The organism is Erwinia psychrophila, from assembly GCF_039023475.1.
Taxonomy (GTDB): domain Bacteria; phylum Pseudomonadota; class Gammaproteobacteria; order Enterobacterales; family Enterobacteriaceae; genus Erwinia.
Genome location: NZ_JBCHVB010000001.1, coordinates 342,680 through 400,350 on the forward strand (window position 1 = coordinate 342,680; position 57,671 = coordinate 400,350).

The 57,671-nt window shown below is 56.8% G+C and carries 48 protein-coding genes (1 of these 48 cut by a window edge); 24 read left to right on the forward strand and 24 right to left on the reverse strand.

The window, feature by feature from the left end:
• On the reverse strand, positions 1-218 hold the 5' portion of the coding sequence (locus tag AAH446_RS01625; RefSeq protein WP_342904984.1) for a putative quinol monooxygenase. The gene continues 76 nt to the left of window position 1, outside the view; the window shows 218 of its 294 coding nt (coding positions 1-218); its start codon is at positions 216-218; its stop codon lies off the left edge, out of view.
• Positions 219-672: 454 nt separating this feature from the next.
• Here AAH446_RS01625 and AAH446_RS01630 point away from each other — a divergent pair, with 454 nt between their 5' ends.
• On the forward strand, positions 673-945 hold the full coding sequence (locus AAH446_RS01630) for a putative hemolysin (RefSeq protein ID WP_342904985.1): 273 nt from the start codon (positions 673-675) through the stop codon (positions 943-945).
• Between the two features lie 32 nt (positions 946-977).
• Here the strand turns inward: AAH446_RS01630 and AAH446_RS01635 are convergent, their stop codons facing one another.
• The gene (locus tag AAH446_RS01635) at positions 978-1,973 is read right to left on the reverse strand and encodes a 2-hydroxyacid dehydrogenase (RefSeq protein WP_342904986.1); all 996 of its coding nucleotides are present in this window, start codon (positions 1,971-1,973) and stop codon (positions 978-980) included.
• A gap of 198 nt (positions 1,974-2,171) precedes the next feature.
• On the opposite strand from AAH446_RS01635, the gene AAH446_RS01640 reads away from it, so the two are divergent.
• The 3 genes from AAH446_RS01640 to AAH446_RS01650 are packed head-to-tail and all read left to right on the forward strand — an operon-like array spanning position 2,172 to position 5,312.
• Positions 2,172-4,799 (forward strand): YdbH family protein, encoded by a 2,628-nt coding sequence (locus AAH446_RS01640; RefSeq protein ID WP_342904987.1) that lies wholly within the window; start codon positions 2,172-2,174, stop codon positions 4,797-4,799.
• Positions 4,786-4,974 (forward strand): YnbE family lipoprotein, encoded by a 189-nt coding sequence (locus AAH446_RS01645; protein WP_342904988.1) that lies wholly within the window; start codon positions 4,786-4,788, stop codon positions 4,972-4,974. The genes AAH446_RS01640 and AAH446_RS01645 overlap by 14 nt, the downstream gene beginning before the upstream one ends.
• Positions 4,975-4,985: 11 nt before the next feature.
• Positions 4,986-5,312, forward strand: a complete 327-nt coding sequence (locus AAH446_RS01650) for a YdbL family probable chaperone protein (RefSeq protein ID WP_342904989.1) — start codon at positions 4,986-4,988, stop codon at positions 5,310-5,312.
• A 45-nt stretch (positions 5,313-5,357) separates the two neighbouring features.
• On the opposite strand, the gene AAH446_RS01655 is transcribed toward AAH446_RS01650, so the two are convergent.
• Positions 5,358-5,963, reverse strand: coding sequence for an FMN-dependent NADH-azoreductase (locus AAH446_RS01655; protein ID WP_342904990.1), 606 nt, complete (start codon positions 5,961-5,963; stop codon positions 5,358-5,360).
• Positions 5,964-6,198: 235 nt separating this feature from the next.
• Here AAH446_RS01655 and hrpA point away from each other — a divergent pair, with 235 nt between their 5' ends.
• Positions 6,199-10,101 (forward strand): ATP-dependent RNA helicase HrpA, encoded by a 3,903-nt coding sequence (gene hrpA, locus AAH446_RS01660; protein ID WP_342904991.1) that lies wholly within the window; start codon positions 6,199-6,201, stop codon positions 10,099-10,101.
• A gap of 183 nt (positions 10,102-10,284) precedes the next feature.
• Here the strand turns inward: hrpA and AAH446_RS01665 are convergent, their stop codons facing one another.
• From AAH446_RS01665 to rstA, 6 genes are all read right to left on the reverse strand, one after another.
• Entirely contained in the window at positions 10,285-11,088 is an 804-nt protein-coding gene (locus AAH446_RS01665; RefSeq protein ID WP_342904992.1) for a trypsin-like serine peptidase, read from the reverse strand.
• 115 nt (positions 11,089-11,203) lie between these two features.
• Entirely contained in the window at positions 11,204-11,284 is an 81-nt protein-coding gene (gene ydgU / locus AAH446_RS19720; protein ID WP_463322774.1) for a small membrane protein YdgU, read from the reverse strand.
• Positions 11,285-11,389: 105 nt separating this feature from the next.
• Positions 11,390-11,638, reverse strand: a complete 249-nt coding sequence (asr, locus tag AAH446_RS01670; protein WP_342904993.1) for an acid resistance repetitive basic protein Asr — start codon at positions 11,636-11,638, stop codon at positions 11,390-11,392.
• A 294-nt stretch (positions 11,639-11,932) separates the two neighbouring features.
• Positions 11,933-13,423, reverse strand: a complete 1,491-nt coding sequence (locus AAH446_RS01675; RefSeq protein WP_342904994.1) for a carboxypeptidase M32 — start codon at positions 13,421-13,423, stop codon at positions 11,933-11,935.
• A gap of 17 nt (positions 13,424-13,440) precedes the next feature.
• Entirely contained in the window at positions 13,441-14,751 is a 1,311-nt protein-coding gene (gene rstB, locus AAH446_RS01680; RefSeq protein ID WP_342904995.1) for a two-component system sensor histidine kinase RstB, read from the reverse strand.
• Complete coding sequence (rstA, locus tag AAH446_RS01685) at positions 14,748-15,482, reverse strand: two-component system response regulator RstA (RefSeq protein WP_342904996.1); 735 nt, start codon at positions 15,480-15,482, stop codon at positions 14,748-14,750. The genes rstB and rstA overlap by 4 nt, the downstream gene beginning before the upstream one ends.
• 176 nt (positions 15,483-15,658) lie before the next feature.
• On the opposite strand from rstA, the gene AAH446_RS01690 reads away from it, so the two are divergent.
• Entirely contained in the window at positions 15,659-16,072 is a 414-nt protein-coding gene (locus tag AAH446_RS01690; protein ID WP_342904997.1) for a hypothetical protein, read from the forward strand.
• Positions 16,073-16,285: 213 nt separating this feature from the next.
• Here AAH446_RS01690 and AAH446_RS01695 read toward each other — a convergent pair whose 3' ends face one another.
• Positions 16,286-17,677 carry an amino acid permease gene (locus tag AAH446_RS01695; protein ID WP_342904998.1) on the reverse strand — a complete coding sequence of 464 codons (1,392 nt, stop codon included), beginning with the start codon at positions 17,675-17,677 and terminating at the stop codon, positions 16,286-16,288.
• A gap of 229 nt (positions 17,678-17,906) precedes the next feature.
• Positions 17,907-18,860 (reverse strand): DUF1471 family protein YdgH, encoded by a 954-nt coding sequence (gene ydgH / locus AAH446_RS01700; protein ID WP_342904999.1) that lies wholly within the window; start codon positions 18,858-18,860, stop codon positions 17,907-17,909.
• Positions 18,861-19,379: 519 nt separating this feature from the next.
• On the opposite strand from ydgH, the gene pntA reads away from it, so the two are divergent.
• Together pntA and pntB are read left to right on the forward strand one after the other, a co-directional pair.
• Positions 19,380-20,909 carry a Re/Si-specific NAD(P)(+) transhydrogenase subunit alpha gene (pntA, locus tag AAH446_RS01705; RefSeq protein WP_342905000.1) on the forward strand — a complete coding sequence of 510 codons (1,530 nt, stop codon included), beginning with the start codon at positions 19,380-19,382 and terminating at the stop codon, positions 20,907-20,909.
• 10 nt (positions 20,910-20,919) lie between these two features.
• Entirely contained in the window at positions 20,920-22,308 is a 1,389-nt protein-coding gene (gene pntB, locus AAH446_RS01710) for a Re/Si-specific NAD(P)(+) transhydrogenase subunit beta (RefSeq protein ID WP_342905001.1), read from the forward strand.
• 79 nt (positions 22,309-22,387) lie between these two features.
• Here pntB and uspE read toward each other — a convergent pair whose 3' ends face one another.
• Complete coding sequence (uspE, locus tag AAH446_RS01715; protein ID WP_342905002.1) at positions 22,388-23,338, reverse strand: universal stress protein UspE; 951 nt, start codon at positions 23,336-23,338, stop codon at positions 22,388-22,390.
• A 176-nt stretch (positions 23,339-23,514) separates the two neighbouring features.
• Complete coding sequence (locus AAH446_RS01720; protein WP_342905003.1) at positions 23,515-24,270, reverse strand: FNR family transcription factor; 756 nt, start codon at positions 24,268-24,270, stop codon at positions 23,515-23,517.
• A 599-nt stretch (positions 24,271-24,869) separates the two neighbouring features.
• On the opposite strand from AAH446_RS01720, the gene smrA reads away from it, so the two are divergent.
• Positions 24,870-25,439: a DNA endonuclease SmrA gene (smrA, locus tag AAH446_RS01725; protein WP_342905004.1), complete on the forward strand. Its 570-nt coding sequence runs from the start codon at positions 24,870-24,872 to the stop codon at positions 25,437-25,439.
• A 4-nt stretch (positions 25,440-25,443) separates the two neighbouring features.
• Here the strand turns inward: smrA and AAH446_RS01730 are convergent, their stop codons facing one another.
• Positions 25,444-26,367: a LysR substrate-binding domain-containing protein gene (locus AAH446_RS01730; protein WP_342905005.1), complete on the reverse strand. Its 924-nt coding sequence runs from the start codon at positions 26,365-26,367 to the stop codon at positions 25,444-25,446.
• A gap of 312 nt (positions 26,368-26,679) precedes the next feature.
• Between AAH446_RS01730 and AAH446_RS01735 the strand changes: the two genes are divergently transcribed.
• The 4 genes from AAH446_RS01735 (at position 26,680) to AAH446_RS01750 (ending at position 33,380) form a co-directional block, all read left to right on the forward strand.
• The gene (locus AAH446_RS01735; protein WP_342905006.1) at positions 26,680-28,005 is read left to right on the forward strand and encodes an MFS transporter; all 1,326 of its coding nucleotides are present in this window, start codon (positions 26,680-26,682) and stop codon (positions 28,003-28,005) included.
• A 115-nt stretch (positions 28,006-28,120) separates the two neighbouring features.
• Entirely contained in the window at positions 28,121-29,491 is a 1,371-nt protein-coding gene (gene hglS, locus AAH446_RS01740; protein ID WP_342905007.1) for a 2-oxoadipate dioxygenase/decarboxylase HglS, read from the forward strand.
• Between the two features lie 468 nt (positions 29,492-29,959).
• Positions 29,960-31,492 (forward strand): carboxylesterase/lipase family protein, encoded by a 1,533-nt coding sequence (locus tag AAH446_RS01745; RefSeq protein ID WP_342905008.1) that lies wholly within the window; start codon positions 29,960-29,962, stop codon positions 31,490-31,492.
• A gap of 223 nt (positions 31,493-31,715) precedes the next feature.
• A complete protein-coding gene (locus tag AAH446_RS01750; protein ID WP_342905009.1) occupies positions 31,716-33,380 on the forward strand; it encodes a methyl-accepting chemotaxis protein in 1,665 nt (554 codons plus the stop codon).
• A 74-nt stretch (positions 33,381-33,454) separates the two neighbouring features.
• On the opposite strand, the gene AAH446_RS01755 is transcribed toward AAH446_RS01750, so the two are convergent.
• Positions 33,455-34,312, reverse strand: coding sequence for a LysR substrate-binding domain-containing protein (locus AAH446_RS01755; protein WP_342905010.1), 858 nt, complete (start codon positions 34,310-34,312; stop codon positions 33,455-33,457).
• Positions 34,313-34,430: 118 nt separating this feature from the next.
• Between AAH446_RS01755 and AAH446_RS01760 the strand changes: the two genes are divergently transcribed.
• Entirely contained in the window at positions 34,431-35,600 is a 1,170-nt protein-coding gene (locus tag AAH446_RS01760) for a methionine aminotransferase (RefSeq protein ID WP_342905011.1), read from the forward strand.
• Between the two features lie 20 nt (positions 35,601-35,620).
• The gene (locus tag AAH446_RS01765; RefSeq protein ID WP_342905012.1) at positions 35,621-36,400 is read left to right on the forward strand and encodes a transporter substrate-binding domain-containing protein; all 780 of its coding nucleotides are present in this window, start codon (positions 35,621-35,623) and stop codon (positions 36,398-36,400) included.
• A 59-nt stretch (positions 36,401-36,459) separates the two neighbouring features.
• Here AAH446_RS01765 and pepT read toward each other — a convergent pair whose 3' ends face one another.
• Positions 36,460-37,692 carry a peptidase T gene (gene pepT, locus AAH446_RS01770; RefSeq protein WP_342905013.1) on the reverse strand — a complete coding sequence of 411 codons (1,233 nt, stop codon included), beginning with the start codon at positions 37,690-37,692 and terminating at the stop codon, positions 36,460-36,462.
• 77 nt (positions 37,693-37,769) lie between these two features.
• Positions 37,770-37,949, reverse strand: a complete 180-nt coding sequence (locus AAH446_RS01775; RefSeq protein WP_342905014.1) for a YodC family protein — start codon at positions 37,947-37,949, stop codon at positions 37,770-37,772.
• A gap of 125 nt (positions 37,950-38,074) precedes the next feature.
• Here AAH446_RS01775 and AAH446_RS01780 point away from each other — a divergent pair, with 125 nt between their 5' ends.
• The gene (locus tag AAH446_RS01780) at positions 38,075-38,503 is read left to right on the forward strand and encodes an OsmC family protein (RefSeq protein ID WP_342905015.1); all 429 of its coding nucleotides are present in this window, start codon (positions 38,075-38,077) and stop codon (positions 38,501-38,503) included.
• Positions 38,504-38,698: 195 nt separating this feature from the next.
• Positions 38,699-40,291: an ABC transporter substrate-binding protein gene (locus AAH446_RS01785; protein ID WP_342905016.1), complete on the forward strand. Its 1,593-nt coding sequence runs from the start codon at positions 38,699-38,701 to the stop codon at positions 40,289-40,291.
• Between the two features lie 48 nt (positions 40,292-40,339).
• Here the strand turns inward: AAH446_RS01785 and AAH446_RS01790 are convergent, their stop codons facing one another.
• On the reverse strand, positions 40,340-41,380 hold the full coding sequence (locus tag AAH446_RS01790; RefSeq protein WP_342905017.1) for an acyltransferase family protein: 1,041 nt from the start codon (positions 41,378-41,380) through the stop codon (positions 40,340-40,342).
• A 528-nt stretch (positions 41,381-41,908) separates the two neighbouring features.
• Entirely contained in the window at positions 41,909-43,348 is a 1,440-nt protein-coding gene (gene aldA / locus AAH446_RS01795) for an aldehyde dehydrogenase (RefSeq protein WP_342905018.1), read from the reverse strand.
• Positions 43,349-43,719: 371 nt separating this feature from the next.
• Here aldA and rhaT point away from each other — a divergent pair, with 371 nt between their 5' ends.
• Positions 43,720-44,754, forward strand: coding sequence for an L-rhamnose/proton symporter RhaT (rhaT, locus tag AAH446_RS01800; protein ID WP_342905019.1), 1,035 nt, complete (start codon positions 43,720-43,722; stop codon positions 44,752-44,754).
• A gap of 5 nt (positions 44,755-44,759) precedes the next feature.
• Here rhaT and rhaR read toward each other — a convergent pair whose 3' ends face one another.
• On the reverse strand, positions 44,760-45,638 hold the full coding sequence (gene rhaR, locus AAH446_RS01805; protein ID WP_342905020.1) for an HTH-type transcriptional activator RhaR: 879 nt from the start codon (positions 45,636-45,638) through the stop codon (positions 44,760-44,762).
• An 8-nt stretch (positions 45,639-45,646) separates the two neighbouring features.
• Positions 45,647-46,474, reverse strand: a complete 828-nt coding sequence (gene rhaS / locus AAH446_RS01810) for an HTH-type transcriptional activator RhaS (protein ID WP_342905021.1) — start codon at positions 46,472-46,474, stop codon at positions 45,647-45,649.
• A gap of 298 nt (positions 46,475-46,772) precedes the next feature.
• On the opposite strand from rhaS, the gene rhaB reads away from it, so the two are divergent.
• Genes rhaB through rhaM form a run of 4 tightly spaced genes read left to right on the forward strand, consistent with a single transcriptional unit; the run spans position 46,773 to position 50,655 of the window.
• Entirely contained in the window at positions 46,773-48,245 is a 1,473-nt protein-coding gene (rhaB, locus tag AAH446_RS01815) for a rhamnulokinase (protein ID WP_342905022.1), read from the forward strand.
• On the forward strand, positions 48,242-49,498 hold the full coding sequence (locus AAH446_RS01820; protein ID WP_342905023.1) for an L-rhamnose isomerase: 1,257 nt from the start codon (positions 48,242-48,244) through the stop codon (positions 49,496-49,498). Before rhaB ends, AAH446_RS01820 begins: the two co-directional genes overlap by 4 nt.
• A 10-nt stretch (positions 49,499-49,508) precedes the next feature.
• A complete protein-coding gene (gene rhaD, locus AAH446_RS01825) occupies positions 49,509-50,351 on the forward strand; it encodes a rhamnulose-1-phosphate aldolase (RefSeq protein WP_342905024.1) in 843 nt (280 codons plus the stop codon).
• On the forward strand, positions 50,341-50,655 hold the full coding sequence (gene rhaM, locus AAH446_RS01830; protein ID WP_342905025.1) for an L-rhamnose mutarotase: 315 nt from the start codon (positions 50,341-50,343) through the stop codon (positions 50,653-50,655). Before rhaD ends, rhaM begins: the two co-directional genes overlap by 11 nt.
• A 57-nt stretch (positions 50,656-50,712) precedes the next feature.
• Here the strand turns inward: rhaM and AAH446_RS01835 are convergent, their stop codons facing one another.
• Positions 50,713-51,897, reverse strand: a complete 1,185-nt coding sequence (locus tag AAH446_RS01835; protein WP_342905026.1) for a sugar transporter — start codon at positions 51,895-51,897, stop codon at positions 50,713-50,715.
• A 262-nt stretch (positions 51,898-52,159) separates the two neighbouring features.
• The gene (locus AAH446_RS01840; RefSeq protein ID WP_342905027.1) at positions 52,160-52,720 is read right to left on the reverse strand and encodes a flavin reductase family protein; all 561 of its coding nucleotides are present in this window, start codon (positions 52,718-52,720) and stop codon (positions 52,160-52,162) included.
• A 276-nt stretch (positions 52,721-52,996) separates the two neighbouring features.
• Between AAH446_RS01840 and AAH446_RS01845 the strand changes: the two genes are divergently transcribed.
• Complete coding sequence (locus AAH446_RS01845; protein WP_342905028.1) at positions 52,997-53,617, forward strand: glutathione S-transferase family protein; 621 nt, start codon at positions 52,997-52,999, stop codon at positions 53,615-53,617.
• Positions 53,618-53,794: 177 nt separating this feature from the next.
• Positions 53,795-54,277: an RrF2 family transcriptional regulator gene (locus tag AAH446_RS01850; protein WP_342905029.1), complete on the forward strand. Its 483-nt coding sequence runs from the start codon at positions 53,795-53,797 to the stop codon at positions 54,275-54,277.
• Between the two features lie 222 nt (positions 54,278-54,499).
• On the opposite strand, the gene AAH446_RS01855 is transcribed toward AAH446_RS01850, so the two are convergent.
• A complete protein-coding gene (locus tag AAH446_RS01855; RefSeq protein ID WP_342905030.1) occupies positions 54,500-57,661 on the reverse strand; it encodes an efflux RND transporter permease subunit in 3,162 nt (1,053 codons plus the stop codon).
• Positions 57,662-57,671 lie beyond the last annotated feature (10 nt).

Below are 57,671 nucleotides of genomic sequence, written 5' to 3' on the forward strand. Positions count from 1 at the left end.
GGCTGTTCGCCATGCAGCGTCACCGCCGCTTCATTTTCCCACGTCTCATGGAACAGGAAGACGTTGCCGTCCTCAACGCTACGGTAGAGATCGTAGTGCAGACATCCCTCCTCGGCACGCGCAGGTTTGACGCCATTATTCAGCACTTTCTTCAGCTCATCGGCCTTACCCGGCCTGGCGGTGAATTTCGCAACGATAAGGATGTTTTTTTCGGTCATTTCTATCTCCTTGGTTGATACTTTTGCTAAAAGGACGTGGAGCCGGCTTCTACTTTCTGTTCTCTGACATCAGGGTCAGCCATTCCAAAAACGCATTACCGCATAATGCCACAGTTTTTCAGCCTCTTCAGGCTGCCGGCGCCTTCCGGCAGGTTAAGCGCATTTTAGGTTAACTGTGCCGTCGCAAAATGACGCCGCCAGCCTGAGCGTGAGAAAAAATGTCTGTTTTGCCAGATCGGTGCCCCGGTTCGTGACAGTGTCACTATTCGCTTGTGGCTGGCTTGATCGCCGCTTTCAATGCCTGAGGGAGCATTCAACCAGCCTGCCAAAATAAGACAGTGGCCTATTGCATTTTCAGGTCGCACAATTTGGTAAATATTCGTGACAGCTCTCGACCCATAAGAAAACCTGGCATATGCTGGCAAACGCCATACCCCCCAACCGGAGTGAATCAATGAAAGCAGCGACCTTTCTGCTGGCTACCGCTGTACTGCTGCTCGCAGGCTGTAGCAGCGACGCCGACAATGAACCGCCACAGCAGGCGACAAGCGCACACGTTCCTGCAAAGGTCGTTATGTCTGAACTGGCGGCCAGCGCCTGCTCCGGCGCCGGGGGAAGTCTGGCGCTGTCGCGTCAGCTGGACGGCTCTGCGGTGGGGATGTGTCAGCTGGCCAACGGCCGCCGCTGCGATGAAGGCGCGCTGACCAGCGGCAGCTGTATCCGCTAAAACGGACTTCGCCGGTCAGCATCGCTCTTTGCTTACTGCGCCGTCAGTTCGTTAGGGCAGGTTTCGCCCCGGTCGAGCTGCTTCAGGTTTTCCAGCGTGGTTTCCGCAATGCTGGTCAGCGCTTCCGCCGTCAGGAAGGCCTGATGCCCGGTAAACAGTACGTTGTGGCAGGCGGAAAGCCGGCGAAAGACGTCATCCTGGATCACGTCATTCGACTTATCCTCAAAGAACAGATCGCGTTCGTTTTCATAGACGTCCATACCCAGCGAGCCGATTTTCTGCATCTTCAGCGCATCGATAGCGGCCTGAGAATCGATCAGCCCGCCCCGGCTGGTGTTAATGATCATCACGCCATCTTTCATCTGCTGGAAGGCGGCCATATTCAGTAAATGATAATTATCCGGCGTCATGGGACAGTGCAGGCTGATTACATCAGCCTCCCGGAAGAGGGTATTGATATCCACATATTCAACACCTATCTCCAGCGCCAGAGGGTTAGGATAGGGATCGCACGCCAGCAGACGCATGCCAAAGCCTTTCAGTATCCGCAAGGTAGCAAGCCCGATTTTACCGGTGCCGATCACGCCCGCAGTGCGTCCGTGCATATTAAAACCGATCAGCCCGTCCAGCGAGAAGTTGGCTTCGCGGGTTCTCTGCCAGGCGCGGTGAATGCGGCGGTTAAGGGTCATCATCATGCCCACCGCATGTTCCGCCACGGCCTCAGGGGAATAGGCGGGCACGCGGACCACATGCAGGCCCAGCTCCTTTGCCGCATCCAGGTCAACGTTATTGAAGCCCGCGCAGCGTAGCGCGATGAACTTCACGCCCAGTTCCGCCAGCTCCTCCAGCACCACGCGTCCGCCATCGTCGTTAACAAACAGGCAGACGCCATCGCAGCCAACGGCGTTTTTAGCCGTGCGGTCCGTCAGCAAAAAATCGAAAAACTCCAGCTCAAAGCCGTAGCTTTCATTGACCTGCTCAAGGTAGGTCCGGTCATAATGTTTTGTGCTGTACACCGCAAGTTTCACAGTTAATCTCCTGTTGCCGTAATGGAATATCTCTTACTACAGTTTAACAATAATTCTCAGCAAGCTACGCCTCTCGCCGTGGCCTGGCGGAAAATAAGATCTTAACATCTGATTTCAGGTTAAAAACTTCTCCATCAGAGCATTACGTGCCATCATTCAGCACGCTGTTATTCACGGGAAGAGAGGGATTTCACTGCCATGAGTCGGGGCTGGAAGGTATTTACTGCGGTGACGCTGTCGCTGGTGCTGATCGTCGCTGGTGTGGCGCTGACCCTACCCTGGTGGCTGCCGCAGCTTGCCGGGATGTGGCTTCCAGCAGGCACCCACGTGGCGCTGGATGGGCGTCCGGGCTGGCGAAACGGCAAGCTTGTCCTGCCCGGAATACGCTATTTTGCGGATGATTGTGCTCTTGCTGCTGCCAGCCACGTCACGCTTGGCCGCCAGTCAGGTCGCTGGCAGCTGGCGGCGGATACGCTCACCCTTGATCGGGCCTGCCTGAGTCATCTTCCCGCAGCTGAACACCCCTCTGCGCCCAGAACTTTTGCAGAGTGGCAGGCGATGCTGCCCGCCGCCGATATCACCGTTGCGAAGCTGACGCTGGTGCCCTGGACCGCCTGGTCCGGGGCGCTGAAGCTTAATCTGGACAGCCGCCAGCAGCACTTCACCTGGCGCTCAGCGAATCTGTCGCTTGAAGCCTCGCTGAGCGGGCAAACGCTGGATCTTGCCTCGCTAAGATTACAGACGCCGGGACTTACCGAACCTGTGCAGATCGCCGGAACAATACAGCTTCCTGAACTACCCGATTCCCTTCCTGACGAGGGCAGGCTGGCTGCCGGCCTGGCGCTGGAGGGCTTTCCAGCCCCACTGCAAATGACGCTGACCTGGCAGCAACAGCAGGGAAGCGTCGTGCTGTTGCAGCAGGGAGAACGGGACCCGCTAATGACGCTGCCCTGGCAGGCGAGCGGCGATCGTATCGATATTCACCAGGGGCAGTGGCGCTGGCCTTATGCCATGCAGCCGCTCTCCGGCGGCGTCTCGCTCAGTTTGCAAAACTGGCGACAGGGGATTTCCGCGACGGAAATCACCGGCCGCCTGAACGTGCTGACACAAGGGCGCGGCGGCAAGGGCAATGTGGTACTGACGCTGGGGCCTGGCCATCTCGATCTGCTCAACAGCGCGTTACCGTTTCGCATCACGGGCGTCAGCAAACTGGCGCAGCTGCAGTTTTATGCCGGTTTGCCGGGCGAAGTGCAGGGGCCGCTGCTCGATCCCAAAATACGCCTTGCGCCCGGCGCGCTGCTGCGTATGAAGGGACGGCTGCTCTCCACGCTGGAAGTGGATGAAGCCCGCTGGCCGCTGGCTGGCGTAACCCTTTCGCAGGCCGGGATCGATGGTCGGCTCCAGGCGATCCTGAGCGCGCATGACGCGCAGATGGGCCGCTTCCGGCTGCATCTTGATGGTGAAGCGAAGGCGTTCTGGCCAGACCGGGGGCGCTGGCGCTGGCGCTACTGGGGCGAGGGTTTTATGGCTCCGCTTGCCGCCAGATGGGATGTGAGCGGACGCGGACGCTGGCAGGAGAGGCTAATTGAACTCAGCGCGCTCTCAACAGGCTTTGATCATATCCATTATGGCAGCGTCAACGTTGACCAGCCACGCCTTATCCTCAGCTCTCCCGTGCGCTGGCTGCGCGATCCGGCCCATCCGGCTTTCAGCGGCGGGTTTACCTTCTCCGCCCGGCAGACCGACTTCAGCAACGGCGGCTATCTGCCGCCGGCAACGCTGCGGGTTAACCTGAAGGGACGCGATCCTTCCGACTTCCTTTATGACGGCGACTTGCAGGCGGAGGCGATCGGCCCGGTGCGCGTGCAGGGGCGCTGGGACGGCGCGCGCCTGCGCGGGCAGGGCTGGTGGCCGCAGCAGCCGCTCAGCGTGTTTCAGCCGCTGCTCAGTGAGGATCTGAAAATGCATATTCAGTCCGGCCAGCTAAAGGCGCAGGTAGCCTTTTCTGCCGCCAGCAAGCAGGGTTTTGAAGCGGGCGGCCACTGGGTGGTCAGCGACGGCAGCGTCAGAACGCCGGATAATGAGATCACGGGGGTGAACTTCTCGCTGCCGTTCCGCCTGAAGGATCACCTGTGGCATTTTGGCGCTAAGCAGCCTGTCTCTTTGCGTATCAGAGAGATTAAAAATCAGTTCAGTCTGCAAAATATCACGGCGGATTTGCAGGGGTGGTATCCCTGGAGCGCCCGCCAGCCGCTGCAACTCAGCAACGTCAGTGTGGATCTCCTGGGCGGCAGCCTGAGCATGGCAAGCCTGCAAATGCCGCAAACGGAAGCGGCGCTGATGCGGCTGAATCAGATTAGCCTCAGCGAGCTGATCGCCGCGATAAAACCGAAACAGATTGCGATGTCCGGTCATGTTAATGGTGAACTGCCGCTCTGGCTGACGCATCCCCGCTGGCTGATTAAGGATGGCTGGCTGGCCAACAGCGGACCGCTTACGGTACGGCTGAATAATGACTTTGCCGACGCCATCTCCAGTAACAACATTGCTGCGGGCGCGGCGATGGACTGGCTGCGCTATATGGAGATCTCCCGCAGCTGGGCCACGCTCGATCTGGATAATCTGGGCGCGCTGACCATGAAGGCGCAGGTGGAGGGAACCAGCCGCTTCAGTGATAAAAATCAGCGCGTGTCGCTTAACTACACGCAGCAGGAGAATCTTTTTCAGCTCTGGCGCAGCCTGCGCTTTGGCGATAACCTCCAGTCCTGGGTGGAGCAGCACGCCACCCTGCCACCGCAAAAAGGAAACTCAGATGAAACGCATTAGCCTGCTGCTCTCCGTCAGTACGCTGCTGCTCAGTGGCTGTATTCCGCGTATTGAGGTCGCGGCGCCCAAAGAGCCCATCACCATCAATATGAATGTGAAAATTGAGCATGAAATTCATATCAAGGTCGATAAAGATGTCGAAGCGTTGTTGAAAAACCAGAGCGATCTCTTCTGAGGAGCGGCATCATGAACAGGCTGAAACGACTGATAATCGCGGCGATACTGCTCTCACCGTCCGCACTGGCGCTGACGCTGGATGAAGGACGTCAGCAGGGCCGCGTAGGCGAAACGCTTTCGGGCTACATTGCACCCCGCACAGAGGATAAGGAAACGCAGGCGCTGGTTGAAGCGATCAATCAGGGCCGTCGGGCTGAATATCAGCGGATTGCGCGAGAAAACAGGCTGACGACTGACGGGGTGGCGGGCATTGCCGGACAAAAGCTGGTGGAGCGGGCGCTGCCTGGGGAATACGTGCGGGGAATTAACGGCAGGTGGTTTAAAAAAGTCGAATAAAAAAGGCAGCCTGAAGGCTGCCTCTCATCCGCAGCAGGCGCGTAATTACGCGGCCACGATCTGCTTCAGCGCATCTTTCGCATCGTTAGCGGCTTTGGTGGCCACTTCCGGCCCATAAGCGATACCTTCCGCGAAGACGAACTCCACGTCGGTCATGCCCAAAAAGCCCAGGAACAGCTTCAGATAAGGCGTCAGCAGGTCGCTCGGGGTATCTTTATGGATGCCGCCGCGGCTGGAGATAACCACCACTTTTTTACCGGTGATCAGGCCTTCAGGGCCATTGCTGGTGTAGCGGAAGGTGACGCCAGCACGGGCGATCAGGTCGAAATAGTTTTTCAGCTGCGTCGGAATGTTGAAATTGTACATCGGTGCCGCAATAACGATGGTGTCGTGCGCGTTGATTTCGTTAATCAGTTCATCAGACAGGGCCAGCGCTTCCTGCTGGCGTGGCGTCAGTGCCGCCTCGGAAGGACGCATCGCGCCGACCAGTTCACCATCCAGTACCGGAACAGGGTTGGCGGCCAGATCGCGGATAGTCAGTTCATCGCTACCGTGGGCGGCTTTCCACTCTTCTACAAAATGGTCGACTAGCTGGTTTGACTGTGAGTAACCGGCGAGAATACTGGATTTCAGCACTAAAACTTTGCTCATGATAATTTCCTGTCTGTTATGCGGAGGACCTTCCGCTCAATGAGATACACTCTAGGGAGAAATTGTCCCGAGTGATAGTGCAATATTCTGAGGCCTATGTTCGAATTTACTGAACAACCGGGCCAGGCCGCGCCGCCGCTAAGTCGCTGTCTGTGTTACAATACGCAAAATTTTTTTTCATCAGAAACATCAGCTGTTGACCGGCTGAACGGCAACAGAGCGAGTGCTATACCCTATGTCTGAGAGACCCCAATCGCCGCTGGCGGCCCTGATACCGCAACTTGATTCACTGATGCTGCGCGACCGGCAGCGTCTGCTGAAGCGCCTGCATGGTGCAAAAAAAGTGAAAAACCCCGCCGCCCAGCAGGCGATCGCTGAAGAACTGAGCGGGGAAATCACGCTGGCGGCGCAGCGCGTCGCCCAGCGCCGTGCGGCGACCCCGCGCATCAGCTATCCGGAAAACTTGCCGGTCAGCCAGAAAAAAGAAGATATCGCCGAAGCGATCCGTGAGCATCAGGTAGTGATCGTTGCCGGTGAAACCGGCTCGGGCAAAACCACCCAGCTGCCGAAAATCTGCATGGAGCTGGGACGCGGCATCACCGGCCTGATTGGTCACACCCAGCCGCGCCGCCTGGCCGCGCGCACCGTGGCCGACCGTATCGCGGAAGAGCTGGAAACCACGCCCGGCGGCTGCATCGGCTATAAGGTCCGCTTTAACGATCGCGTCAGTGACACCACCCAGGTGAAGCTGATGACCGACGGTATTCTGCTGGCGGAAATTCAGCAGGATCGTCTGCTGATGCAGTATGACACCATCATTATCGATGAGGCCCACGAGCGCAGCCTGAACATCGATTTCCTGCTGGGTTATCTGCGCGAGCTGCTGCCGCGCCGTCCCGATCTTAAGGTGATTATCACCTCGGCGACCATCGATCCTCAGCGCTTTTCGCGCCATTTCCATAATGCGCCGGTGATTGAGGTGTCGGGCCGGACCTATCCGGTCGAGGTGCGCTACCGCCCGGTGGTGGAAGAGGCCGATGATACCGATCGCGATCAGCTACAGGCGATATTCGATGCGGTGGATGAACTTGGCAGGGAAAGCGCCGGGGACATTCTGATCTTTATGAGCGGCGAGCGGGAAATTCGCGATACGGCCGATGCGCTCAACAAGCGCGACCTGCCGCACACCGAAGTTCTGCCGCTCTACGCCCGGCTTTCAAACGCCGAACAGAACCGCGTGTTTCAGTCCCATACGGGCCGGCGTATCGTGCTGGCGACCAACGTGGCGGAAACCTCGCTGACCGTACCCGGCATTAAATACGTTATCGATCCGGGTACCGCCCGCATCAGCCGCTACAGTTTCCGTACCAAAGTGCAGCGGCTGCCGATCGAGCCCGTTTCTCAGGCGTCGGCCAACCAGCGTAAAGGGCGTTGTGGCCGCGTCTCGGAAGGGATCTGTATCCGTCTTTACTCAGAAGATGACTTCTTAAGCCGCCCTGAATTTACCGATCCGGAAATTCTGCGCACCAACCTGGCCTCGGTCATTCTGCAAATGACCGCGCTCGGCCTGGGCGATATCAGCGCGTTTCCCTTCGTTGAGGCGCCGGACAAACGCAATATTCAGGATGGCGTGAAGCTGCTTGAAGAGCTGGGGGCCATCACCCAGGCTGAGAACCAGCACTACCGCCTGACTCCGTCCGGCAGGATGCTGGCGCAGCTGCCGGTCGATCCCCGGCTGGCAAAAATGGTGCTTGAAGCGCAGAAATATGGCTGTACGCGTGAAGTGATGATTATTACCTCCGCGCTCTCCATTCAGGACCCCCGTGAGCGCCCGGTGGAAAAGCAGCAGGCTTCGGATGAAAAACATCGCCGGTTTGCGGATAAAGACTCTGATTTCCTGTCGTTCGTTAACCTGTGGGATTACCTGCAGGAGCAGCAGAAGGCGCTGGGTTCCAGCCAGTTCCGCCGGCTCTGCAAATCGGATTTCCTCAACTATCTGCGTGTACGGGAATGGCAGGATATCTACACCCAGCTTCGCCAGGTAGTGCGTGAGCTGGGGATCCCGCTTAACAGTGAACCAGCCGATTTTCGCAGCGTGCATACTGCGCTGCTGACCGGTTTGCTCTCCCACATCGGACAGAAGGACAGCGAAAAGCAGGAGTTTACCGGCGCGCGCAACGCCCGCTTCGCCATTTTTCCGGGCTCCGGCCTGTTCAAAAAGCCGCCGAAGTGGACGATGGTGGCGGAGCTGGTTGAAACCAGCCGGCTGTGGGGGCGCATTGCTGCCCGGATTGAGCCGGAGTGGATTGAGCCGATTGCCCAGCATCTGATTAAGCGAAGCTACAGCGAACCGCACTGGGAGAAAGCGCAGGGCGCGGTAATGGCGAGTGAAAAAGTGACGCTTTATGGCTTGCCCATCGTCGCGGCGCGCAAAGTCAATTACGGTAAAATCGATCCAGCGCTCTCCCGTGAGTTATTTATCCGCCATGCGTTAGTGGAAGGCGACTGGCAGACGCGCCATGCCTTCTTCCGCGCTAACCTCAAACTGCGCGAAGAAGTGGAGGAGCTGGAACATAAGTCCCGTCGCCGCGACATTCTGGTCGATGAGGAGACGCTGTTTGCATTTTATGACCAGCGCATCCCGCATGAGGTCGTCTCCGCCCGCCATTTTGACAGCTGGTGGAAGCAGGCCAGCCGCGAGGAGCCCGAGCGGCTGAATTTCGCGAAAGAGATGCTGATCAAGGATGGGGCAAACAGCGTCAGCAAGCTGGACTACCCGAACTTCTGGCAGCAGGGTAACCTGAAGCTGCGCCTGAGCTATCAGTTTGAGCCGGGCACCGATGCCGATGGCGTCACGGTGCATATTCCGCTGCCGCTGCTGAATCAGGTTGAGGAGCGCGGTTTTGAGTGGCAGATACCCGGCGTACGACGTGAGCTGGTCATCGCGCTGATTAAATCGCTGCCAAAGCCGCTGCGCCGTAATTTCGTACCGGCGCCTAACTATGCGGAAGCCTTTCTGGCCCGCGCCACGCCGTTTGAACAGCCGCTGACTGACGCGATGGAGCGCGAATTCCGCCGGATGAGCGGCGTGACGATTGAGCGCGAGGCGTGGCAGTGGGATCAGGTTCCCGATCATCTGAAAATGACCTTCCGCGTGGTGGATGAAAATAACCGTAAGCTTGGGGAGGGACGCGATCTCTCCGCGCTGAAACTTCAGCTTAAGGGCAAGGTTCAGGAAACGCTCTCCAACGTGGCCGATGACGGGCTGGAGCAGAGCGGGCTGCACATCTGGAGCTTTGGGGATTTACCGGATCACTTTGAACAGAAGCGCGGCGGCTACAGCGTCAAGGCGTGGCCGGCGCTGGTGGATGAGAAAGAGAGCGTGGCCATCCGGCTGTTCGACTCTCAGCACGAGCAGCAGAAAGCGATGTGGCGTGGCCAGCGTCGTTTGCTGCTGCTCAATATTCCTTCCCCGATCAAATATCTTCATGAAAAGCTGCCTAATAAAGCCAAGCTGGGTCTCTACTTCAATCCTTACGGCAAAGTGTTGGATCTGATTGATGACTGCATCGCCTGTGGCGTCGACCAGCTGATCGCCGAATTTGGCGGGCCGACCTGGCAGGAAGAGGCTTTTGCGAAGCTGCATGAGAAAGTGCGCGCGGAACTCAATGAGACGGTCGTGGATATTGCGAAAAAGGTCGAGCAGATCCTGACTGCGGTATTCACTATCAATAAGCGGCTGAAAGGGCGCGTCGATATGACGATGGCGCTCAGCCTCGCCGATATCAAAGCGCAGATGAGCGGGCTGGTCTATCGCGGCTTCGTGACGCAGAACGGCTGGAAGCGGCTGGGTGACACGTTGCGCTATCTGCAGGCCATTGAGCGTCGGCTTGAGAAGCTGCCGGTCGATCCGCACAGCGATCGCGCCCGGATGCTGAAGGTGGAAAAAATTCAGCAGGCCTGGAGCAGCTGGTTCAATAAGCTGCCGCCGGTGCGCCGGGATGATGAAGAGGTGCAGGCTGTCCGCTGGATGATTGAGGAACTGCGCGTCAGCTACTTTGCTCAGCAGCTGGGCACGCCCTATCCGGTTTCGGAAAAGCGCATCCAGCAGGCGATGGATGAGATTTCCGCCGCCTGACGGTGTGCCGGGCAAACAAACGTAAATTATAAGGGCCTTTATGGCCTTTCAGACTGTTGTCAAACGTAAAGCGAAGGGAACAGGGATGGGAGTAAAGCGCCCCGCGCCATGGGCGGCGTGGGCAGAGCCAGCACTTAGTCATCAGCGTGAAGGGCCTTTATGGCCCTTTTTACCGTGGGTATTTTACTTCGCCAACGCTTCCAGGTTATCGCGGAAAGCCGTGACGGCAATCGCCCGGTTATCGGCCAGATAGCGATCTTTCGCCGCCGGGGCGGAGCTTTGCACCGCGATAAGCTGCCACCGATCGTCCACCCTTAGCAGGAGCGGTGAGCCACTGTCGCCAGGCAGGGTGTCGCACTGATGGGAAAGTACGCCTTTCTGCGCCCAGCCGGTGACCAGGCATTCGCTGTGAGAATAGAGCGTGTCGAGGTGATCTTCCGGATAGCCCGCCTGGGTCACTTTGCGGTTATCGCGCTTGAGTGCGGCGGTCAGCTCGCCACGGCTGCCGGCAAACATCGGCACCGGCGTAATGCCGGAGGGGGGATTATGCAGGATTACCAGTCCGTAATCATAAGGCGCGGCGGAGGAGGGGACGATCCAGCCAGTGCCCGACGCCTTCAGTTTTTTCCCCAGATCCGGATCGACACGCGTCTCGATATCGCGAATTTCATAGCGCCAGCCGCCGCTCTCACCGGCAATAAAACGCAGGGCAACCGCAGGATCGATGGCCCCGGGCGGCGTCAGCAGGCAGTGTCCGGCAGTCAGGACCAGATGCGTGGAGATCAGCGTTGCGCTACAGAGATTGCCGCTGGCGGTTTCAAGCTGGCCGATGGCTTCCCAGGGCTGGGTGGCGGAATCGGTAATGGGTTTACGGTCATCTTTACCATAAAAAAGGGTTTTGATGTCGGCATCGCCTGACGCGTCGTCAGCGTGGGTATAAAAAGTACAGGCTAAACACCCAATTAAAAACAGAGCTTTCAGGCGCATTTCTCTCTCAGAATGGAGAACGAACGGAGTGAATAAAAACCACGAAGTGTTAATAACTATAGACGGATAATAAAACAATAGGGAGTTTAATTTTAAATATCAGCACACTACGGGGCTATAACCAGAAGCCCGCTGCGGTTACCCCGCACAGGATCAGCGTAACCAGGATAATTTCGAACCGATAGCGACGCAGCATTCTCCGCGACTCCGTAAAACACCCGGCATGCCGGGTGTGTCAGTAGCTGGTCCTGAAAGGAGACCAGATTCTCTCAGTCTGGGGAAAGCGTCTCCCCGCGCTGATTTATGCCTGTGGCGCTGCCGCTTTTTTTGCGGCCGTTTTATGATGCGTTTTTTTGACGGTTTTGCCCGCATGTTTTTTGGCCGCCTGCGCGTTCTGCACGGCAGGTTTATGCTGCTTGTGATGCTTTTTATGATGCGTCATGCTGGTTTTCGCCGGAGCAGGGGCTGCTGCCGGTGCGGTTTCCGCCGCGAACGCCACAGAAGAGAGACTCATCGCCGCAGCAACAACCAGAGCAGATAATTTTTTCATTGCAAACCCTCACATTCATAGGTCAGCCCTCACTGGGCCGGTAGAGAGACTCTATGAGAAAACGGCAGTGGATTCAGTGAGTGGTTGGTATCGGCGTGTAACGGATTGTACAACTCCGGAAAAACGGGGCTGATGGCAAGGCTCCGGCGTGAGAAACAGTGGCGGCCCGCTGAGTCATGGCAGGCGTTATTACTGTTCGTTGAGCTGCGCCGTCCGTGGCGTTGCGCGCTCTGTTTGCCGCTGTTGTCCTGCCGGTAAACCGTCTGAGGGCAGGCGAAGCCTGCCCGGTAAGCATCAGCCGCCGTTCAGATAGCGATTTTCCAGATGCTGACGGAACCACTGGGGATTGAGATCTTCGCCGGTTGCGTTTTCAATCAGCTGACGGGTGGTGAAGCGGCTGCCGTGTTGCCAGATATTCTGTCTCAGCCAGTCAAACACCGGCTGCAGGTTACCTTCGCGAAGCAGATCGCTGACCTGAGGCAGCGCTTCTTTCAGCGCCCGGAAGAGCTGTGCCGCATACATGGCCCCGAGCGTATAAGTCGGGAAGTAACCAAAGGCGCCGTCGGTCCAGTGAATATCCTGCATACAGCCATCGCGGTAGTTGCCGGTGGTATCCAGCCCCAGCATCGCCTGCATTTTCTCCTGCCAGAGCGTGGGAATATCGGCTACCTCAATCTCGCCGTCGATGAGGGCCTTTTCAATTTCATAGCGCAGGATAACGTGCGCCGGATAGCTGACCTCGTCAGCATCCACGCGGATCAGACCTGGCCTGACGCGCTGATTGAGGGCGATGAAGTTATTCACTTCAAGCGCCGGATCGTCGCCCAGCAGCTGCTTAACGTGCGGCAATAGCAGGGTCAGAAACTCCGCGCTGCGCCCGAGCTGTTTTTCAAAAAACAGGCTCTGGGATTCATGAATGGCCGTTGAGCGGGCGCGGGCGACCGGCTGACCTGCCCACTGCTTCGGCAGATTCTGCTCATAGCGCGCATGGCCCGTTTCATGGATAACGCCCATCATCGCGCTGATAAATTCGTTTTCGTTATAGCGGGTGGTGATGCGCACATCTTCCGGCACGCCGCCGCAGAAAGGGTGCGCGCTGACGTCCAGCCGGCCTGCGGAGAAGTCAAAATCAAGCTGCTTCATAATGGCCAGGCCAAGCTGCTTCTGGGAGGCCACGGCAAAAGGGCCGACGGGAACGTTGACGGTTTCGCCCGCCTGCTTGTCCACGATGCGCTGAAGCAGCGAAGGCAGCCACTGCTTAATGTCGCCGAAGGTTTTGTCGAGGCTGGCGCTGGTCATGCCGGGTTCAAACACGTCCAGCAGGGCGTCGTAGCGTGAACAGCCGTTGGCCTGGGCGCGAATTTCCGCTTCCTCACGGCTGAGCGATACCACCTCTTTCAGGTTTTCCGCAAAACCCTGCCAGTCGTTGGCCGGGCGCTGCTGTCGCCAGGCGTGCTCGCAGCGCGAACCCGCTACCGATTTCGCTTCCACCAGCGAGGCCGGAAGCAGCGATGCCTGCTGCCAGGCGCGGCGCATCTCAAACAGGTTGGCCTGTTCCACATCGTTCAGCGACGCCTGCTCCGCTTCATCCAGCCACTGACCCACCTGCTTCCCGGTAAGGATTTCATGCTGCAGTACGCTCAGCTCCGCCAGGGCCGCGCCGCGGGCCTGGCTGCCGCCGGGCGGCATCATGGTAAACATATCCCAGCCCGCGATCGCGGAAAGATGGCCAAAACGCGACAGGCGGGTAAAGGTTTTGGTCAGATTTTCATAGGCAGATGACATAAAATTCCTTGTAGTTATCAGACGCTGACAGGCAGCGAGGCAGAAGGTAAGGGTAAATTAACCGGCCAGTAAAAGCGAACGCGCGCGCCACCCAGCGGGCTGGCATCAATGGTCACGCGCCCTCCGAACGCCAGTGCAACAGAGTGGACGATCGCCAGACCGAGGCCACAGCCGCCGGTCGTCCGATCGCGGCTGGGATCGAGCCGTACGAAAGGCTCAAAAACGCGCTCGCGCTCCGCAGGCGGGATGCCGGGACCATCATCTTCCACCTGAAGAGAGAGGAACTCAGCGTCCAGACCGATGCCAACACGTATGCGTCCAGTGGCGTAACGCAGCGCATTATTGACCAGGTTATCGAGCACGCGCGCCATCAGGCGGCTATCCGTCATGCTGCCAAGCGGCTGTTGCGGCCTGTCCAGCTCAAAAATAAAGCCCGTATTGACGAGGCGGATATCCGCAAGCCGCTCTTCGAGCCAGTTGGTCAGATCCAGCCACTGCGGGTGCAGTGCTACTTCAGGGCGGTCGAGGCGTGCATAGGTCAGCATCTCATCAATCAGCGATTCCAACTGGCCAATATCGCGATTAAACGCCGCGGTCTGCGCTTCCGTCAGGTTATCACTCATCGCCAGACGGTAGCGCAGGCGCACCAGTGGCGTACGAAGTTCATGAGCGATACCATCCGTCAGCTGTTTTTTGCTCGCGACCAGCGTATTGATATTATCCGCCATCTGATTGAACGCCACTCCAAGCCGCAGCAGGCTGGAGGCCGTGTCGAAATGCACGCGTTCATCAAGATGCCCCTGCCCAAACCGCTGCGCCGCCGACTCCAGTCGCAGCATCTCCTTCCAGTGGGGGCGCATCCAGATAAAGACCGGCAGCGCCAGCGAGATGCCGATCAATGCCAGCAGAGCAATGTCGAGCAGCCGCATCTCATGCAGAAAGAACAGATAAGGAATCGGGCCAACCGCCAGCACATAATGGCTGTGTGGGATATGCTGGATAAAGGTGTACTGATCATCGAGCGCCACAATCTCACCCGCACGCAGCTGGCGCATCATAGCGGGATCGAGCTGATATTTACTCAGTGGCTGAATATGCAGATCAAATGAGAGATTCAGATCGAGGTTATCAATGGTTTTGTTCCACTCGCGGGGCGGGATCTCCCGCAGCTCACTGCGCATCAGATAGAGCGAGCTTTTCATCAGATCGTTCATCGACTGGCGGCCGGCGCGTTCGGCGGTGAACTTATAGACGAGGCCCACCAGCATCGCCATCACCAGGAAGCAGACGAACAGCAGCAGGTAAAACTGGATAAAGAGCTTTTTCACGGCATATCCCAGGCATGGGGGGCGAACAGATAGCCTTTGTTACGGATGGTTTTAATGCGGTAGGGCTCGGTAGCGCTGTCCAGCAGCTTTTTGCGCAGGCGTGAAATGGCGACGTCAATGCTGCGGTCCAGCCCATCATAAGCGACGCCGCGCAGGGATTGCAGCAGGGCATCGCGGTTCAGTATCCTGCCGGCGTGCGTTGCCAGTTCCCAGAGAAGATCAAAATCCGCGGTGGAGAGGGGGATTATCTCGCTTCCCAGCGTTACCTGGCGGTTAACGGGGTCAATGGAAAGCGTGCCGAAATTCAGCGGCTTCTGAACCTGCATCTGGGGTACGACTCTGCCGTTACCGCCGTGATTGCCACTGCCGGCCTGGCGAAGATGCAGACGAAGCCGGGCCAGCAGCACCGCCGGTGGTGTGGTTTTCAGAATATAATCACTGGCGCCCATTTCGAGGGCGAGGATATGGTTCATATCGCTGTCCAGCGAGGTCAGCAGCACGACCGGCCCCGACCAGCTTTTACCGGCACGTAAATCCCGGCAAAGCGTCATTCCATCCTTGCCCGGCAACATAATATCCAGCATGACCAAATCGGGATTGGCGGTGGCGATAGTGGCTTCGGCACAATCGCCCCGGGCTTCGACGATCACGTCAATGTCGTGGCGGCTGAGATAGGCTGCTATCAGCGAACCCACATCCGGATCATCTTCAACGAATACGATTCTGTTCATAGGGGATTTTTTCAGAAATAGAGGCACCAAGATTACCTGTTGTTACTCTTGCCGACCATTGTCAGACGCTAAATAAAGCTCAATGAGTAGTATATGGCGCGTATAATATGCCATTATATTAGCAGGGTTGTTCAGACAACCTGTGGAGAGTCATTAATTGTGAAAGGAGTGAACGGGTGTCTGATAAAGAGCTGGCTTCTGCGGTGCACAGTGATCCTATCTGCCTTAATTATATCGACTTTCTCTCTGCCTCCTGCAAGAAGCGATGGCGCTTCGTTGATGCTATCTATGGCGTTCTTCCCATCTTTGGCATGGTGACAAAGAACTCTCCTGACCTGCCGCATGCCCCCTCCGAAAGGCTGAAAGCGCTGGCGTTGCAGATCATTTCTACTCAGGTCAGCGATGAGATCAATATCGCCCGCCTGATTACCCTGGCCGAACAGCAGCGCATCCGTCTGTTCGACATTCTGCTGCCATACCCGCTCTCTGAGACGCAGCTTGAGTCGATTCGCAAAGAGTATGTTAAGCCCCTGGACCTTCAGCAGGGCAGCGACCGTTTAACGGTTCGCATCCCTCTTTCTTCCCACTAGCTGGCTGACATTCTCAAACGTTTGCTCTGAGAGTAACGGATTATGCCCTGCATATTCTTTTAGCCTGGCTACCGCAGAGTGTCCGGGCTGACCAGGCATCAAAGGGTAGCTGTTCGCAAAAGCGTGTTACTGAGGATTTACCGCGCGTTCAGTTTGCTGCTTAAACGGGTCAATAACTGTTTCCCACGCATAGGGTGGGAAACAGGGGGAAAGCTAGCGCACCAGCATCCAGAGCGCAGGCGCAGAACCCAGCACCAGCACACCCATCGACACCCTTTCAAGCCCGCTGAGTTTCCCTTCGCCGCGCCCGTCACGGCGGGCGAACAGAAACAGCATCACGCCCGGCGCGTAAAGCACCACGGAAAGCAGCAGATGTAGCGGGCCGGACGCGTAGAGCAGCCACAAGCCGTAGGCGCTCGCGCCTGCCGCGACAGCCATCACGCCCGGTTTTTTCAGGCTGCGGGCCACTTTGAAGAGATAAGCGCCGACGAGGAAATAGGGCACCAACACCATTTCGGAGGCGATAGTCAGCAGGGTGTTGTAATCCGAACCCGTTAGCCAGATCAGGATCAGGCAGAGCTGCACGCTGAGGTTGGTCAGCCAGAGGGAAGCGGCGGGCGCACCCCGGGCATTCTGCCGGGCGAGCGAGCGGGGGAATGCGCCTTTTTCGGCCGCGAGCATCGGCACTTCAGCCGCCATAATGGTCCAGCTCAGATAGGCGCCGCAGACGGAGACAACCAGCCCCAGCGCAATAATCAGATCGCCCCAGGAGCCAATCAGCCGCGTCATCAGGCCCGCCATTGAGGGATTGCGCATCTCAGCCAGCTCCGCCCGGGGAACAATGCCGAGAGACAACAGCGTAACGAGCAGGTAAACGATCAGCGCTGCCACCACCGCCAGCAGGGTAGCCTTGCCAACATCCCTTTTATTCTGCGCCCTGGCCGATACCACTACCGCGCCTTCCACGCCGATAAACACCCAGAGCGTGATCAGCATGGTGTCTTTCACCTGCTGCCAGACCGGCGTACCCAGATCGAGTCCGGTAAAATCAAACGTAAAGCGGTCGTAATTGAAAGCCACCGCCGCCAGAACGATGAATAACCCCAGCGGCACCAGCTTGCCCAGCGTCGCCACCAGATTGATGCTGGCAGCGGTCTGAACGCCGCGCTGCACCAGCCAGTGAACCAGCCACAGCAGCACGGAGGCGCCCAGAATTGACTGCCAGGTATTACCGTCGCCAAAGACCACGTGGCCGGGCGAATCGGTAAAGAAACTCAGTGCTGAAAAAACGATGACCAGATAGGAGACATTAGCAATCACCGCGCAGAGCCAGTACCCCCAGGCGGAACAGAAGCCGACCAGCTCACCAAATCCCTCCCGGGCATAGGTGAAGATACCGCCGTCCAGTTCCGGCTTAAGGCGGGTCAGCAGCAGCAGGGCGCAAGAAAGCAGGATAATGCCCACGCCGGTTATCGCCCAGCCAATCAGCAAGGCTGCCGGACTGGCCACCGCCGCCATGTTTTGCGGCAGGCTGAAGACGCCTGCGCCGAGCATGGAACTCAACACCAGCGCGGTCAGCGCGGTAAGACCTAATTTTTTGTCCAAGAAATCATCCCGATAGCAGAATAAAAAACCATGTTCAGAGCGGCTGCTCGCGTTTCATGCAGGTATAAGCGCATGAATACCGAGTATAGCCCTGAAACCGGCTGGCGATTTTACGGAGTGCGTTCAGCAGATGCAATGCGAAGAGGGGGAATAAATGCGTGTTTATGCAAAAAAAAGCGGAATGCTATGCAGAGCGGAGCAAAGACGGCCCGCAGGCCGTCTTGAGGGATTACTTGAACAGATCGGCTGAAACGGTCAGGTTGCCGCCGCTCTGATTAGACCACTGGCGGGTGATGTGATAGTACTTCGCGCCTTTATCGATCGCGGCGCGGCCAACGGCCTCGGAAATTTCGGTTGGCGTGCCGAAGTGGCCGGTGAAGGTGACGCTGTCATAGGGCTGCATCTGAGCGGCGGTGATGGCATTCACCTCCTGCACGCTTTTGCCGTCCGGCGTGGTCACCGTATAGCGTCCACCGCGGGAACTCTGCGTTTCATAAAAGCGGCCCACCTTGGTGCTCGGTGTTTCAGAAGAGGCAACGCCCGGAATCTGCACCGTTTTCGCCGCAGCGCCACCGGCGGCCAGCGCCGCTTTACCCGCATCGGAATCTGCCGGGATCAGGTCAGGAGACTGCACCTTACGCTCGGGCGCATCCGCTTTGTAGATGTAGGCGGTAATGTACTGATTACCGCCGCTGTTAGCGTCAACCTGGCGCACAATAAAGAAAGAGGCTGCGCCTTTTTCCTTTGCCGCACGGGTGATCGCGTCGTTCACGTCGGGCTGGCTGCGGTAAAAGCCGCTGACGGAGACGGTATCGTACGGCTCCAGCTTGTAGGCTTCCTGCTTATTCAGTTCACGCACGCCGTTAATTACGCGGTCGTGGCTTTTCTCTTTCGCTTCCGGCGCATCCTCGTGGTAAAGGTCAGCCACCACGCGCCAGTTGCCGCCGTTACCGTTAGTGTCGTTAATGCCCTGCACGTAAAAGGCGTCGGCACCGAGTTCATCGGCACGTTTGGAAATGGCCGAGGTGGCATCGCCGATGGCGTTAAAGCGCCCGGTAAGCGTAATACGATCAAACGGCTTCAGCGCTGCCGCTTTTTCCGGCGTCAGTTCCTGTGCCGCCTGTGCGGTTAATGCTGTGAGTGATAACAGGGCTGATGCCAGAATGGTAATCTTCAGCTTCATAAAAATAATCCTTCGCCTTGCGCAAAAAAATGAGTACGAAAACGTGCTGGACTCTTGATGTGTAACAGATTAGCTGCCGATTATTGCATGTAATAATGCCCCTGTCTCAGCCATTTTGAGCCATTGGGTTGCGGGCAGTACACGCGGTGAAATGAAAAGATGAAACCGTTGTGTCAGGGGGGATAATGCTTCGTCACCGGCAATTAAACGGACCCGCGGCCGGTGCGTACACGTTAATGCTTTGTTAATTAATGTTTTTACCGCGCATTACGCGGAAAGCCCCCGATTGTTGACCAGCACATTATCTGTATGAGTTGCCTAAATTCAGCAGATCAACATCGCCCAGGCCCCTTGTATATGAATGATTATCGGCAATGTGCGGAAACGGGCCGGGGTAAGCTGGATTGCCGGACACAATTTCAGTAGCTTATAAACAGTTTGACACAAATCCTCTGAAGGTCACGCCGGCCGCCGGAGGCAGGACCAACCATCATCCTCCTACTGATGAAAGGGAATATTATGCTAATTGGAATAACCAAAGAAAGGTTGCCCAACGAAGCGCGAGTTGCCGCTACGCCGAAAACGGTGGAGCAGCTGCTGGCGCTCGGCTTCAGCGTGACGGTAGAGCGTGGCGCAGGGAAACTGGCTAGCTTTGATGACGCGGCCTATGTCGCCGCAGGAGCGACGCTGACCGATACGGCCAGCGTCTGGCAGGCCGATATCATCCTCAAGGTCAACGCGCCGGATGACGAAGAGATTGCCCTGACTCGCGAGGGCAGCACGCTGGTAAGCTTTATCTGGCCAGCACAGAACCCGGAACTGCTGGAGAAGCTCGCGGCCCGCAAGGTTACCGTGATGTCGATGGATGCGGTACCGCGTATCTCACGCGCCCAGTCGCTGGATGCGCTGAGCTCCATGGCGAATATCGCCGGCTATCGCGCCATTGTGGAAGCCGCTCATGAATTCGGCCGCTTTTTCACCGGCCAGATCACCGCCGCCGGCAAGGTTCCGCCGGCCAAAGTGATGGTGATCGGCGCTGGCGTGGCGGGACTTGCGGCGATTGGCGCCGCAGGCAGCCTTGGCGCTATCGTTCGTGCGTTTGATACCCGCCCGGAAGTTAAGGAGCAGGTGCAGAGTATGGGTGCCGAGTTTCTGGAGCTGGACTTCGAGGAAGAGGCGGGCAGCGGAGACGGCTACGCGAAGGTGATGTCAGAGGCCTTTATCAAAGCGGAGATGGCGCTGTTCGCTGCGCAGGCTGAAGAGGTGGATATTATCGTCACCACTGCGCTTATCCCGGGGCGTCCGGCACCGAAGCTGATCACGGCGGACATGGTGGCGTCAATGAAGCCCGGCAGCGTGATTGTTGACCTGGCCGCGCAGACGGGTGGGAACTGCGAGCTGACCGTGGCAGATGAGGTCTTTGTTACGGAGAACGGCGTTAAGATCATCGGTTATACCGATCTGCCAAGCCGCCTGCCGACCCAGTCTTCCCAGCTTTATGGTACAAACCTCGTTAACCTGCTTAAGCTGCTGTGCAAAGAGAAAAACGGTGAAATCGCCATTGATTTTGAAGATGTGGTGATCCGCGGCGTGACCGTCGTGCTTGACGGCGAAATTACCTGGCCTGCTCCGCCCATTCAGGTTTCCGCAGCGCCCAAAGCGGCCCCGGCAGCGGCCAGGGTTGAAAAGCCGGCAGAAAAACCCGCTTCGCCTTACTTAAAATATGGGTTGTTTGCGCTCGCCATTCTGCTGTTTGGCTGGCTGGCTAACGTGGCGCCGCCGTCGTTCCTCGCCCACTTCACCGTCTTCGCGCTCTCCTGCGTGGTCGGTTATTACGTGGTCTGGAACGTCAGCCATGCTCTCCATACCCCGCTGATGTCCGTTACCAACGCTATTTCGGGCATTATCGTGGTCGGCGCCGTCCTGCAAATCGGCCACGGGGGCTGGGTAAGCTTCCTGTCGTTTATTGCGGTACTGATTGCCAGCATAAACATCTTCGGTGGATTCACCGTCACTCAGCGCATGCTGAAAATGTTCCGTAAGAACTAAGGGGTAGACAATGTCTGGCGGATTAGTTACTGCAGCATACATTGTTGCCGCACTGCTTTTTATCGCGAGCCTGGCAGGGCTCTCAAAACATGAAACCTCCCGAAAAGGAAATCTGTTCGGCATCGCCGGGATGGCCATCGCCCTGATCGCCACCATCGCAGGACCTTACAGCCATAACGTTGCCTGGATCCTGCTGGCGATGGTGATTGGGGGAGCCATCGGTATTCGTCTGGCGCAGAAAGTCGAAATGACTGAAATGCCGGAGCTGGTTGCTATCCTGCACAGCTTTGTGGGTCTGGCAGCGGTTCTGGTCGGTTTTAACAGTTATATCGATCACGGCCCCGGCATGGAGGCGATACTTGAAAATATCCATCTGACCGAAGTATTTGTCGGCATATTTATCGGTGCCGTGACTTTTACCGGCTCCATCGTGGCATTTGGTAAACTGCGCGGCAAAATCTCCTCGCGCCCGCTGATGCTGCCGCATCGCCACAAGCTGAATCTGCTGGCGCTGGTTGTTTCGCTGTGCCTGCTCATCATCTTTGTGCGTACCGACAGCACCGGCCTGCAGGTCGTGGCGCTGCTGCTGATGACGCTGATCGCGCTGGCGTTCGGCTGGCATCTGGTGGCCTCCATCGGCGGTGCCGATATGCCGGTCGTGGTGTCGATGCTTAACTCCTATTCCGGCTGGGCGGCGGCGGCGGCGGGCTTTATGCTCAGCAACGACCTGCTGATCGTGACCGGTGCGCTGGTCGGCTCAAGCGGTGCGATCCTCTCCTATATCATGTGTAAGGCGATGAACCGCTCGTTTATCAGCGTGATTGCTGGCGGTTTCGGTACCGACAGTAGCTCCACCGGTGAGAGCGAAGAGCAGGGCGAATACCGGGAAATTGATATCGCAGGCACCGCTGAGCTGCTGAAAAACTCGGAGACGGTGATCATTACTCCCGGCTATGGCATGGCGGTGGCGCAGGCGCAGTATCCGGTGGCTGAAATAACCGAGAAGCTTCGTGCGCGCGGTATCAAGGTGCGCTTTGGCATCCATCCCGTTGCCGGTCGTCTGCCGGGGCACATGAACGTGCTGCTGGCTGAAGCCCGCGTGCCTTACGATATCGTGCTGGAAATGGATGAAATTAATGACGACTTTAGCGGTACTGATACGGTACTGGTGATCGGCGCTAACGACACCGTTAACCCAGCGGCGCAGGACGATCCGCGCAGCCCGATAGCCGGTATGCCGGTGCTGGAGGTGTGGAAAGCGCGTAACGTGGTGGTCTTTAAGCGTTCAATGAATACCGGTTACGCCGGCGTCCAGAATCCGCTGTTCTTTAAGGAGAATACGCAGATGCTGTTTGGCGATGCGAAGACAACGGTCGATGCAATTCTGAAAGCGCTGTAAAAAGCCGGGGAAGCCCGGCTGAGCAAGCCAGCCTATGCAGGCTTAATGATAAAAGACCCGCGCTCCGGCGCGGGTTTTTTTAATCGTCTTCGTCATCATCCAGCTCGACCGGTGAGGTAAAGCCGTCAGGCTTGATCGCCAGCAAATCGCAGCGGAGATGGTCAATGACCTGCTCGGCGGTGTTCCCTAAAAAGGCGGCCGACAGGCCGGTGCGCCCGATGGTGCCCAGCACCACCACGCCCGCATCCAGATGGTCAGCCAGATCGGGAATGACCTCTTCAGGTAACCCTTTATCCACGTGCGTGAATTTTTCATCAATGCCGAATTTCTGTCGTAGCGCCTTCATTGCCAGCAGATGCTGTCCGCGAATAGCATCGTTATAGACGCTGGGATCAAAATCCGGCAGCTCAATAGCGATATTAATAGGGGTGACGGGATAGGCACCGACAAGATGCACTTCGGTATGGTTCACCATTGTTGCAAGCTCCTGCGTCTCCCGTACCAGCTTGGCGTTGAGCGGATCGTGATGGGGCTCTTCGCTGGCGAGGTTAACGGCCACCACGGCTTTACCGCCTTCCGGCCAGGGTTGATCTTTCACCATCCAGACCGGACAGGGACACTTGCGCAGCAGATGCCAGTCCGTCGGCGTAAAGACCACCGCCTGAAGCCGGTCGTGCTGGTGGGCCATTTTCAGCAGGAGATCGTGACGGCCTTCGATCACTTCCTGAATAATCGCCTCAAACGGGCGGTTATGCCAGATGACCTTAATATCGATATTCACGCCCGCATCAAGATAGGATTGCGCCTGCTCGCGGATCCATTCTGTCCTCTGGCTGATCACTCCCTGGCGCATGGTGATACGTTCATCCGGCGAGAGCAGGGTGGTCATCTCATACGAGAAGTCATAAATAGGCAGAAAAGCGGTAATGCGACCGCCCAGACGCTGGTTCAGATAGACCGCGCGGCGGAGGGCGGGCTGATCGTCCTGCTGCGGATCGATAGCCACGAGAATGTGTTGATATTTAACCATAACGGTTTCTCCATACGCTGAGCGTGTTTGCTTAAAGATAGCCCAAGCGAGGCTCGCGCAGAAGGAAAAAGTTATAGCGGGATCAATATTATAACAAATAGTTTATAGGGTGAGTCAGGGGGCGATTTGAGCGGCAGGAAAGAAAAGTCGGGCTGCGGGAACAGCCCGGCATCGCGTCAGGCAATGGCGCGGCTCTGACCGGCCAGCTGCGAGAGCAGATCGTGGTTTTCGATAGTGATATATTTACCTTTTACCGCCAGCATACCGTTTTTCTGAAAGCGGCCCAGCAGGCGGCTGATGGTTTCCACCGTCAGGCCAAGGTAGTTACCGATATCGCCACGGGTCATGGTCAGACGGAATTCACGCTGGGAGAAACCGCGCTGGCCGAAACGGCGCGACAGGCCATAGATAAAGGCCGCCAGGCGTTCTTCAGCGTTTTTCTTAGAAAGCAGCAGGATCATCTCCTGGTCGCCCTTAATCTCACCGCTCATCAGGCGCATCATCTGCTGGCGCAGGCTGGGCATTTTACCGGAAAGATCGTCGAGGGTTTCAAACGGGATTTCACAGACCATCGCCGTTTCCAGCGCCTGTGAAAAGCTCGGATGCTGCCCCATGCTGATAGCGTCAAAGCCCACCAGATCGCCCGCCAGGTGGAAGCCGGTGATCTGCTCATCGCCCTGTTCGGTAATGGTGTAGCTCTTGATGGTCCCGGAGCGAATAGCATAAAGCGATTTCAGCTCGTCACCCGCTTTAAACAGCGTCTGACCTTTCTGAATCGGCTTTTTACGTTCAATGATATTATCAAGCTGATCGAGTTCATGCTCGTTCAGCGTGAAGGGAATACAGAGCTGGCTGATGCTGCAATCCTGACAATGGATCGCGCAACCGCCAGACTGTATGCGTCTTGAGATAATACGCTTTTCCGGGATCATAATTTACGCTCGACTGATTATTGACTGAGGTCAATTTTAACATTCTTCCGGGGCGAAATGGAACTGATCCGGGCTCATTTAGCCACATAAAAGCAATGGATGCTCTTATTTTTGTCTATCTACATGAAATAACTCATAAAAAACTCCGACCCCAGCCTCACGATCGTTCATAAATGCGGGTTATTTCTGCCGCCATGGCAAAATAATGCATCAAATAAGGCCCTTAAGCCTCGCCAGCCACCGGCTTACTCCACGACCGGACAATACGTATTAGCATTAAAACTTCATTAATGTGTACGGCGACCTGAATTAATAGGAGCCAATATTCGCTTTCTCATTTCAATAAGGCGGGCGTTATTATTTAGATTCAAAAAAATTCATATCAAAATGAATAGATGCTGAGAGAGGGAATATCTGCGTAATGAGATTGATTTATCCCCGGCCTGATGCCGTGGGACTTGGCACGCTTACTGCTCCCCCATTATTCAGCCTGCCATGCGGGTAGGGATCGCATCAGGGAGAAGATTTGCTAAACTAGCCGGGTAATCACTTCACCTGCGCGGGTAATGCTGCTGGCGCGGGTCATACGGGGGATCACCATGGCAGACTTTGAAGATGAAGACCTGTTCCGCACGGCAATGGGTGACGTCACGCCGCTAAAAGAGGCGACTAATATACACTGGCTGAAATCCCCCCAGGCCAGACCGCCGCGCCAGCATCCTGAAGAGGAGCAGCTGGATAATCCGCTGGTGAGCGGTTTTCTGACCATTGTTCCTCTGACCACGCCGCTGGAATATAAAGCCGAAGGTATTCAGCAAGGGGTGCTCGACAAGCTTCGCCTGGGTAAATATCAGCAGGATGCCAGCCTTAATCTGCTGCGTCAGCCGGTGGAGATATGCCGCCAGACGCTCTATACCTTTATGCTTCAGGCGCAGCGCCATAACTTGCGTAATCTGCTTATCGTCCATGGCAAAGGACGTGAAGATGAGTCGCATGCCAATATCGTGCGAAGCTATCTTGCCCGCTGGCTACAGCAGTTTGAGGCGGTTCAGGCGTTCTGCACCGCGCAGCCGCATCATGGTGGCAGCGGCGCCTGCTACGTCGCCCTGCGCAAAAGTGAACAGGCCCGTCTGGAGAACCGCGAACGCCATGCGAAACGCAGCCGCTGAGCCGTCAGCCCGGATGGCTTTTACGTATGGTGGCCATCAGAACTTCACTGCTGAGGCTGAGCCGCGTCCCTGAACGGGTAATGATGCCGACCGGCTCGCCGGGGCCGTGAGAAGCGATGGGGAGGGCGGCGAGCGAGTGATGCAGTAAGTCGTCGCGTATTGCGCCGGAAGGCACAAACCAGACGTAGTTATAGCGCAGCGCCAGCTGGCGGGCGAGCGAGGTGGAAGAGGTTTCCACCAGCGTGGCGGGAAGGCGACAGTTTTGCTCCCTGAGCATCGCTTCCGCTATCCGGCGGGGGGCCGTCCCCTCCGGCGAGATCACCACCGGCCAGGCCAGCGCTTTTGACAACGTGACGTTGTCACTCAAAAGCGGGTGATTGGGCCGCACCACCAGCCGCAGTGATTCAAGAAAGAGCAGTTCGTAAGTGAGCCCGGTCATCATTTCCGGGTCAGACATCCGGCCTATCCCGACGTCAAACTCTCCCGCCCTGAGCCCGGCAAGCAGGACGTTGTTATGCAGCGTTGCGACCTGCACAATAGCCTGCGGCTGCTGCTGATGAAAACGTTCGAGGATCGAGGGAAACATCCCCAGCGCTACCGTGGTCAGCACGCCCACTCTGAGTACGGCGGGTTCGTCGAGATCGGCAGGACGGAAAGATTGTCCGGCATGGTTCAGCGCATCCAAGATCCGTACCGCATGCGTCAGAAACTGTTCACCCATTGTAGTCAGCTGAGCACCGAGGCGGCCTCGTTCGAACAGCCGGGCGCCCGCCAGCGCCTCCAGCTCATTAAGGGTTTTCGACAGCGCGGGCTGGCTCAGCGAGAGCGTTTCCGCCGCACGGCCAAGCGTCCCTTGCTGAGCAATGGCCACAAAAGTGTGCAGATGGCGCAGACGTATGCGCTGATTGAACAGGTAATTTTTATCCATACTTTACGGTAAACAGGGGCGGGCAGCCCGGCAAGCCTGCGCCATCAAATTTGTTAACCTTATTGCAATTTTCTATTAACATTTGTGCCTGAAAAGCGCTTATCTATTACTTCAGCTATTCGGCTCCCGGTTTTACTATTCACTCAGCTTATCGATCGGCTTTTTATCCGGGCTGGTCTGATGAGCGATATCTCAGGCGCAAAAGGTATTTTTTCAAAGAGAAATTGCGCTTAATCCGGTATCATCCGAGGCTCTCAATTCTGGATCACCTGCCAGCCACAAAGACCCAATCTGGCACCATGGAGCGCTAACGTGGAGCATTCTGCCGCGATCGATGTCCGTGCCCTGATCAATCAGGGCAGCCTGAGCCGCTTTCAGCAACGGCTTATTATCCTCTGTTTCGCCGTGGTCGCGATGGACGGGCTTGATATCGCCATTATGGGGTTTATCGCACCGGCGCTGAAAAGCAGCTGGGATGTGACAACGTCACAGCTGGGCGTGGTGATCAGCGCCGCGCTGGCCGGACTGGCGCTGGGCGCCCTGTTTGCCGGGCCGCTGGCCGATCGTTTCGGACGACGGCGGATCATTATCAGCAGCGTCTTCTTTTTTGGTTTCTGGACGCTGGTGACCGCCTTTTCCCGGAGCCTGGAGCAGATGATGCTGTTCCGTTTTCTGACCGGACTGGGGCTGGGCGCAGCGATGCCGAATGTGGGTACGCTGGTGGCGGAATATTCACCGGAACGTAAAAGAGCCTTTCTGATCACCATCGTCTTCTGTGGGTTCACCTTTGGGGCGGCTGGCGGGGGATTTGCTGCCTCATGGCTTATCCCCAACTTTGGCTGGCATGCGGTGTTGATTATGGGCGGCCTGCTGCCGCTGCTGCTTGTTCCCCTGCTGCTGATGTGGCTTCCCGAATCCGTCCGTTTTCTGATTGCGCGTCAGGGGCCTGTTGCGCAGATCCGCGCCGTCGTCGGTAAACTGGCACCGGACCTCGCCCAGCCCGACAGCCAGTTTGTCATGCCCGAAAAAGCACAGCGGTCAGGTGCGGTCAGGCTGGTGGTAACCCGTCCCTATCTCTCCGGCAGTATGCTGCTCTGGGGAGGCTATTTTATGGGGCTGTTTCTGGTCTACCTGATTGGCAGCTGGCTGCCTTTGCTGGTAAAGGAGATGGGCATGACTATCGCCCAGGCCGCGCTCGTTACCGCGATGTATCAGGCTGGCGGCACGGTAGGTTCGCTCTTCGCTGGCTGGATGATGGATCGCTTTAATGCCAATCTGGCGCTCGCGGCCATCTATTTTGCCGGCGCGGCGGGCACGCTCGCCATCGGGTACGCTCCGGTAAATACGCTGATCCTCAGCCTGATTGCGTTCAGCAGCGGCTTCTGCCTGAATGGTGCCAACACCGGGATGAATGCGTTGTCAGCCAGCTATTATCCCACCCATGCGCGGGCAACAGGTTCAAGCTGGATGCACGGTGTGGGCAGGACAGGGGCGATCCTCAGCGCCTTCGCCGGTGCTCAGATGCTCTCCGTGGGCTGGCATATTACGGAGGTCTTCACCTTTCTGGCGGTCGTTGCGGTGCTGACCTCGCTGCTGCTGCTGGCGAAGTACCGTTTCGGCTATGTCCGCCAGAAGTAAGTGAAGAGGTGCCCGCCGCCGGGCGGGCAGGATCACAGTTTGCTAATTCTTTTCTCCGCCCCCGCCGCTTTCCAGTAATCTGAATATCCTCTCCTCAGGCCAGAAGGGTCAGAAAATGGAAAACGGATGGGTGACTGCCGACGAGCTTCGCACCAGCTTTGCCGGTGCAATGTCTGATATGTATCAGCAGGAGGTGCCGCAGTACGGCACGCTGCTGAGGCTGGTTAAACAGGTGAATGAGGAGGTACTGGCGCAGGATCCAGCGCTCAGGCAGCAGCTTGAGCAACAGGGCGAACTAGCCCGCCTCAGCGTGGAGCGGCATGGCGCTATTCGCGTCGGCACCGGCGCTGAACTGGCGATGCTCCGTCAGATCTTCGCTATCATGGGGATGTTTCCGGTCGGCTACTACGATCTCTCACAGGCGGGCGTGCCGGTGCATTCCACCGCGTTTCGTCCGCTGGACGAGGCGGCGCTGAAGGTCAACCCGTTCCGGCTGTTTACCTCGCTGCTGCGCACGGAACTGATAGAGGATGTCGCCCTGCGGGAAAAAGCGGTCAGCATTCTGGCTGCGCGGGATATTTTTACTCCGCGTTGCAGGGAGCTGGTCGCTGTTCATCAGCAGGAAGGGGGCTTCACTCCGGCTCAGGCGAAGGAATTCATCGGCGAAGCGCTGGAAACCTTCCGCTGGCATCAGCAAACCCTTGTCGACAGTTCAACCTATCACGCACTGCATGAGCAGCACCGGCTTATCGCCGACGTGGTCTGTTTTCCGGGCTGCCATATTAACCATTTGACGCCCCGCACGCTGGATATCGATCGTGTTCAGGCCCTGATGCCGGAAGCGGGCATCACCCCGAAAGCGACCATTGAGGGCCCTCCGGCGCGGAAAATCCCACTGCTGCTACGGCAGACCAGCTTCAGGGCGCTGGAAGAAAAGGTCCGCTTTACGGATAACGCCCAGGGGACCCATACCGCCCGGTTTGGAGAGATTGAACAGCGGGGCATTGCGCTGACGGCAAAAGGCCGGGCGCTTTACGATCGCCTGCTGGCGCAGGCGGGCACTGCAAGTGACAACGTCACGCAGCAGCGACAGCTTGAGGTCGTCTTCAGCGCCTTTCCGGATGATGAGAAGACGCTGCGTCAGCATGAGCTGGCCTGGTTCAGCTGGTCGCTGACCGACAAGGGAGAAGCTAATCCGCAGTTGATCGCGGCTGAAACCGATCGGGAAAAGCTGCTGGCCGAAGGCTGCTTAATGGCCTCGCCGGTGATATATGAAGATTTTTTACCGGTCAGCGCGGCGGGTATTTTCCAGTCCAATCTGGGTGGGGAAAGCCAGACAAGATCGGCAGGAAACGCCAGCCAGCAGACGTTCGAGGCGGCGCTGGGCTGTCCGGTGCATGATGAAATTGCCCTCTACCGGCAGCGTGAAACAGCCAGCTTGTTACACTGTAACGCATCAGGCGTGCTTGCCGTGTCTGGCAGGTAAGCCGGAACCCTGCGGGTTGATAGTATGTCAGCCCGCAAGGCTCAGCGAGCGCCCCTGTTACTTCCTGATGTTCCGCACAGCTTACTGTTATACAAGCAGACCTGCCATCAGGTCAGCCCGCGTAAGCCCCCTCATTTATTATCCTTTCCTCAGCCCCTGCCGGGCGCTTTTGCACTGCAACAAGTAAGGGGAAACAGGAAGCGCTGTTGGCCGGATTATGCCGCTATCTCCCAGTCAACCGGCCAATATTATTTGACCTTTAAGACGTGCTGAGCGGGGTAAGAGATTTAGCCGGATTTTGAACTTTTTGATTTCATGGGGCTAAAGCGGCCAGATTTCTGATTGCCAGCGGCGGTAAGTGCCGCTTTAGTGAGTTTTTTTTAAGCTTAATCTGCAAATGCGCCCGGACATTGGACTTTCGTCTCACAGCTACAAATAATGTTTCGCAGACTATGAGTGGAAGAACGCATGAAAAACGATCGCATGATAAGGACCGGGACGGCGGAAGGCAGCTTACGCGGCGTACTTGAGGAAGACGTATTTGTTTTCAGAGGGATACCCTATGCCGCTCCTCCGGTCGGCCCGCTGCGCTGGCAGCCGCCAAAACCGGTTCGCCCATGGGAGGGCGAGCGTGACGCCACCCGGTGGGGAAACGCCAGCTGGCAGAACCGGGAGTATTGCGTTGCCGTGGGCGGCGGCGATCCGGGGGCGTTCAGTGAAGACTGCCTCTATCTGAATGTCTGGACGCCAGATATCTCTCCCTCATCGCCGCTACCGGTCATGGTCTGGCTTCACGGCGGCGGCTTTACTATCGGGTCGGGCGGACTGGCCCCTTATGCCGGTCATGCGCTGGCCGCACGCGGCGTGGTGATGGTGACGCTTAACTACCGCCTCGGTCATCTGGGCTTTTTTGCCCACCCCGCGCTGGATAAGGAGTATCCCGGGGGCGAAGTGGTGAATAATTTTGCGCTGCTGGATCAGATCGCTGCCCTGCAGTGGATCCAGCGCAATATTGCTGCTTTCGGCGGCGACAGGCATAACGTCACGCTGATGGGGGAATCTTCCGGCGCCCGTAGCGTCCTCTCGCTTTATACCTCGCCGCTCTCTATTGGGCTTTTTCATAAAGGTATCGCGCAGAGTGCCTATACCTTGCCGGACATCCCGCGCCACAAGGCGCTGAAGAATGGCGAGGCGCTGGCCCGGCACTTTTCACTGGAGAATGCCACTGCCAGCCAGCTGCGGGCGCTCCCGGCAGAGGCGTTCTGGCCTCTGGATCGCCAGATGGCAAACGGCCCGGTCGCCATTGCCGGAGACAGCGTATTGCCTGAGCCGATGCTCAAAGTGTTTACCTCAGGCAGACAGCACCGCTTACCGCTGATGATTGGCAGCAACAGTGATGAAGCCAGCGTGCTCAGCTATTTTGGCGTAGACCCGGCGAGCGTCATCGCCAGAATACGTCAGACGCAGCGCATCGGCCTGCGGATGAAAATGATCCGCTGCCTGTACGAAGGCGTTTATGACGATAAAGTTCTGGGCCGACAGGTGGCAAGGGACATGACCTTCACCACCATGGGCTACGTGGCGGCGCTGGCTCATCACAACAGAGGCGTGCCGGCGTGGCGTTACTATTTCGATTACGTCTCTGAAAATTCGAGGGACATCTATCCTGACGGCACCTGGCACGGTAACGAAATTCCCTACGTTCTGAACACGCTTGATGCGCTTCACGAACAGATGACGGAGAGGCCTTTTACCGCTAAAGATCGCGAGTTTGCCAGTAAGGTCAGTGATTACTGGCTGAATTTTGCCCGCGAGGCGACGCTTTTTTCCCACCAGCTCAGCGGCGAAATCAGCTGGCCGGTCTGGCGGCCATCTGACGATCTGATGATGCGTTTTGGTGAGAAAGGGCAAGCGGTACTGAAGCTGGAGAAGCGGTTTATGCGCCGGCGTAGCCAACTGTTTCGTCTGCTGATGAAAAGCATGGTGCGGCTGGAGGAATAACTTTTATTTATAACGTTCATATAACATTCTTTTAGCGAATTTAAGCGTCACCTCATCTGTAAAAATGTTGCCAGAGCAAATACTTATCTACTGCAAGGCCGGAAGAGGAGGATGAAAGAACCGATTTCCTCACTCAGGGTTCCTTCTCCGGTGCCGATAACGGGATATAGGCGTCCGTATTCAAGGACACGTTGACCCGCTATTTTACCGTTACGGAGCAGTTATGAACCTGTTAAAGAATTTTTCCATCCGCAGCGTGATGCTGGGGATCCTTGGCGTGTTTTGCCTGCTGTGGACGGCTGTTGGCCTCTACAGCGTCTATTCCCTCAACTCGCTTGCAGAAGGGAATGAGGTGGATCGCCAGCTGGTGAATCAGATGACCACGCTGAGCAAGGGCAACGATCAATATTTTCGCTTTATTACCCGTCTGACCCGCGCCGTGGCTTCACGCGAGGCAGGCACCTCCACCGCTGATGCTGAAATGGCCTCGGTGCAGAAAGCGCTCGACAGTATGGCCGAACAGCTGGAAGCCTTTAAGGCCGAGTCGCCCGGCCCGCTTGCGCCTGATTATGCCAACACGGTCATCACTAACTGGCAGAAGCTGCTGGATGAAGGCGTACTGCCGCAAATGCGTCTGGCGCAGCAGCCTTCGCTGGATGACTTCCGCCGTCACGCCGTCAGCGTCACGCCGGCACTGAGCCGCGCTTTCGGCGCCAGCGTGGAAAAATTCAATATCGCCGCAGGAGATAAGCTGGATATCACGCGGGTGACGGTAGACCGCCTGACCAGTATCACCAAAAGCACCATTGTGGTTGCGGTTATCGCCGGCCTGCTGATCCTGCTTTTTACCGACCGTTACCTGGTCAAAATGCTGGTACGGCCGCTGGAAGGGATGCGCGAGCACTTTCGCCTGATCGCGGATGGCGATCTCAGCCAGCCGCTTGAAGATATTGGCCGTAACTGCGTGGGTAAACTGGTGCCGTTACTTCGTGCGATGCAGGAGAGCCTGCGGGAAGCCGTCAGCGCGATCCGCAGCGGAACCGACAGCATCTACCGTGGTGCAGCAGAAATTTCCTCAGGCAATAACGATCTCTCTTCACGTACCGAGCAGCAGGCTGCCGCGCTGGAAGAGACGGCGGCGAGCATGGAACAGCTGACCGCAACGGTGAAATTCAACGCCGATAACGCCCGCCAGGCCAGTGAGCTGGCGCAGAACGCGTCGGTTACCGCCGGTAAAGGCGGCCAGCTTGTGGGCGATGTGATCACCACCATGCAGGGCATTTCAGGCAGCTCCAGAAAAATTGCTGAAATCACCAGCGTGATCAACAGCATCGCGTTCCAGACCAATATCCTGGCACTGAACGCGGCGGTGGAAGCGGCGCGTGCGGGCGAACAGGGACGCGGATTCGCCGTGGTCGCCAGTGAAGTCCGTAACCTGGCCCAGCGCAGCGCCAGTGCGGCAAAAGAGATCGAGACGCTGATCGCCGATTCGGTTAACCGGGTGGATAACGGTTCACGCCTGGTGGGCAATGCGGGTTCAACCATGGATGACATCATGAAATCTGTCGGTGAAGTGACGGAGATCATGAAGCAGATCGCCTCGGCATCCGAAGAGCAGAGCAAGGGCATTTCGCAGGTCGGTACGGCAATCACGGAAATGGACAGCGTCACCCAGCAGAACGCCTCGCTGGTTCAGGAAGTCTCTGCTGCCGCCAGTTCGCTGGAAAAACAGACTGAAGAGCTGACGCGTTCCGTTTCCCGCTTCCGCCTTGCGCCGGAAACGGCGCCGCTGGTGAAACCGGCCTCACGGGTAAACGCTGCGTCGGCAGTCAAAGCATTAGCGGCCAAACCGGCTGCTGCTGCCAGCGACGAGTGGGTTTCCTTCTGATGTTCAGGCCACCTGCTGCAAAGGCGGGTGGCCCTCTTGTATCAAACGCCTGAAGCCACACCCGCCCAGGCGTATCACACCTGTTTCTCTTCACATAGCCACGCCACCAGGCTCTCCAGCTGGGCAGAAGACGCCTCTGAAGGACGCTGGATCAGGCTGTAAACCGCACCGGTTTTCACCGTTTCGCTAAAGGGAGCGATCAGGCGCTTTGCGGCCAGATCCGCCTCAATCAGCGTTACGTCGGCCACGGTAATACCAAAACCCTGCACGGCTGCGCTGATCGCCAGATCCATCGTATCGAAATGCTGATGACGGCTGACTGAAGGCCTGATTGCCAGAGCATTCAGCCACAGCATCCAGTCCCGTCCATCTGCCGTGGGATGAAGAAAAGTAAAGCCTGGCAGATCTTCATAAGCCAGCGTCCCGGAGGGCATGAGCGCCGGGGCGATAACCGGCGTCAGCACCTCATCAAACAGGCGATGGCCGCCCGGGGGCAGCGTACCGTAAAGGATAGCGGCATCGTAATTTTCCAGCTGGGTACTGTGATCGACGGTAGTGGTCAGCGACACATGCAGTTCGGGCCTGGCCTGCTCAAGCGCCACCAGCCTGGGCACCAGCCAGCGCATGGCGCAGGTAGGCGCTTTCAGGCGCAGGGCGGCGTGGGGCTGGCTGGCCTGTTCCGCGGCCTGCCTCATCTGCTCAAAACTGCTTTTCAGCGCGGGCAGCAGGCTGGCGCCCCGGGGGGTAAGACGCAGCCCGCGCGCGTGCCGCTCAAACAGCGGAAAGCCCAGCCAGTTTTCAAAGGTGGCGATTTTACGGCTTACCGCACCCTGGGTAACGCAAAGCTCCTGAGCCGCCCTGGTCAGATTAAGGTGGCGGGCGGCAACGGTGAAGGCATAGGCGGCATTTAACGGCAGCGGGCGGCGTGACATCAGAAGTCCCTGAGCAATGAGTTTTTATCATGGCTATTATGATCATAATTCGCTTGTCCGCTCAAGCGGGCTCACGTTGAATAAACCTTTGCGTCTTATCCCGCCAACCGGAGACAGCATGACTCTTCTTTCTTCCGTGCAGCCGCGCCCGAAATTGCCCGATGTCGGCACCACGATTTTTTCCGTTATCGGTCAGCTGGCCGCCCAGCATAATGCGATCAACCTGTCACAGGGCGCGCCGAATTTTCCCTGCGATCCTGCGCTGACAGAGGCTGTTACCCAGGCAATGAAGCAGGGGCATAATCAGTATGCGCCGATGACCGGGCTGGGCGCGCTGAAAGAGGTGCTGGCTGAAAAGGTCAACACGCTTTACGGCCAGCAGTATGACGCCGCCAGTGAAATTCTCATCACCGGAAGCGCCAGCCAGGGTCTCTATTCGGCGATAGCCGCACTGGTCCATCCGGGCGATGAGGTGATCTTCTTCGAACCCGCCTTTGACAGCTACGCGCCCATTGTCCGGCTTCAGGGCGCGACGCCGGTGGGGCTGAAGCTACAGGTCCCGGCGTTTACGATTGACTGGGATGAGGTGCAGGCCGCCATTACGCCGCGCACGCGGATGATTATTATCAATACGCCGCACAACCCGAGCGCGCAGGTACTGACCCGCGAGGATCTTGACCGGCTGGCGGCCATTATCCGTGACACCTCCGTGGTGGTGCTGTCTGATGAAGTCTATGAGCACATTCTGTTTGATGGCCGGCAGCATCAGGGCATGGCGACGCACCCGGAGCTGGCCCGGCGCAGCGTGATTGTCTCTTCCTTCGGGAAAACCTTTCACGTCACGGGCTGGCGGGTAGGGTACTGCCTTGCGCCCGCGTTACTGATGGACGAGCTGGTGAAAAACCATCAGTTTATGATGTACTCCGCTGACACACCGATGCAGGTCGCCTTTGCTGATTACCTGCGCCAGCCGGAGCATTACCTTGGGCTGGGCGAATTCTTCCAGCGCAAGCGCGATACCCTGGCTTCGCTGCTGCAAAATTCGCCGTTCCGCCTGCTGCCCTCCGCCGGCTCCTTTTTTATGCTGGCAAGCTATGCGGATTTCAGTGACGAGCGGGACAGCGAAATGGTAAAACGGCTGATTGTCGATTACGGCGTCGCGACCATACCGCTTTCGGCGTTCTACACGGATGGCACAGACAATAAACTGATCCGTCTCTCTTTCGCCAAAGATGACGTTACGCTGCGGGCGGGCGCGGAAGCGCTCTGCCGGGTGACGGCTCGCTAAATAACCCTGAGGGAAACTGAATGAAAAAACTGAACGCACTGCTGGTGGCCGTAGGCCTGATGTCATCCCTGTCGGCCGTCGCGGGTGGGACGCTGCGCTACGGGCTTGAATCCCAGTATCCGCCGTTTGAGAGCCGTAACGCCGCCGGGGAGCTGGAAGGCTTTGATATTGAGCTGGGCAAGGCGATCTGTCAGGCGGGAGGCTTTACCTGCAGCTGGGTGGAAAGCAGCTTCGATGCCCTGATCCCGGGACTGATGGCGAAAAAGTTCGATGCGATTAATTCAGCGATGAACATTACCGAAGCGCGCATGAAAAGCATCGCGTTCACGCAGCCTGTCTACCGCATCCCCAGCCAGCTGATCGCCAGACAGGCGGAGAAGCTGAAGCCGGAGGCTGAGGCGCTGCGGGGCAAAAATATCGGCGTGTTGCAGGGTTCAATTCAGGAGACGTTTGCGAAAAAACACTGGGAGCCGCGCGGCGTAACCGTCACCGCCTATCAGGACCAGAACCAGGTCTATAACGATATGCTCGCCGGACGTCTCGACGGCACGCTGGTCATGTCCGCTGCCGGCCAGTCGGCGTTCCTGGATAAGCCGCAGGGGAAAGGCTTCAGCTTTGCCGGTGGGCCGGTCGAGGATGAAGGGGTGCTCGGCGTGGGGATCGGTTTTGGCCTGCGTCAGGATGATGCCGGACTGAAACAGGAACTGGATGCGGCCATCGCTAAGGTTCAGGCGGACGGCACCGTGACAAAACTGGCGGCGAAGTTCTTTCCCGGCATCGACGTCAGCGTGAAAGAGTAGGCGGCGGTCTGTTTGAAGCTATCGCGATCAGGACGCCACCGGGCGTCCTGATTGTTTCGCTATTCTGCGGCCAGGAGACAGAGTTTCTCGGCAACGAGATAGGATTTTACAAAGGATGTGACCGGCAGAAACTCGAACTTTGAGTGGAAGTTATGCGCGCCGGTGAAAAAGTTAGGCGTCAGCAGCCCTTTGGCGGAAAGCGCCGCGCCGTCCGTACCGCCGCGCATCGGGGTGACTTTAGGCGTGATATCGAGTGCCTCCATGGCGCTGAAAATCAGATCGATCGCCCGGCGGTCTTCGCCAATCGCATTGCTGATATTGCTGTAGGTATCGGTAATGCTGAAACTGACGCTGCCTGTCGGGTACGCTGCGGCAATCTTCTCCGCCACGGCGGCGATTTTCTGCTTACGCTGCTCAAAGGAGGCCAGGTCAAAGTCGCGGACAGAGGCTTTTACCTTCGCCTCGCTGGCGTTAGCTGTCATCTCATTAAACCAGACGTAGCCTTCACGGCCTTCGGTATGCTCCGGCGTCTGCTGGCGGTCAAAGTGGCTCACGTAATCCAGCGCCATCAGCAGTGGATTGACCAGCACGCCTTTACCGGACATCGGGTGTGCGGTCACGCCGGTAAAAGTGATTTCCGCCGCCGCCGCATTAAAGTTCTCAAACACAATTTCGCCCAGCTCACAGCAGTCAATAGTCCAGGCAAAGTCGACGTTAAAACGCGTCTCCAGATCCAGCGCTTTGGCGCCGCGCAGGCCGATCTCCTCATCCGGCACGAAAGCCACCACAATATCGCCATGGGGGGTGTCGTGCGTCAGATTTTCCATCAGCGTCATCACGACGGTCACCGCCGCTTTGTTATCTGCCCCCAGCACGCTGGTGCCATCACTGAAGATAATATCCTGACCGGGATAGGCGGCGATTTCCGGATGTTCGGCGGTACGCAGCCAGATATCTTTCTCCGCATTGAGGCAGAGATCGCGGTCCTCGTAGCGCAGAATCTGCGGGTGAATATGGGGGGAAAGCCCGACGTCCACGGTATCAATATGGGTAATAAAGCCGATGCGCGGCGCGGCGGGGCGGTTGCCGGGTTTGACGGCGGTCACCGTGGCATATTCATCAATCACCACATCCTGAAGCCCCATTGCGCGCAGTTCCTCTGCCAGCATTTTCGCCATTTCATGCTGCTCTGGCGTACTGGGAAGCTGGGTTGCCGCCGCGTTGCTCTGGCTGGTGACGGAAAGATAGCGAAAGAAGCGTGAAGTCAGCTGATTAGCCAGTGCCTGATCCATTCTGTTTTCCTGTGCTCTGTCTTGATGTTGTGTATTTTTATTTTACTTATTTTAACGCCGGAACGATCTCAGCCAGCTCAGCAAACGCCAAAATCACCTTCTTCGTGGTAGAGATTGACCGAATCCGCCGGCACTTCAATTTCTTTCTTATCGGCATCGTCCACCCGGGCGCAAAACAGCGTATCGCCTTTAACCTGGAGCACGATCATTTTCGGGCCGCCGGTCCTGGACTGAACCACATCATCTTGTTTAAACATGTTTTTCTCCTCGTTTGGATTTCTCTATTAACGGTCACGCCGTGACCAATTGCAAGCCTTTATCCGGCGAAGTGCTGAGAAGTCACTATACTGAATAACTGTGATAAACAAACGGGAGGACAAATATGACCATTCATAAGAAAGGGCAGGCCCACTGGGAAGGTGATATCAAGCAGGGGAAAGGCACTATCTCCACCGAAAGCGGTGCGCTGAAAGAGCAGCCTTACGGCTTTAACACCCGTTTTGAAGGTAAGTCCGGTACCAACCCGGAAGAGCTGATCGGCGCGGCACATGCCGCCTGTTTTTCGATGGCGCTTTCGCTGATGCTGGGTAACGAAGGCTACGTCCCGGAAAGTATCGATACCGTAGCTGATGTCTCGCTGGACAAGTCTGGTGATGGCTTCAAAATCAGCGCAATCGCGCTTAAGAGTCAGGTCAAGCTGCCAGGTATCGAGAACGATGCCTTTGAGAAAATTATCAACCAGGCGAAAGAAGGCTGCCCGGTTTCACAGTTAGTTAACGCGGACATCTCTCTGGATTATACGCTAAACTGATCTGCGCCAGTTTTGTCCCCCGCCCGCCGTGGCGGGGAGACGTCCCACCAGTTTCGCCCTCTGCCCGACAATTCCCTGAATTATAAGAATAAACAATGGCCCAAAACGGCTATTTTTCTCTGGCTACCCGCTCCGATCGCGTTTAGATTGTTACTGTCTGGACAGACATAAAACAACGATAACGCGAGGACGGAGATGAGAAAAACGGTAATAAGAACGGCCATAGCCGCGCTGACGCTGGCGGTTGCCTCTGGGGCAGCGGCGAAAACGCTGGTGTTCTGCTCAGAAGGATCGCCAGAAAACTTCAACCCGCAACTTTACACCTCCGGGACCAGCGTGGACGCCAGCGCGGTGCCAATCTATAACCGGCTGGTGGATTTCAAACTGGGGACCACAGAGTTGATACCCAGCCTTGCTGAGAGCTGGGACGTCAGTGAAGACGGCAAGGTTTACACCTTCCATCTGCGTAAGGGCGTGAAGTTTCAGAGTAACAAGGATTTTAAGCCGACGCGGGACTTCAATGCCGATGACGTCATCTTCTCCTTTATGCGCCAGAAGGATAAGAATAACCCTTATCACAATGTCTCCAACGGCACCTACGCAAACTTCGAAAGTCTGGAGTTCGGTTCCCTGATCCAGAGCATCGAAAAGGTGGACGACAACACCGTTCGTTTTACGCTCTCTCATGCGGAAGCGCCGTTTCTGGCCGATCTGGGCTGGTACTTCGCCTCTATCCTCTCCGCCGAATATGCCGATGCCATGCTGAAGGCGGGTACGCCGGAAAAAGTGGATCAGGAACCAATCGGCACCGGTCCCTTTGCGCTGGCAAAATACCAGAAAGATTCCCGTATTCTTTATCGCGCTTTCCCGGAGTACTGGCAGGGTAAAGCCAAACTGGATCGGCTGGTCTTCTCCATCACGCCGGATGCCTCGGTGCGCTACGCCAAGCTGGAAAAAAACGAGTGCCAGGTCATGCCGTTCCCGAACCCGGCAGATCTGACGCGGATGAAGGAGAATAAAGAGATCACTCTGATGCAGAAGGCGGGGCTGAATACCGGCTTTCTGGCCTTTAATACCCAGAAAGCGCCGCTGGATAAGGTAAAAGTCCGCCAGGCGCTGACGATGGCGATTAATAAACCGGCCATCATTGACGCTGTTTTCCAGGGGACCGGCACCGTGGCGAAAAATCTCCTGCCGCCAGGCGTCTGGAGCGCAGCGAAAGATCTGAAAGACTACGATTACGATCCGGAAAAAGCCAAAGCGCTGCTTAAAGAGGCGGGCATTGCGCCCGGCACCGCCATCGATCTCTGGGCGATGCCGGTGCAGCGGCCTTATAACCCGAATGCCCGCCGTATGGCGGAGATGATCCAGGCCGACTGGGCGAAAGTGGGCATCAAGGCGAACATTGTCAGCTTCGAATGGGGCGAGTACCTCAAGCGGGTCAAAGGCGGCGAGCATCAGGCGGCGCTGATGGGCTGGACAACCGCGACCGGCGATCCGGATAACTTCTTCGGTCCGCTGTTCAGCTGCACCTCCGCCAATGGCGGCTCCAACTCATCAAAATGGTGTTATAAACCTTTTGAGAAAGTCATCACCGAGGCCCGTTCAGAGCAGGATCACAATAAACGTATCCAGCTCTACCAGCAGGCGCAGCAGATTATGCATGACCAGGCGCCGGCAGTGATGATCGCTCACTCGACCATCTTCGAACCGGTCCGGAAAGAGGTCAGCGGCTATGAAATCGATCCGTTTGGCAAACACATTTTCTATCAGGTAGATATCAAGTAACGCTCAGGCCCGCCGGACTCCCGGCGGGCCTTTTTATGGCTATTCCCGTTAACCTGCTTTAACGCCCGGTTTTATCCTGACCTTTTTCTCTATCAGCCAGTAAAGAAAGTACCCCAGCCCGGTCGATCCCACCGTAAGCATTCCCATCATTACCCAGCCGGTAAGTTGACCGCTGCCGCTCATAAAGCGCGGGAGCAGGGAGGCAAGCGCATCCATAAACAGAGTGTGGCTGAGAACGACGGTAAAACTTGCCCGGCTCAAAGCCGTTATCAGCCCCATGACGGGCGATCTGGCATGTGTATTGAAGCTGAAGAAGGTGAGTAAATAAAAAGCAAATGTCAGCGCAAAAAGCCGTACAGCCTCATTTGCGGTAGTGACCGCAAGCAGCATCAGTGCGGCTGTAATCAGCAGAGAGCTATGTCCATGAGGCCAGGGGCGCGACAGCCGCGGCTGAAAAATAAAACAGAGCATACCGCTGAGGAAATAGAGCAACAGGGGATCGGTGTAGAAAGCAAACCAGTGATTATTCGTTTTTATCATCTCTCCGCCAGCCACCAACGTGACAACAGTGAGGAAAATAAAATTGAGCCCGCTTTTTCTGGGCAGGCGCAGGCCGATGGAGAAGATGATATAGAAAACAACAGTAAGGCAAAGCCCCCAGCCGGTGTAAAGAACAGGAGAGAGCTTATGGGTATGTTCTATATATATTCCGGGGATAAACAAAAGTGATAAAAAATTATCAGCGGGATTCAGGTTAGTTACGCCGTAGACTGAGGGGATAGCCATCCATAATATAATTGCGACAAGCGTAAAGAGATAATACACAGGCAATATCCGGGCAAATTTCTTCTTCAGAAAGGCGAATGCGTTTAGGGTACCAAATTCATACCATTGTGAGCGCGTTAGCAGATAGCCGGTCATCATAAAAAATAGTGCAGCGGCCAGGCGGACCAGTTCAGAGGAAGCATTCGGGATGCCGGGAAGATGAGCCGGCGGCTGAGGTAAGGTAAAAAATTTTGCATGACATATAACAACCAGCATACAGGCAAGCGCCCGCAGCCCTGTAACCGACTGAATGGGGTTTTTCATCAGCATGACCTCAGCTGTGTGTAAAAACCCTCACCGGTTAAGGTGAGGGAGGATGATTTATTCAATCACGCTTAAACGGGCTTTTTCGGCCTCTTGGTAATCAAACTGCTGTGTGTGTCTTTACTTTCGCGAACATAATCTGGAACAGATCATGCTCGTGGCAATACATTACCCTGATGAAAGCTTTTTTGGCTATATCTATATTTCGTTAGTTTATTATTTAAGACTTTCCTTGTTATTGCTTTATTAATTCCTGGCAGGAGTGGATTAATTAAAAATGGCGCTAAGGTAGTTTTTATATTTAGCGCTTTTTTTAACGGGTTAGCGGGGCGTTAAAGAATCTTTCTATAATCTGTGAGCTTGTTCATAAAAATGAAACGCAGAAAGTCTCTTTTTAAAAATAAAGAAGATGTTTTAACGATGAAAAGAGGCATCTTCCAGACGAAACGCAGTCTGAAGCAGAGAGAGGGGAGAGAAGAAATAATGCTGCCACCTTAAAACGGTCCGGCGGCAGCAGAATAAAACGCGCTAGCAATACTGCAGATAGGCCACGTGCGTCTGCAAATACTCTTCCAGCCCGTGACGGCCATCGGCCCCGCCGATGCCGGATTTCCGCCAGCCGGCATGGAAGCCCTGCATCGCCTCAAAGTTTTCCCGGTTGACGTAGGTTTCGCCAAATTTCAGCTGCTTAAGGGCGCGCATGGTGGTGTTCAGATCGCGGGTATAGAGGGCGGAGGTCAGGCCGTATTCGCTGTCATTGGCGAGGCTGATGGCCTCTTCGAGCGTGTCAAAAACCAGCACCGGCAGCACCGGACCGAACGTCTCTTCCCGGGCGATATCCATCTCCTGACGAACATCAGTCAGCAGCGTGGGGGCGAAAAAGAAGCCGCTGTCGCCCGCTCGTTTGCCGCCGGTGACCAGCGTAGCGCCTTGCTCCAGCGCCTTCGCGACTTTCTGCTCAATGCGCGCCAGGGCATCCGCGGAGATCAGCGGCCCCATATCAATATCGCTGCGGCTGGCCGGATCGCCGAAGGTCACCGCCTCAAAGGCCACCTTAAGCCGTTTCACCACCTCATCATAAACGCCAGACTGCACGTACAGCCGCTCCGCACAGTTGCAGACCTGTCCGGTATTGATCATCCGGGAGCTGACGATAGCGTTGACTGCTAAATCAAGGTCCGCATCATTCATCACGATGGCTGGCGCTTTACCGCCCAGTTCCAGCGACACCTTCGTCACGTTATCTGCCGCCGCCTTAAGGGTGGCGACTCCCGCGTTAACGCTGCCGGTCAGGCTGATCATGCCCACTTTCGGGTTTACTGCCAGCGCCTGTCCCACCTCCGGGCCGTACCCCGTCACCAGGTTAAATACGCCTGGCGGCAGGCCCAGCTCATCCACGATTTCGGCAAAAAGCATCGCGTTATTGGGCGTCAGCTCGCTGGGCTTAATCACAATAGTATTGCCGGTCACCAGCGCCGGTGCGGCTTTTCTGGCAATCAGAAAGAAGGGGAAGTTCCAGGGCAATATGCCGGCGGTAACGCCAATCGCCTTTTTAAACACCAGGATGGTCTCATCCTGTCTGTCGCTCTGAAGGATTTCACCTTCGTAGCGGCGCGCCCATTCGGCCATATAGTCGAGATAGTCGGCGGTAAACAGCACCTCTGTCTGTGCCAGCTGCTGCGTTTTGCCGCCTTCAGCGACGATAGCCGCTGCAATTTCAGGTTCACGGCGGCGGATCTCTGCGGCGATTTTATGCAGCCACTGACCGCGCTCCACGGCAGGCAGGGCTTCCCAGCCGGCTTGTGCTGCATCAGCGGCGTCGATCGCCCGATCGGCATCCTCGCGGTCGCCTTCAGGGATACGGGAGAGCAGTGCGCCGGTAGCCGGATTGATAACCTCAATCCAGCGATCGCTGCGGTTTTCGACAAACTGGCCATTGATGTACAGGCAATGTTGAGGGACAGACATGGCGGATTCTCCGTAAACGTTATTTTATATGTCGGTTAAGAAAATGTTGCATATTAAAATAGTCTCCTGGCCGCAGCGGAATGACCTTTCTGTCGCTGCCAGTCGGTGAAAGGAGTTGGCAGGGAAGAGAAGAACAGCGTGATGAAGGCGTGAAAAATTGAAATTGTAATGCAAATCAAAAGAATGGATTAATTTCAGCACTGCGGTCACCGCAGCATACAGAATACCGAAGTGTGATCGCGGTCGGCGGGAGGAACTGTATTTTGCCATTTTGATGCCGGCCCGGGCAGCCAGCATAAGGTCTCTGCCTTGCAATCCTTCGTAGACTCCATCCTACCGGGAACCTTACCCCCCAACGAAGGAAGAGAATAATGAGTGAAGCTATCCTGTCCGGCATACTCTGGCATCTGGTGGGCGCCGCCAGCGCCGCCTGCTTCTATGCGCCCTTTAAGAAAGTGCGTAACTGGTCATGGGAAACCATGTGGTCCGTTGGCGGAGTGATGTCGTGGATAATCCTCCCCTGGGCCGTCAGCGCGGTACTGCTGCCCAACTTCTGGGCCTACTACAGCAGCTTTTCTCTTGCCCAGCTGATGCCTGTTTTCCTCTTTGGTGCCATGTGGGGCATCGGGAACATCAACTACGGCCTGACCATGCGCTATCTGGGCATGTCGATGGGCATTGGTATTGCCATCGGCATTACCCTGGTCGTCGGCACGCTGATGACGCCGCTGCTGCAGGGACGTTTTGTAGAGCTTTTCAGTTCAGCGGGCGGACGCCTGACGCTGCTGGGCGTGCTGGTTGCGCTGGTCGGCGTGGCGATAGTCTCCAGGGCGGGGCTGATGAAGGAACGGGCGATGGGGATCACCGCCGAAGAGTTCAATCTGAAGAAAGGTCTGATGCTGGCCGTGCTCTGCGGCATTTTCTCGGCAGGGATGTCTTTCGCCATGAATGCCGCAAAACCGATGCATGACGCTGCTGCCGCGCTGGGTATCGATCCGCTCTATGTTGCACTGCCCAGCTACGTCGTGATCATGGGCGGCGGGGCGGTCATAAACCTTGGCTTCTGTTTTTACCGTCTCGCCACCCAGTCAACGCTTTCGGTCAGAGCAGATTTCTCGGTGATTAAGACCGTACTTATCAGCAACGTCCTGCTCTCCATCCTCGGCGGAACCATGTGGTATCTGCAATTCTTCTTCTACGCCTGGGGTCATGCGCGCATTCCGGCGCAGTATGACTTCATCAGCTGGATGCTGCATATGAGCTTCTACGTCCTGTGTGGCGGACTGGTTGGACTGGTGCTGAAAGAGTGGAAGAATGTCGGGCGCCGCCCGGTTGGCGTCCTGTGCGGCGGCTGCATTGTGATTATTCTGGCGGCTAACATCGTTGGCATGGGCATGATGTCCTGACGGCCTTACTCCTTCACTTCTCCTTCATGCCGGGTTGCCGTTCTGCGCAATCCGGCATGAATAAACTGCTGGCGAAAAGCGCTTGGCGTCATGCCGGTTTCCCGGGTAAACACCACCGAAAAGTAATTACTGTCATCGAATCCGCAGCGCGCGGCCACTTCGCCAATCAGGCAGTCGCTACAGCGCAGAAGATGCTTTGCCCGGCAGAGCTGTAGCTGACGGACGTAATGGCCGGGCGTCATGCCGGTCTGCTGCCGGAAAAGATGCTTAAGGGCGCGCTCCGAAAGCTGATGCTGCTGGCAGAAGGTACCCAGATCAAAGGGAACGGCCAGTTGCCCCTGGATGGCGGACATCAGCAAATCCATCTGTTCACCTTCGGGAAGCTGGCGAACGCAGTCGGTTGCATAGCGGTGACGCTGAAGTATCAGCATGAGCTGTAAAAACAGCGCCTCGGTCAGCTGGCGGGAAAGGCGGTCGCTTTTGCGGCTCTCCTGGCCCAGCTGTTGGATCACGCCGCGCGCCAGGGCGAGCCCCCGCGTGGTCAGCCGCCAGCTGCGCCGATCGTCCGGCGGAAGAAACTGCTGCCAGCTCATTCCCAGCGTGAAACGTTCAGGGCAGTAAATAATATTATCGAGCACCAGATCGTTTACCGATTCATAGCTGTGACAATCTTCAGGGCGAAGGTAAAACAGATCGCCGCAGGTGATAAGCCAGGGGCGCTCGTTCATGACGTGCAGTCCATTGCCCCGCCAGACAATCACCAGCTCGCTAAACTCATGAACGTGAGGCGGAAAGGAGGGCTGCGGGGCGCGGTCGGCGACCGCCACCGGCATTAATTCAGAGGGAAAATAGTCGGCTCTCGCCAGACGAAGGGGTTGGTTCACGGCTCACCTCACAGGTCATTTTGCCTGATGGTACGCGGAGAGGTGCCAAACTCGCGCTTAAAGAGCGTGGAAAAGTGATTGCTGTCACCAAATCCGCAGTGAAAGGCGATATCGGTAATGCGCATTTCACTGTGGCGCAGTAAATGGCGGGCCTGCAACAGTCTGAGTTGATTCAGATAACGCTGCGGCGTACTGCCGGTCTGCTGCTTCAGCTGGCGGTGAAGGGTACGCAGTGAGAGGGAGAACTTCGCGGCCAGCGCTTCCCAGTCCACTTCTTCGTTGTAATGTTCTGAGAGCCAGTCCAGCAGCTGCCGCAGGCGGCCATCCTGATCGTCGCTGGCCTCTTCGCGACAGCCTTTGCGCAGCAGCATCAACAGCTGCATAAAGGTCATCTCCTGCTCCACGCAGCTTTCCATACAGTCCGGCGTGGGCGCGATTTCTAGTGCCCGGGTCAGCTTTTTGACCTGACTCAGCACCTTACTGCTGATGCGCCAGTGTGAAGGGTAATTGCCGGCCTGTTCCTGCGGTAACAGATGCTGAAAGCCGGTGATAAAGCGAAACGCCTCCGGCCCGCGATAGAGCACATTCGTCAGGATAAGCTGGTCAGTTTTCTCATAAAGGTGGCGGTCATGATCGCGGACAAAGCAGACACAGCCGCCGCAGAGTGACTGAGGTTCACCGTTAAAGACGTGGATCCCCGCGCCCTGTTCGACAATAACAATCTCGTGAAAATCGTCGTGATGATGTTCAGGAAAAGCCCCCTGGGGAGCACGGGGTTCAATGGTCACCGGCAGGCCTCCGCCCGGGAAGAAATCCACGCTATGTAACACGGTCATGATTCGTCCTCTTTGCTGGTTTGCGACGAGTCTACTGCCGGGCGGGGGGAACTGACCTTAAATTTTCGACATCAATACGGCGTAAAAAGGCTAATTTTTCAAGAAACTGCCGCCCCGTGATCGGAAGTGCGCGCCATGTCACATCCGCTGCGCCCGCCGGTGAAAAGTAAAACTGTGAGCTGATTCACGTTCATCTTTGCCAGGCTGCCAGGCCCTCTTTTGGCCTGGCAGTGGCGGGAAGGTGCCAGATTGACGGGCTTTTAGACTGTGGCTATCGAACTGACAGGAAGCCACGACCATGAGCTTACGAAATTGTGTTGCCGTTGACCTGGGCGCTTCCAGCGGCCGCGTGATGCTGGCGCGCTTTAACACAGAAACCGGCGAACTTTCTCTTGAAGAGATTGCCCGCTGCGTCAATCAGCTGATAAGCGTTGAGGGTCATCAGTGCTGGGATCTCGAGGCTCTGGAAACCTTTATTTTTACCTCACTGGATAAGCTGGTCGGTCAGGGCATTGTCCCTGACAGCATCGGCATTGATACCTGGGGCGTTGATTATGTGCTGCTGAACGCTGAGGGTGAGCGCATCGGGCTGCCGGTTGCCTATCGCGACGACCGCACAAGAGGCGTGATGAGCCGGGCGCAGCTGGAGCTGGGCAGGGAAGCTATCTATCAGAAAACAGGCATTCAGTTTCTGCCTTTCAATACGCTCTACCAGCTTCGGGCGCTGTGCGATGCCGGACCTGAGTGGCTGAAGGACGTTCGCCACGCGCTGCTAATCCCTGATTATTTTCATTTCCGCCTCACGGGCAAGCTGAACTGGGAATACAGCAATGCCACCACGACGCAGCTGCTTAATATCCATAGCGGAAAATGGGATAACGAGCTGCTGGCCTGGGCGGGCGCAAGCCCCTCCTGGTTTGGTCCGACATCTCAGCCGGGCAGCCTGACCGGCAACTGGACAACGGCCTCGGGCGAGACGGTCCCGGTGATTGCCGTGGCGACGCATGATACGGCCAGCGCGGTCGTTGCCGCGCCGGTTGCCGGCACCAATGCGGCCTGGCTCAGTTCCGGGACCTGGTCTTTGATGGGCTTTGAAAGCCCTGTTCCTTTCACCGATGACGCGGCGCTGGCGGCAAACGTCACCAATGAAGGCGGCGCGGAAGGGCGCTACCGCGTGCTGAAAAATATTATGGGACTCTGGCTGCTTCAGCGCGTCTGCTCGGAGCTTAACATCGGTGACTTGGGGGCGCTGGTGCAGGAGGCGGAATCGCAGCCGGCCTGCCGCTCGCTGATTAATCCCAACGACGATCGCTTTATTAACCCGGCCAGCATGGTCAGGGAAATTCAGGATGCCTGTGTGGAACAGGGAATGCCCGCGCCCGCTGACGCCGCGTCGCTCGCACGCACCATCTTCGACAGCCTCGCCCTTTATTACCGCCAGGTGCTTCAGGAGCTGGGCGAGGTGCGCGGCAGCGCCTTCAGCTGGCTGCACATTGTTGGCGGCGGCTGCCAGAACCCGCTGCTTAACCAGCTCTGCGCCGACGCCTGCGGCATTCCGGTCATTGCCGGCCCGGTGGAAGCCTCAACGCTGGGCAATATCGGCAGCCAGCTGATCGCCGCCGGGGCGGTGCAGGACGTGCCGCATTTTCGCCAGCTTATTAAGCAAAACTTTCATCTGAAAACGTATACCCCTCACGCCAGTGACGTTTATCGCCAGAACTGGGCGAAGTTTCAGTCACTGACACACACGGTTAAGGAGCTCTGTATATGACACGCGCAATTGAACAGGCGTTTGAACTCGCCAGCCAGCGTTTTGCCGATATTGGCGTCGACGTCAACGCCGCGATGGCGCAGCTGGATAAGCTGCCCGTTTCCATGCACTGCTGGCAGGGGGATGACGTCCGGGGGTTTGAGAATCCACAGGGCGCGCTGACAGGCGGCATTCAGGCAACCGGCAACTATCCGGGCAAAGCCCGCTCGGCCGCTGAACTGCGGGCCGATCTGGACCGGGCCATGTCGCTGATCCCGGGTCCAAAACGCCTTAACCTGCACGCTATCTATCTGGAAAGCGACTCGCCGGTAGAACGCACGGATATTCGTCCTGAACATTTCGCACAGTGGGTTGAATGGGCAAAAGCGAACGGCATTGGCCTCGATTTTAACCCGACCTGCTTTTCGCATCCCCTGAGCGCAGACGGCTTTACGCTGGCGCACACCGATCCGGAGATCCGGCAGTTCTGGATCGAACACTGCAAAGCCAGCCGCAGGATCTCCGCCTCGTTCGGTGAGCAGCTGGGCACACCTTCCATCATGAATATCTGGGTGCCGGACGGTATGAAAGACGTCACCGTGGATCGCTTTGGCCCACGTCAGCGCCTGATGAACTCTCTGGATGAGATCATCAGCGAGAAGCTGAATCCGGCGCACCACATTGATGCGGTGGAAAGTAAGCTGTTCGGTATCGGCGCGGAAAGCTACACGGTGGGCTCCAATGAGTTCTGCCTGGGCTATGCCGCCAGCCGCCAGACCGCGCTGACGCTGGATGCGGGCCATTTCCATCCGACGGAAGTTATCTCAGATAAGATCTCCACCGCCATGCTTTACGTGCCGCGCCTGCTGCTTCACGTCAGCCGTCCCGTTCGCTGGGACAGCGATCACGTTGTGCTGCTTGATGACGAAACGCAGGCGATTGCCAGCGAAATCGTGCGGCAGCGTCTGTTCGACAAGGTGCATATCGGCCTGGATTTCTTTGACGCCTCCATCAACCGTATCGCGGCCTGGGTTATCGGCACGCGTAATACTAAAAAAGCGCTGCTCCGTGCGCTGCTGGAGCCGGTTGAACAGCTGCAGAAGCTGGAGCGGGAAGGGGACTACACCACAAGACTGGCCCTGCTTGAAGAGCAGAAATCGCTGCCGTGGCAGGCGGTCTGGGATGCATGGTGCCTGCGCAATGAAGTCCCCACGGGAGCTGACTGGTTAAGCGACGTCCGTGACTATGAACAAACAACTCTCAGCCAACGTTAAGGATTACTTGATGCAACAGATACTGAATTCATGGTTTGTCCAGGGAATGGTGAAAGCGACCGGTGATATGTGGCTGAAGGGCTGGGATGAGCGCAACGGGGGCAACGTCAGCCTGCGCCTGCTGGAGGAAGAAGTGCAGCCGTATGCGGCGGATTTTTACCCTGAGCCGCGGACGGTTGAGCTTACTCAGCCAGCACCAGCGCTGGCGGGGTGCTGGTTTCTTGTTACCGGCTCCGGTAAGTTCTTCCGCAACGTGCCGCTCGATCCGGCCGACAGCCTGGTCCTGCTGCAGGTCAGCGAGGATGGCCGCGCCTACAGCATTCACTGGGGGCTGACCAACGGCGGCCTGCCGACGTCTGAACTGGCCTCCCACTTCCAGTCTCACAGCGTGCGGATGAAGGCGACAAACGGCGCTGACCGGGTGATTATGCACTGCCACGCCACCAACTTTATGTCGCTGAGCTACGTGGTGGAACTTGATTCCGCCAGCTTCACCCGCCTGCTGTGGGAAGGCAGTACGGAATGCCTGGTGGTGTTCCCGGATGGCGTGGGCATCGTCCCCTGGATGGTGCCCGGCACCGACGGCATCGGTGAAAAAACCGCAGAACAGATGGCGTCGCACAGCCTGGTGATGTGGCCATTCCACGGCATCTTTGGTGCAGGCCCGACGCTTGATGAAACCTTCGGCCTGATTGACACTGCGGAAAAATCGTCAGAGGTGGTGGTGAAAGTCATTTCGATGGGCGGTATGCGTCAAAGTATCACCACGCCGGAGCTGATTGCGCTGGGTGAACGTTTCGGCGTGAAGCCCTGGCAGGCGGCGCTGGATGCGGAACATCATCATGTTGCGTAAGGCGTTTGTGATGCAGGTGCATCCTGACCGCCATGAGGAGTATCAGCAGCGCCACAATCCGATCTGGCCAGAGCTGGCGGAGACGCTGAAGGCGCACGGTGCCCATCACTACAGTATCTTTCTGGACAGGCAGCGCAGCCTGCTGTTTGCGGTGGTGGAGATCGAATCGGAAGCGCGCTGGAATGCCGTTGCGGAAACGGAAGTCTGCCAGCGCTGGTGGCGCTCAATGCGTGAACTGATGCCGTCAAATGAGGACTGTAGTCCGGTCAGCGAAGAGCTGCTGCCGGTCTTCTATCTGCCATAGCTGCTCTGCCTGCCATAGCTGAAAGGGCTGAACGCAATCTGCGTCCAGCCCTTTTTTCTAGCCGTTTATCCGCAGCTGCGGGTAGCGTCGCAGACTCCAGGCACACCAGATCAGGGAGAGCAGGCCAATTGCCCCGCCGGCATAGCCAATGTTTTCCATATGCAGATGCAGACTGACCTGATTACCCAGCAGCGCGCCGGCGCCGATCCCCAGGTTATAAATGCCCGACATCAGCGACATCGCCACGTCCGTGGCGTCGGGTGCCAAAGCCAGAACGCGCACCTGCACCGCCAGGCCGATCACCATCATCGCCATTCCCCAGATAATGCAGAGCAGAGAAATTGCCACGCTGTGGGTTGCCGCCAGGTATAAAGTCAGCATGCTAATTGTGATTAACGCGATCGCGGCAAGTAAAAAGGTTGCCGGGAATTTATTGCCCAGCGCGCTGAATAACAGGCTGCCAATAATGCCCGCCGCGCCAAATATCAGCAGAAGGAACGTTGTGAAATTATCGCCCATTCCGGCCACGCTCTGGATAAAGGGTTCAATATAGCTGTAGGCGGTGTAATGGGCGGTCACCACCACGGCGATCAGCATATAGAGAGACACCAGCGCCGGGCGCTTAAATAACATGGGAACGCTTTTCAGCGAGCCGCTGTGTTCGCTTGGCAGCTTCGGCAACAGCTTCGCCAGACAAAGCAGGGTAACCAGCGCCACGGCACCGATCACCGCAAAGGTCATCCGCCAGCCAAGATACTGACCGATCAGTCGGCCAACGGGCAGCCCGAGCACCATCGCCAGCGCCGTGCCGGTTGCCAGCATACTTAACGCCTGGGTCTTTTTCCCGGCGGGCGCGACGCGGATCGCCAGCGAGGCGGTGATTGACCAGAATATGGCGTGCGACAGCGCAATGCCGATACGTGAAACCACCAGCACGCTGAAGCTCCAGGCAAAGGTCGACAGGATATGGCTGCCGACAAACAGTAAGAAAATCGTTATCAGCAGGAAGCGCCGTTCAACCTGACGCGTCAGCAGCATCATCGGCAGAGACATCAGCGCCACAACCCAGGCATAGATAGTCAGCATCAGCCCGACCTGGGCCGTTTTCATCGAAAAACTGGCGGCGATATCAGAAAGCAGTCCGACCGGCGCAAATTCGGTGGTGTTAAAAATAAAGGCGGCAATGGCTAACATAATAACGCGTAGCCAGGCCGTTTTGCGTGAAACGGTATTTGATTGCATCAGGGTTAACTAATTGTTGATTAAAGGTTAATTTCGCCCGGGCGAAATTCAGGAGACTGGCGCATATTGTGTTTTATTTAGCTGTTGGATGACACGAAAATATTGCCTTTTTTGTAAGCAAGATCGGTTGACCTTTGTCAGCAGAACGGGCCGCTGTTAATAATGAAAAACAGCGGCATCCGGATAATAACGCGTTATTTAATTTAGCTGGACTTTAACTACATCAGGCTATGCCCGGCGAATAGATTAACGCTGCCAGTCGCTACAGCATTTCCGGACGGAAATCCTCGCGGCGACTGACGTGCCTGCCGGAAAGCATAAACTCGCCTTCGCCACAGTAGTGCAGGGTTTCCGGATGTTCGGGTGAAGTTGCCACGTGGGCTTTTACCACTTCAAAGATAAAGAAATTGTAACTTTCGATTTGAGAGCGGTCGTGGAGGCGGCACTCGAAGCTGGCGTAACACTCAGCAATGAGCGGTGCGCTAACCCGATCGCCTTGCTGTGCCGTCAGGCCAAATGCGCTGAATTTATCCGTTTTTTCGCCACTACAGTTACCGATACCCACTACGGTATCCAGCAGCGCTGAGGTGGGAAGGTTGATCACACATTCACCGGACTGCTTAATGAGATCATGGCTGTGGTTGCCTGCGTCAATCATGCAGCCTGTCAGTGAAGGTGAGAAGGCGAGCATGGTATGCCAGCCGAGCGTCATAATATCGGTTTCATCTCCCTGACGGGACGAGACTAGCACAACCGGCCCCGGCTCCAGAAAATGCCGTACGTTCTGCACAGGAAAATCAATCTTCGACGTCTGTTCACTCATTGCTTATCCTCCCGCTGGAGGCGATGGCAGTTTGTTAATCATCTCATTAACAAAGCGTTCTTCACCAACAGCGTTCTTTATCAGCTCCTGCCGTGATAACGCTTCACGACATCCACCTACACTATAGGACAGGATACCGGGGTTCACAGGCGCGCTGCGGCGGTAACGTTTTTCCGCCTTATACGCTGGGTGGCGCTGGCGGTTTCCACGTCAAAGACCAGGCTTAATAAGTAAGCCGTGCCGGCCGGTTGCCGGTCTCCTGAACCTGAGGTGAATATGCAAAAATTATATGGGGCGCCGGGCTGGGGCTCGGCCATAACGGAGCTTATGTTTACGCTTGCCGGTGAGGCTTACCAGCTGATTGATGTGGAAGGATTCGATCGTCCCGGACCTGCACGCGATACACTGCTCGCCCTTAATCCACTTTGTCAGGTTCCGACGCTGGTGCGTGAGGATGGGACCATACTGACGGAGAGCGCGGCCATAGCCTTGGTTCTTCTGGACGAAAACCCTCAGCTGGCGCCCGCCGCCGGGACGCCACAGCGCGCGCAGTTTTACCGGCTGCTGGTCTGGATGGTTGCCAACGTCTATGCGACGCTGACCTATGGGGATTATCCGGAACGCTGGGTGAGCCAGGCCCCGCAAGAGTTGCAGGCCTCAACCGATCGTCACCGTGAGAATCTCTACCTCTGGCTGGAGGCGCAGGCGGGCGAGGGGCCTTACTGGTTTGGCGAAAAGATTAGCCTGCTGGATGCCTGGCTCCCGGTGCTGGTGAGCTGGAAACCCCGCCATGCCTGGTTTGAACAATATGCGCCGAAGATTGCCAGCATTGCCCGCAACGTCAGTCAGCGACCGGAGCTGGAAAGGGTGCTCAGGGCTAATCAGCTTTTACCATAATCCCATACTTTTCAGGGCGATAAGCGCAATAGCAGTAAACGCTTACGCCTTATCTTCTAAATGCGTCCACAATTTGTTATATTAAACAGGTGACATTTTTTATAGTTAACTGATTTTTAATGCTTTTTAAGACAGCCGCGCCGCAAGCGAGGGGCAGCTGAAAGCAAGGATCTGAACATGCTTGATATTCGTTTTCCTACAGCCTTACACATGGTGCTCAGCGTAGCCCAGGCGGAGCGGGAAGGTAAACGCAGCACCAGCAAAATTCTGGCAATGGGCCTTGAGGCCAATCCCAGTTTCGTCCGCAAGATGATGGTGCCGCTGACCCGCGATGGCATTATTGTCTCCACGCTTGGCCGCACCGGGACTATTCGTCTGGGCCGCCCGGCTGAAGAGATCACATTGTGTGATATTTATCTTTCCGTACTGGAAGATAAACCGCTGCTGGCAGGGCGTCCGGAAGTGCCGGCCCGCTGCCTGGTGAGCGCCAATACCTGCTGGTTCTTTAAGGAGCTGGCGCGTGAAGCAGAACAAGCTTCGCTGGACGTGCTGGCCAAACGTACGGTAGCCGATGCGCTGGCCGAGATTTACGAGCGTGACCGCCGTAATCCGGAAGGCAGCTGCGAGGCATTTTTAGCCCGCGAAGAGGCAGATTCGTAGATCTGCTTATCCCGACGAAAGGGCGGACAACGCAGAGTTGTCCGCCCTTTTTTGATCCTGCATTAGTCTGAGAACCGCGCCTGCGACGTTAGCATGGCGCAAACTCTTTACCGGGAAAGCTCTGATAAAGGGATTTAAGGGATAAAAAAATGGGAAGCAAACCGCTTCCCATTTTCTGATTCTCTGACTCTTTACGTCGGTTAACGTCGCGGCCTTTTACTCTCAGCTTTCAAAGGCAGGTTTACTCCCGGCGAGAGGCTCCTCTTTGTGCACCAGCTTACGCAGGGCAACATAGAAGACCGGGGTCAGGAACAGCCCGAACAGCGTCACGCCCAGCATCCCGGCAAATACGGTGATCCCGGTTACGGTGCGGACTTCAGCGCCTGCGCCGTGGCCCAGCATCAGCGGAACAGTTCCGGCGATAAAGGCGATAGAGGTCATGATAATCGGGCGCAGACGCAGGCGGCAGGATTCCAGCGCAGCCTGCACAATCGTGCGGCCCTGCATCTCCAGTTCGCGAGCAAACTCAACGATCAGGATGGCGTTCTTACAGGCCAGGCCCATCAGCACAACCAGTCCCACCTGCACAAACACGTTGTTATCACCCCCGGTTAGCCACACGCCAAACAGCGCGGAGAGCAGGGTCATCGGCACAATCAGGATCACTGCCAGCGGCAGCGTCCAGCTTTCATAAAGCGCTGCGAGCACCAGGAACGCCAGCAGTACGGCCACCGGGAAGACGATGATCGCCGCGTTGCCCTGCGTTGACTGCTGATAGCTCAGGTCAGTCCACTGGATGTTCATGCCGTTTGGCAGGATCTGATCAGCAATGCCTTGTACCGCCAGCATCGCCTCCGCAGAGGAAAGGATGCGCGGATCGGCATCGCCAATCAGGTCAGCCGCCGGGAAACCGTTGTAGCGGATGACCGGATCCGGGCCATAAGTGGTGCCGATATGCACCATGCTGCCGATCGGTACCATTTCTCCGGCCGCATTGCGGGTACGCAGGCTGGCAATATCTTCAATGCTGTCCCGGAACTGGCCGTCAGCCTGCGCATAGACTTTCCACGTCCGGCCAAAACGGTTGAAGTCATTAATATAAGACGATCCCAGATAGGTTTGTAACGTGCCAAACAGATCGGTTAACGCCACGCCCTGCGCCTTGGCTTTATCGCGGTCAACCTGCGCGTCCAGCTGTGGCACGTTAGCCTGATAGGTGGAGATAGGGAAGTGCAGCCCCGGCGTTTGCATAATGGTGCCCGCCATCGCATTAGCGGCATCCTGTAAAGCGCCGTACCCCAGACCCGCGCGATCCTGAATATAGAGCGAGTAGCCCGCCCCCTGGCCCAGCCCTAAAATTGGCGGCGGCATAATCGAGAAAGTGAACCCTTCCTGAATTGTCGCCAGCTTAGCGTTGATCTCGGCGTTAATTTCCGCCGCAGATCGCGTACGCTGATCCAGCGGCTTCAGCGCGAAGAACACCGTGCCGGTATTAGGCGTATTGGTGAACTGCAACGCGTTCAGGCCAGGAAAGGCCACTGCATCGGCAACGCCTTCGGTATGTAGCGCAATATCGCTCATCTGCCGGATCACTTTATCGGTGCGCTCCAGCGACGACCCTTCCGGCATCTTCACGCCTCCGATCAGGTAAAGCTTATCCTGGGTGGGTATAAACCCGGCGGGAACGGCTTTAAACATCACTCCGGCGCCAATCAAAAGCAGGACATAAACACCAAACACTGCGCCGCGACGCTTGAGGATGCGGGAGACGCCACTCTGATAGCGTGCGGAATTCTTGTTAAAGAAGCGGTTAAACGGACGGAACAGCCAGCCAAACAGGGCATCAATAATTCGCGTCGGGCGGTCTTTCGGTGCCCCGTGCGGCTTCAGCAGTAACGCCGCCAGCGCAGGAGAGAGCGTCAGCGAGTTAACAGCCGAAATCACGGTTGAAATAGCGATGGTCACCGCGAACTGCTTGTAGAACTGACCGGTCACACCTGAGAGGAAAGCCATCGGGACAAAGACCGCACAAAGCACCAGCGCGATAGCGATAATCGGACCGGATACTTCGCGCATCGCCTGATGCGCAGCGGCACGCGGTGCCAGCCCTTCTTCAATATTGCGCTCGACGTTTTCCACCACCACAATCGCATCATCCACCACGATACCAATCGCCAGCACCAGCCCGAACAGGCTTAATGTGTTAAGTGAAAAGCCCAGAAGGTAGAGCACGGAGAAGGTGCCGACCACCGAGACGGGGACTGCCAGCAGGGGGATAATGGAAGCACGCCAGGTTTGCAGGAACAGGATCACCACCAGCACGACCAGCAAAACCGCTTCCAGCAGCGTATGCAGCACGGAGCTGATCGAATCCCGGACAAAAATGGTTGGATCGTAAGGCGCCTTCCACTCCACGCCATCGGGAAAGCGGGTCGCCAGTTCGGCCATTTTTGCCCGGACGGCGTTAGAGAGATCGATGGCGTTCGCGCCAGGTGCCTGGAAAACACCGATCCCTACCGCATCTTTATTGTTCAACTGGGAACGCAGCGCATAGCTTCCCGATCCCATCTCTATACGCGCCACGTCCCGCAGCCGGACAATTTGCCCATCCTCGCCGCTTTTAAGAATAATATTGCCAAACTCATCTTCACTGGTCAGGCGGCCCTGAGCATTGATTGACAGCAGGAAATCACTCTTACTGGGCATAGGCTCTGCGCCCAACTGTCCGGCAGAAACCTGGACGTTCTGTTCCTGAATGGCGGTCACCACATCGCCAGCGGTCATACCGCGGGCAGCCACTTTGGTGGGGTCCAGCCAGATACGCATTGCGTACTCACCCGCGCCGAATATCTGCACCTGACCCACACCCGGCAGACGTGACAGCTCATCCTTCACCTTCAGCTGCGCATAGTTTCGCAGGTAGAGCGAATCATAACGGCCTGAGGGGGAATCCAGATGCACGACCAGCGTCATGGTTGGCGACTGCTTTTGCGTGGTAACACCCTGACGGCGAACATCTTCCGGCAGACGGGCTTCAGCCTGCGCAACGCGGTTTTGCACCTGAACCTGCGCCTGATCCGGATCGGTTCCCGGGCGGAAGGTGACGGTAGTCACCAGTACGCCATCGGAACCGGCAATCGATTTCATGTACATCATGTTCTCGACGCCGTTAATCGCTTCTTCCAGCGGTGTCGCCACGGTTTCTGCAATGACCTTCGGGTTAGCGCCGGGATATTCTGCCCGCACCTGCACGCTCGGCGGGACCACGTCCGGGTATTCACTGACTGGCAGCAGGGGAATCGCAATCAGCCCGCCGACAAAGATCAGAATCGACAGTACGGCCGCGAATATTGGCCGGTCGATGAAAAATCTGGAAAAATCCATATCAGTTTCC

Coding starts and splice junctions, on each gene's coding strand:
- AAH446_RS01790 (WP_342905017.1), bottom strand. CDS start 41,380: ATGAAAAACCCCATTCAGTCGGTTACAGGGCTGCGGGCGCTTGCCTGT.
- hrpA (WP_342904991.1), top strand. CDS start 6,199: ATGTCTGAGAGACCCCAATCGCCGCTGGCGGCCCTGATACCGCAACTT.
- ydgH (WP_342904999.1), bottom strand. CDS start 18,860: ATGAAGCTGAAGATTACCATTCTGGCATCAGCCCTGTTATCACTCACA.
- AAH446_RS01780 (WP_342905015.1), top strand. CDS start 38,075: ATGACCATTCATAAGAAAGGGCAGGCCCACTGGGAAGGTGATATCAAG.
- AAH446_RS01655 (WP_342904990.1), bottom strand. CDS start 5,963: ATGAGCAAAGTTTTAGTGCTGAAATCCAGTATTCTCGCCGGTTACTCA.
- hglS (WP_342905007.1), top strand. CDS start 28,121: ATGGAAAACGGATGGGTGACTGCCGACGAGCTTCGCACCAGCTTTGCC.
- rhaT (WP_342905019.1), top strand. CDS start 43,720: ATGAGTGAAGCTATCCTGTCCGGCATACTCTGGCATCTGGTGGGCGCC.
- AAH446_RS01720 (WP_342905003.1), bottom strand. CDS start 24,270: ATGATCCCGGAAAAGCGTATTATCTCAAGACGCATACAGTCTGGCGGT.
- AAH446_RS01650 (WP_342904989.1), top strand. CDS start 4,986: ATGAACAGGCTGAAACGACTGATAATCGCGGCGATACTGCTCTCACCG.
- rhaS (WP_342905021.1), bottom strand. CDS start 46,474: ATGACCGTGTTACATAGCGTGGATTTCTTCCCGGGCGGAGGCCTGCCG.
- AAH446_RS01855 (WP_342905030.1), bottom strand. CDS start 57,661: ATGGATTTTTCCAGATTTTTCATCGACCGGCCAATATTCGCGGCCGTA.
- rhaM (WP_342905025.1), top strand. CDS start 50,341: ATGTTGCGTAAGGCGTTTGTGATGCAGGTGCATCCTGACCGCCATGAG.
- AAH446_RS01850 (WP_342905029.1), top strand. CDS start 53,795: ATGCTTGATATTCGTTTTCCTACAGCCTTACACATGGTGCTCAGCGTA.
- AAH446_RS01645 (WP_342904988.1), top strand. CDS start 4,786: ATGAAACGCATTAGCCTGCTGCTCTCCGTCAGTACGCTGCTGCTCAGT.
- AAH446_RS01745 (WP_342905008.1), top strand. CDS start 29,960: ATGAAAAACGATCGCATGATAAGGACCGGGACGGCGGAAGGCAGCTTA.
- AAH446_RS01835 (WP_342905026.1), bottom strand. CDS start 51,897: ATGCAATCAAATACCGTTTCACGCAAAACGGCCTGGCTACGCGTTATT.
- AAH446_RS01750 (WP_342905009.1), top strand. CDS start 31,716: ATGAACCTGTTAAAGAATTTTTCCATCCGCAGCGTGATGCTGGGGATC.
- AAH446_RS01730 (WP_342905005.1), bottom strand. CDS start 26,367: ATGGATAAAAATTACCTGTTCAATCAGCGCATACGTCTGCGCCATCTG.
- rhaD (WP_342905024.1), top strand. CDS start 49,509: ATGCAACAGATACTGAATTCATGGTTTGTCCAGGGAATGGTGAAAGCG.
- AAH446_RS01785 (WP_342905016.1), top strand. CDS start 38,699: ATGAGAAAAACGGTAATAAGAACGGCCATAGCCGCGCTGACGCTGGCG.
- asr (WP_342904993.1), bottom strand. CDS start 11,638: ATGAAAAAATTATCTGCTCTGGTTGTTGCTGCGGCGATGAGTCTCTCT.
- AAH446_RS01760 (WP_342905011.1), top strand. CDS start 34,431: ATGACTCTTCTTTCTTCCGTGCAGCCGCGCCCGAAATTGCCCGATGTC.
- AAH446_RS01775 (WP_342905014.1), bottom strand. CDS start 37,949: ATGTTTAAACAAGATGATGTGGTTCAGTCCAGGACCGGCGGCCCGAAA.
- rhaB (WP_342905022.1), top strand. CDS start 46,773: ATGAGCTTACGAAATTGTGTTGCCGTTGACCTGGGCGCTTCCAGCGGC.
- AAH446_RS01630 (WP_342904985.1), top strand. CDS start 673: ATGAAAGCAGCGACCTTTCTGCTGGCTACCGCTGTACTGCTGCTCGCA.
- AAH446_RS01665 (WP_342904992.1), bottom strand. CDS start 11,088: ATGCGCCTGAAAGCTCTGTTTTTAATTGGGTGTTTAGCCTGTACTTTT.
- AAH446_RS01845 (WP_342905028.1), top strand. CDS start 52,997: ATGCAAAAATTATATGGGGCGCCGGGCTGGGGCTCGGCCATAACGGAG.
- AAH446_RS01640 (WP_342904987.1), top strand. CDS start 2,172: ATGAGTCGGGGCTGGAAGGTATTTACTGCGGTGACGCTGTCGCTGGTG.
- ydgU (WP_463322774.1), bottom strand. CDS start 11,284: ATGCTGCGTCGCTATCGGTTCGAAATTATCCTGGTTACGCTGATCCTG.
- pepT (WP_342905013.1), bottom strand. CDS start 37,692: ATGGATCAGGCACTGGCTAATCAGCTGACTTCACGCTTCTTTCGCTAT.
- uspE (WP_342905002.1), bottom strand. CDS start 23,338: ATGGTTAAATATCAACACATTCTCGTGGCTATCGATCCGCAGCAGGAC.
- AAH446_RS01675 (WP_342904994.1), bottom strand. CDS start 13,423: ATGTCATCTGCCTATGAAAATCTGACCAAAACCTTTACCCGCCTGTCG.
- AAH446_RS01755 (WP_342905010.1), bottom strand. CDS start 34,312: ATGTCACGCCGCCCGCTGCCGTTAAATGCCGCCTATGCCTTCACCGTT.
- AAH446_RS01820 (WP_342905023.1), top strand. CDS start 48,242: ATGACACGCGCAATTGAACAGGCGTTTGAACTCGCCAGCCAGCGTTTT.
- smrA (WP_342905004.1), top strand. CDS start 24,870: ATGGCAGACTTTGAAGATGAAGACCTGTTCCGCACGGCAATGGGTGAC.
- rstA (WP_342904996.1), bottom strand. CDS start 15,482: ATGAACAGAATCGTATTCGTTGAAGATGATCCGGATGTGGGTTCGCTG.
- pntA (WP_342905000.1), top strand. CDS start 19,380: ATGCTAATTGGAATAACCAAAGAAAGGTTGCCCAACGAAGCGCGAGTT.
- aldA (WP_342905018.1), bottom strand. CDS start 43,348: ATGTCTGTCCCTCAACATTGCCTGTACATCAATGGCCAGTTTGTCGAA.
- pntB (WP_342905001.1), top strand. CDS start 20,920: ATGTCTGGCGGATTAGTTACTGCAGCATACATTGTTGCCGCACTGCTT.
- AAH446_RS01840 (WP_342905027.1), bottom strand. CDS start 52,720: ATGAGTGAACAGACGTCGAAGATTGATTTTCCTGTGCAGAACGTACGG.
- AAH446_RS01765 (WP_342905012.1), top strand. CDS start 35,621: ATGAAAAAACTGAACGCACTGCTGGTGGCCGTAGGCCTGATGTCATCC.